Annotated in this window: 59 protein-coding genes, 2 tRNA genes and 2 pseudogenes (1 of these 63 only partly in view); 33 read left to right on the top strand and 30 right to left on the bottom strand. The window is 67.0% G+C overall.

Translation table 11 applies throughout. The features are described 5' to 3' along the window. Nucleotides 1–104: 104 nt before the first annotated feature. The 6 genes from ABD729_RS05995 to rpsL form a co-directional block, all read right to left on the bottom strand. Nucleotides 105–590, bottom strand: a complete 486-nt coding sequence (locus tag ABD729_RS05995; RefSeq protein WP_344709248.1) for a hypothetical protein — start codon at nt 588–590, stop codon at nt 105–107. Between the two features lie 270 nt (nt 591–860). After that, on the bottom strand, nt 861–1208 hold the full coding sequence (locus ABD729_RS05990; protein ID WP_344709247.1) for a DUF6481 family protein: 348 nt from the start codon (nt 1206–1208) through the stop codon (nt 861–863). A gap of 111 nt (nt 1209–1319) precedes the next feature. After that, the gene (gene tuf, locus ABD729_RS05985) at nt 1320–2510 is read right to left on the bottom strand and encodes an elongation factor Tu (protein WP_344709246.1); all 1191 of its coding nucleotides are present in this window, start codon (nt 2508–2510) and stop codon (nt 1320–1322) included. 77 nt (nt 2511–2587) lie between these two features. Beyond that, nucleotides 2588–4681, bottom strand: coding sequence for an elongation factor G (gene fusA / locus ABD729_RS05980; RefSeq protein WP_344709245.1), 2094 nt, complete (start codon nt 4679–4681; stop codon nt 2588–2590). Nucleotides 4682–4750: 69 nt separating this feature from the next. Next, entirely contained in the window at nt 4751–5221 is a 471-nt protein-coding gene (gene rpsG, locus ABD729_RS05975; protein WP_344709244.1) for a 30S ribosomal protein S7, read from the bottom strand. A 63-nt stretch (nt 5222–5284) separates the two neighbouring features. Continuing rightward, nucleotides 5285–5656: a 30S ribosomal protein S12 gene (rpsL, locus tag ABD729_RS05970; protein WP_168068175.1), complete on the bottom strand. Its 372-nt coding sequence runs from the start codon at nt 5654–5656 to the stop codon at nt 5285–5287. 325 nt (nt 5657–5981) lie between these two features. Here rpsL and ABD729_RS05965 point away from each other — a divergent pair, with 325 nt between their 5' ends. The 3 genes from ABD729_RS05965 to ABD729_RS05955 are packed head-to-tail and all read left to right on the top strand — an operon-like array spanning nt 5982 to nt 7211. Further along, a complete protein-coding gene (locus ABD729_RS05965) occupies nt 5982–6458 on the top strand; it encodes a hypothetical protein (RefSeq protein ID WP_344709243.1) in 477 nt (158 codons plus the stop codon). Next, nucleotides 6455–6850, top strand: coding sequence for a hypothetical protein (locus tag ABD729_RS05960; protein WP_344709242.1), 396 nt, complete (start codon nt 6455–6457; stop codon nt 6848–6850). Before ABD729_RS05965 ends, ABD729_RS05960 begins: the two co-directional genes overlap by 4 nt. Then, entirely contained in the window at nt 6807–7211 is a 405-nt protein-coding gene (locus ABD729_RS05955; RefSeq protein WP_344709241.1) for a hypothetical protein, read from the top strand. The genes ABD729_RS05960 and ABD729_RS05955 overlap by 44 nt, the downstream gene beginning before the upstream one ends. A 9-nt stretch (nt 7212–7220) precedes the next feature. Here the strand turns inward: ABD729_RS05955 and ABD729_RS05950 are convergent, their stop codons facing one another. The 4 genes from ABD729_RS05950 to ABD729_RS05935 form a co-directional block, all read right to left on the bottom strand. Then, entirely contained in the window at nt 7221–8504 is a 1284-nt protein-coding gene (locus ABD729_RS05950) for a metal-dependent hydrolase family protein (RefSeq protein ID WP_344709240.1), read from the bottom strand. A gap of 126 nt (nt 8505–8630) precedes the next feature. Next, the gene (locus tag ABD729_RS05945; protein WP_344709239.1) at nt 8631–9053 is read right to left on the bottom strand and encodes a cupin domain-containing protein; all 423 of its coding nucleotides are present in this window, start codon (nt 9051–9053) and stop codon (nt 8631–8633) included. Next, entirely contained in the window at nt 9050–9631 is a 582-nt protein-coding gene (locus ABD729_RS05940) for a DUF4142 domain-containing protein (RefSeq protein WP_344709238.1), read from the bottom strand. Before ABD729_RS05940 ends, ABD729_RS05945 begins: the two co-directional genes overlap by 4 nt. Nucleotides 9632–9699: 68 nt before the next feature. After that, a complete protein-coding gene (locus tag ABD729_RS05935) occupies nt 9700–10998 on the bottom strand; it encodes a Xaa-Pro dipeptidase (RefSeq protein ID WP_344709237.1) in 1299 nt (432 codons plus the stop codon). A gap of 96 nt (nt 10999–11094) precedes the next feature. On the opposite strand from ABD729_RS05935, the gene ABD729_RS05930 reads away from it, so the two are divergent. After that, nucleotides 11095–12093, top strand: coding sequence for an LLM class flavin-dependent oxidoreductase (locus tag ABD729_RS05930; RefSeq protein WP_344709236.1), 999 nt, complete (start codon nt 11095–11097; stop codon nt 12091–12093). Here ABD729_RS05930 and lpdA read toward each other — a convergent pair whose 3' ends face one another. The 4 genes from lpdA to ABD729_RS05910 are packed head-to-tail and all read right to left on the bottom strand — an operon-like array spanning nt 12094 to nt 15652. After that, nucleotides 12094–13506 carry a dihydrolipoyl dehydrogenase gene (lpdA, locus tag ABD729_RS05925; RefSeq protein ID WP_344709235.1) on the bottom strand — a complete coding sequence of 471 codons (1413 nt, stop codon included), beginning with the start codon at nt 13504–13506 and terminating at the stop codon, nt 12094–12096. Next, nucleotides 13499–13885, bottom strand: a complete 387-nt coding sequence (locus ABD729_RS05920) for an acyl-CoA thioesterase (RefSeq protein ID WP_344709234.1) — start codon at nt 13883–13885, stop codon at nt 13499–13501. The genes lpdA and ABD729_RS05920 overlap by 8 nt, the downstream gene beginning before the upstream one ends. Further along, on the bottom strand, nt 13878–14297 hold the full coding sequence (locus ABD729_RS05915) for a hypothetical protein (protein WP_344709233.1): 420 nt from the start codon (nt 14295–14297) through the stop codon (nt 13878–13880). Before ABD729_RS05915 ends, ABD729_RS05920 begins: the two co-directional genes overlap by 8 nt. Nucleotides 14298–14329: 32 nt before the next feature. Then, nucleotides 14330–15652 (bottom strand): pyruvate dehydrogenase complex dihydrolipoamide acetyltransferase, encoded by a 1323-nt coding sequence (locus tag ABD729_RS05910; protein WP_344709232.1) that lies wholly within the window; start codon nt 15650–15652, stop codon nt 14330–14332. Nucleotides 15653–15741: 89 nt separating this feature from the next. Here ABD729_RS05910 and ABD729_RS05905 point away from each other — a divergent pair, with 89 nt between their 5' ends. Then, nucleotides 15742–16212: a universal stress protein gene (locus tag ABD729_RS05905; protein WP_344709231.1), complete on the top strand. Its 471-nt coding sequence runs from the start codon at nt 15742–15744 to the stop codon at nt 16210–16212. Between the two features lie 129 nt (nt 16213–16341). Then, on the top strand, nt 16342–16839 hold the full coding sequence (locus tag ABD729_RS05900) for a hypothetical protein (RefSeq protein ID WP_344709230.1): 498 nt from the start codon (nt 16342–16344) through the stop codon (nt 16837–16839). A 21-nt stretch (nt 16840–16860) separates the two neighbouring features. On the opposite strand, the gene ABD729_RS05895 is transcribed toward ABD729_RS05900, so the two are convergent. The 3 genes from ABD729_RS05895 to ABD729_RS05885 form a co-directional block, all read right to left on the bottom strand. Next, complete coding sequence (locus tag ABD729_RS05895; protein ID WP_344709229.1) at nt 16861–17340, bottom strand: GAF domain-containing protein; 480 nt, start codon at nt 17338–17340, stop codon at nt 16861–16863. A gap of 112 nt (nt 17341–17452) precedes the next feature. Continuing rightward, nucleotides 17453–17875, bottom strand: coding sequence for a DUF4112 domain-containing protein (locus ABD729_RS05890; RefSeq protein ID WP_344709228.1), 423 nt, complete (start codon nt 17873–17875; stop codon nt 17453–17455). A gap of 4 nt (nt 17876–17879) precedes the next feature. After that, on the bottom strand, nt 17880–19394 hold the full coding sequence (locus tag ABD729_RS05885; protein WP_344709227.1) for an ABC transporter substrate-binding protein: 1515 nt from the start codon (nt 19392–19394) through the stop codon (nt 17880–17882). A 117-nt stretch (nt 19395–19511) separates the two neighbouring features. Between ABD729_RS05885 and ABD729_RS05880 the strand changes: the two genes are divergently transcribed. The 4 genes from ABD729_RS05880 to ABD729_RS05865 all read left to right on the top strand — a co-directional run bounded on the left by ABD729_RS05880 (nt 19512) and on the right by ABD729_RS05865 (nt 22601). Continuing rightward, nucleotides 19512–21680, top strand: coding sequence for a transglycosylase domain-containing protein (locus ABD729_RS05880; RefSeq protein WP_344709226.1), 2169 nt, complete (start codon nt 19512–19514; stop codon nt 21678–21680). A 151-nt stretch (nt 21681–21831) separates the two neighbouring features. Further along, a complete protein-coding gene (locus ABD729_RS05875; protein ID WP_344709225.1) occupies nt 21832–21999 on the top strand; it encodes a Flp family type IVb pilin in 168 nt (55 codons plus the stop codon). Nucleotides 22000–22213: 214 nt separating this feature from the next. Beyond that, nucleotides 22214–22381 carry a Flp family type IVb pilin gene (locus ABD729_RS05870; protein WP_344709224.1) on the top strand — a complete coding sequence of 56 codons (168 nt, stop codon included), beginning with the start codon at nt 22214–22216 and terminating at the stop codon, nt 22379–22381. Nucleotides 22382–22525: 144 nt separating this feature from the next. Beyond that, nucleotides 22526–22601, top strand: a tRNA-Ala gene (locus ABD729_RS05865). Between the two features lie 128 nt (nt 22602–22729). Here ABD729_RS05865 and ABD729_RS05860 read toward each other — a convergent pair. Next, nucleotides 22730–23056, bottom strand: a complete 327-nt coding sequence (locus ABD729_RS05860) for a TIGR02300 family protein (RefSeq protein ID WP_344709223.1) — start codon at nt 23054–23056, stop codon at nt 22730–22732. Nucleotides 23057–23192: 136 nt separating this feature from the next. On the opposite strand from ABD729_RS05860, the gene ABD729_RS05855 reads away from it, so the two are divergent. From ABD729_RS05855 to ABD729_RS05835, 5 genes are all read left to right on the top strand, one after another. After that, nucleotides 23193–24191: a proline iminopeptidase-family hydrolase gene (locus ABD729_RS05855; RefSeq protein ID WP_344709222.1), complete on the top strand. Its 999-nt coding sequence runs from the start codon at nt 23193–23195 to the stop codon at nt 24189–24191. After that, entirely contained in the window at nt 24188–24817 is a 630-nt protein-coding gene (cmk, locus tag ABD729_RS05850) for a (d)CMP kinase (RefSeq protein ID WP_344709221.1), read from the top strand. The genes ABD729_RS05855 and cmk overlap by 4 nt, the downstream gene beginning before the upstream one ends. A 10-nt stretch (nt 24818–24827) precedes the next feature. Then, entirely contained in the window at nt 24828–26498 is a 1671-nt protein-coding gene (locus ABD729_RS05845; RefSeq protein ID WP_344709220.1) for a thiamine pyrophosphate-binding protein, read from the top strand. Between the two features lie 98 nt (nt 26499–26596). Then, a complete protein-coding gene (locus ABD729_RS05840) occupies nt 26597–27919 on the top strand; it encodes a M24 family metallopeptidase (protein WP_344709219.1) in 1323 nt (440 codons plus the stop codon). A 22-nt stretch (nt 27920–27941) separates the two neighbouring features. Continuing rightward, on the top strand, nt 27942–29204 hold the full coding sequence (locus ABD729_RS05835; protein WP_425564850.1) for a M24 family metallopeptidase: 1263 nt from the start codon (nt 27942–27944) through the stop codon (nt 29202–29204). Nucleotides 29205–29231: 27 nt separating this feature from the next. Here the strand turns inward: ABD729_RS05835 and ABD729_RS05830 are convergent, their stop codons facing one another. Beyond that, entirely contained in the window at nt 29232–30263 is a 1032-nt protein-coding gene (locus ABD729_RS05830; RefSeq protein ID WP_344709218.1) for a PAS domain-containing protein, read from the bottom strand. 83 nt (nt 30264–30346) lie between these two features. Continuing rightward, a complete protein-coding gene (locus tag ABD729_RS05825) occupies nt 30347–31156 on the bottom strand; it encodes a thiazole synthase (protein ID WP_486387595.1) in 810 nt (269 codons plus the stop codon). A 25-nt stretch (nt 31157–31181) separates the two neighbouring features. Between ABD729_RS05825 and ABD729_RS05820 the strand changes: the two genes are divergently transcribed. Continuing rightward, nucleotides 31182–31583: a hypothetical protein gene (locus ABD729_RS05820; protein ID WP_344709217.1), complete on the top strand. Its 402-nt coding sequence runs from the start codon at nt 31182–31184 to the stop codon at nt 31581–31583. A 3-nt stretch (nt 31584–31586) separates the two neighbouring features. Here ABD729_RS05820 and thiS read toward each other — a convergent pair. Then, nucleotides 31587–31802, bottom strand: a pseudogene (gene thiS / locus ABD729_RS05815) (sulfur carrier protein ThiS); the annotation flags it as partial. A 38-nt stretch (nt 31803–31840) separates the two neighbouring features. Between thiS and aroQ the strand changes: the two are divergent. The 4 genes from aroQ to aat all read left to right on the top strand — a co-directional run bounded on the left by aroQ (nt 31841) and on the right by aat (nt 34932). Next, entirely contained in the window at nt 31841–32272 is a 432-nt protein-coding gene (gene aroQ, locus ABD729_RS05810) for a type II 3-dehydroquinate dehydratase (protein WP_344709216.1), read from the top strand. A 34-nt stretch (nt 32273–32306) separates the two neighbouring features. Continuing rightward, nucleotides 32307–32786: an acetyl-CoA carboxylase biotin carboxyl carrier protein gene (gene accB, locus ABD729_RS05805; RefSeq protein WP_344709215.1), complete on the top strand. Its 480-nt coding sequence runs from the start codon at nt 32307–32309 to the stop codon at nt 32784–32786. Nucleotide 32787: 1 nt separating this feature from the next. Beyond that, on the top strand, nt 32788–34140 hold the full coding sequence (gene accC / locus ABD729_RS05800; protein WP_344709214.1) for an acetyl-CoA carboxylase biotin carboxylase subunit: 1353 nt from the start codon (nt 32788–32790) through the stop codon (nt 34138–34140). Between the two features lie 102 nt (nt 34141–34242). Further along, entirely contained in the window at nt 34243–34932 is a 690-nt protein-coding gene (gene aat / locus ABD729_RS05795; protein ID WP_344709213.1) for a leucyl/phenylalanyl-tRNA--protein transferase, read from the top strand. 35 nt (nt 34933–34967) lie between these two features. Here the strand turns inward: aat and ABD729_RS05790 are convergent. The 5 genes and pseudogenes from ABD729_RS05790 to ABD729_RS05770 all read right to left on the bottom strand — a co-directional run. Further along, nucleotides 34968–35135 (bottom strand): annotated as a pseudogene (locus tag ABD729_RS05790) (DUF2155 domain-containing protein); the annotation flags it as partial. A 205-nt stretch (nt 35136–35340) separates the two neighbouring features. Continuing rightward, nucleotides 35341–35730: an NADH:ubiquinone oxidoreductase subunit NDUFA12 gene (locus ABD729_RS05785; protein WP_344709212.1), complete on the bottom strand. Its 390-nt coding sequence runs from the start codon at nt 35728–35730 to the stop codon at nt 35341–35343. Between the two features lie 42 nt (nt 35731–35772). After that, nucleotides 35773–36240, bottom strand: coding sequence for a DUF192 domain-containing protein (locus tag ABD729_RS05780; protein ID WP_344709211.1), 468 nt, complete (start codon nt 36238–36240; stop codon nt 35773–35775). 8 nt (nt 36241–36248) lie between these two features. Then, on the bottom strand, nt 36249–36839 hold the full coding sequence (locus ABD729_RS05775; protein WP_344709210.1) for a cold-shock protein: 591 nt from the start codon (nt 36837–36839) through the stop codon (nt 36249–36251). Between the two features lie 88 nt (nt 36840–36927). Then, nucleotides 36928–37479, bottom strand: coding sequence for a regulatory protein RecX (locus ABD729_RS05770; RefSeq protein ID WP_344709209.1), 552 nt, complete (start codon nt 37477–37479; stop codon nt 36928–36930). Nucleotides 37480–37613: 134 nt separating this feature from the next. Here ABD729_RS05770 and ABD729_RS05765 point away from each other — a divergent pair, with 134 nt between their 5' ends. Then, on the top strand, nt 37614–39380 hold the full coding sequence (locus tag ABD729_RS05765; protein WP_344709208.1) for a fatty acyl-AMP ligase: 1767 nt from the start codon (nt 37614–37616) through the stop codon (nt 39378–39380). Nucleotides 39381–39433: 53 nt separating this feature from the next. Here the strand turns inward: ABD729_RS05765 and ABD729_RS05760 are convergent, their stop codons facing one another. Beyond that, entirely contained in the window at nt 39434–39964 is a 531-nt protein-coding gene (locus ABD729_RS05760; RefSeq protein ID WP_344709207.1) for a MarR family transcriptional regulator, read from the bottom strand. A gap of 176 nt (nt 39965–40140) precedes the next feature. Between ABD729_RS05760 and ABD729_RS05755 the strand changes: the two genes are divergently transcribed. The 4 genes from ABD729_RS05755 to nusG all read left to right on the top strand — a co-directional run bounded on the left by ABD729_RS05755 (nt 40141) and on the right by nusG (nt 41415). Beyond that, a complete protein-coding gene (locus tag ABD729_RS05755; protein ID WP_344709206.1) occupies nt 40141–40308 on the top strand; it encodes a hypothetical protein in 168 nt (55 codons plus the stop codon). Nucleotides 40309–40378: 70 nt separating this feature from the next. After that, nucleotides 40379–40454 (top strand) — tRNA-Trp (locus ABD729_RS05750). Between the two features lie 214 nt (nt 40455–40668). Beyond that, on the top strand, nt 40669–40866 hold the full coding sequence (secE, locus tag ABD729_RS05745) for a preprotein translocase subunit SecE (RefSeq protein WP_344709205.1): 198 nt from the start codon (nt 40669–40671) through the stop codon (nt 40864–40866). 9 nt (nt 40867–40875) lie between these two features. Then, nucleotides 40876–41415 carry a transcription termination/antitermination protein NusG gene (gene nusG / locus ABD729_RS05740; protein WP_344709204.1) on the top strand — a complete coding sequence of 180 codons (540 nt, stop codon included), beginning with the start codon at nt 40876–40878 and terminating at the stop codon, nt 41413–41415. Nucleotides 41416–41431: 16 nt separating this feature from the next. Here the strand turns inward: nusG and ABD729_RS05735 are convergent, their stop codons facing one another. The 3 genes from ABD729_RS05735 to ABD729_RS05725 form a co-directional block, all read right to left on the bottom strand. Next, nucleotides 41432–42205 (bottom strand): alpha/beta fold hydrolase, encoded by a 774-nt coding sequence (locus ABD729_RS05735; RefSeq protein ID WP_344709203.1) that lies wholly within the window; start codon nt 42203–42205, stop codon nt 41432–41434. 104 nt (nt 42206–42309) lie between these two features. Continuing rightward, nucleotides 42310–44748: a M10 family metallopeptidase C-terminal domain-containing protein gene (locus tag ABD729_RS05730; RefSeq protein ID WP_344709202.1), complete on the bottom strand. Its 2439-nt coding sequence runs from the start codon at nt 44746–44748 to the stop codon at nt 42310–42312. Next, nucleotides 44741–45088, bottom strand: a complete 348-nt coding sequence (locus ABD729_RS05725; RefSeq protein WP_344709201.1) for a hypothetical protein — start codon at nt 45086–45088, stop codon at nt 44741–44743. The genes ABD729_RS05730 and ABD729_RS05725 overlap by 8 nt, the downstream gene beginning before the upstream one ends. Before the next feature lie 314 nt (nt 45089–45402). On the opposite strand from ABD729_RS05725, the gene rplK reads away from it, so the two are divergent. The 8 genes from rplK to ABD729_RS05685 all read left to right on the top strand — a co-directional run. Then, on the top strand, nt 45403–45834 hold the full coding sequence (gene rplK, locus ABD729_RS05720; RefSeq protein WP_338502930.1) for a 50S ribosomal protein L11: 432 nt from the start codon (nt 45403–45405) through the stop codon (nt 45832–45834). A gap of 4 nt (nt 45835–45838) precedes the next feature. Then, complete coding sequence (gene rplA, locus ABD729_RS05715) at nt 45839–46534, top strand: 50S ribosomal protein L1 (RefSeq protein ID WP_344709200.1); 696 nt, start codon at nt 45839–45841, stop codon at nt 46532–46534. An 86-nt stretch (nt 46535–46620) separates the two neighbouring features. After that, the gene (locus ABD729_RS05710; protein ID WP_344709199.1) at nt 46621–46866 is read left to right on the top strand and encodes a hypothetical protein; all 246 of its coding nucleotides are present in this window, start codon (nt 46621–46623) and stop codon (nt 46864–46866) included. Nucleotides 46867–46948: 82 nt separating this feature from the next. Next, nucleotides 46949–48124, top strand: coding sequence for a BaiN/RdsA family NAD(P)/FAD-dependent oxidoreductase (locus tag ABD729_RS05705; RefSeq protein WP_344709198.1), 1176 nt, complete (start codon nt 46949–46951; stop codon nt 48122–48124). Nucleotides 48125–48207: 83 nt separating this feature from the next. Further along, nucleotides 48208–48717: a hypothetical protein gene (locus tag ABD729_RS05700; protein ID WP_344709197.1), complete on the top strand. Its 510-nt coding sequence runs from the start codon at nt 48208–48210 to the stop codon at nt 48715–48717. A 207-nt stretch (nt 48718–48924) separates the two neighbouring features. Continuing rightward, on the top strand, nt 48925–49341 hold the full coding sequence (locus ABD729_RS05695; RefSeq protein WP_344709196.1) for a UrcA family protein: 417 nt from the start codon (nt 48925–48927) through the stop codon (nt 49339–49341). A gap of 259 nt (nt 49342–49600) precedes the next feature. Beyond that, nucleotides 49601–50614 (top strand): 3-deoxy-7-phosphoheptulonate synthase, encoded by a 1014-nt coding sequence (aroF, locus tag ABD729_RS05690; protein WP_344709195.1) that lies wholly within the window; start codon nt 49601–49603, stop codon nt 50612–50614. Then, nucleotides 50611–52070: the 5' portion of an anthranilate synthase component 1 gene (locus ABD729_RS05685; protein WP_344709194.1), read on the top strand. The gene runs 49 nt beyond the window's last position; 1460 of the gene's 1509 nt are visible here — the first part of the coding sequence; the start codon lies at nt 50611–50613; its stop codon lies beyond the right edge, outside the window. Before aroF ends, ABD729_RS05685 begins: the two co-directional genes overlap by 4 nt.

Below are 52070 nucleotides of genomic sequence, written 5' to 3'. Positions count from 1 at the left end.
CGTGGCCGTGTGGAGGGGCTCCTACAGAGGTGGACGGTGGAGATCAAGCCCCGCAGGAGCGAAACGCATCAACCCACGCGATCCCAGATGGCTTGAGCTTGGCGCTACGGCCGCAGTTCAATCGTCACGCGTTGCTCATAGCTGTCCCAATAGCTCACGTTCAGCACGCCGAGCACGCCTTGCGCAGGCGTATCCTGGCAGCGAGTGCTGATCCGCAGCACCTGCCCCAAGCCGTCAACCTTCGATCTGACTTCATGGAGTAGTCGTGCCGAGGGCTTTCGCCCGTTCACCGAGAGCGCCACCAGCCGCGAGACGTAATAAGGCTGCTTGTTGGTGGCATCCGGCTGCCGCAACTCAACGGAGATGATTGCTTGGTTCGGCCTTTCCGACCGACCGCACCACCATCGCTCGACGATCTCACGACGTCCCGGCTCATGGCTGAGCAGATAGCGATGAGTGGGAATCGGCATCGGGCAGGTGTCGGCTGCGGCTACTACCGAGCCATCTGAACAGTTTTGCGTGCCTGGCGCCGTTGTTTGCATCTGCGAGGCCAGCCCAGCGATGGGCGCGAGAAACAATGGTGCAAGCATAAGCTTCCCTTGGCGGCCACATTGCCCGGATCGGCAAGGCCTGGATGGCGCAACGGTCGGTCGGCGATCAAGCCCTGCCCTCACCGCTTTAAGAATCCTCCACGCAGCGAAGTGAGGGGCCCTGCCGTGACCCCCCTGCATCCGGAGAAGCGTCAGCTACTTCGGACGAAAGAAGACCCCGGCGCCTCGTCATGAAGCACCGGGGCCGATCTGGTCCTTGGTTCGAGTCGACGAGCCTGGGCCGACGAACGGCCCGGCTTGCGGCAAAGGTTACTTGCGGGCCTTGCGGGCGGCGTAGCGGGCGTCGCGGGCGGCCTTCATTTCCTCGGGCGAGGCCGGCTTGAGGCGGGCCGCCTTCAGCTCGGCGGCCACCCTCGCCTCTTCAAGGTCGGCAGCCTTCTTGGCGGCCTTTTCGGCCTTGAGACGCGCGGTCTCTTCCTTTTTCGCTGCTCGCTCGGCTGCCAGCTTCTGCTGCTCGGCTTCCCAGGCTTCGCGCTGGGCGGCGAGCTCAGCGGCGTCGGGCGTCGGGCGCGCTGCCAGCTTGGCCAGCGCCTTTTGCCTGGCGAGGTTGGCCGCTGCCGCGCGATCCTGAAACGAAGGGTCCTTGAATGAAGCCACTCTGCATCCTCTTTTTCATTGAACGTTGCTGACAAGAGGAAAGGCCCGGCGCCTCTTGCGAGACACCGGGCCCTTCTCAGTCAGTTCCTCGCACCCGAAGGTACGAAGCGCTTACTTGGTGATGGTGCCGACAACGCCGGCGCCGACGGTACGGCCGCCTTCGCGGATGGCGAAACGCAGGCCCTGGTCCATCGCGATCGGAGCGATCAGCTTGACACCGAGGGTGACGTTGTCGCCCGGCATGACCATCTCGGTGCCCTCGGGAAGGGTCACTTCGCCGGTCACGTCGGTGGTGCGGAAGTAGAACTGCGGACGATAGTTGGCGAAGAACGGCGTGTGACGGCCACCTTCGTCCTTCGACAGCACGTACACTTCGGCCGAGAAGTCGGTGTGCGGGGTGATCGAGCCCGGCTTGCAGAGGACCTGACCACGCTCCACGTCGTCGCGAGCGACGCCGCGGATCAGCGCACCGATGTTGTCGCCGGCCTGGCCCTGGTCGAGCAGCTTGCGGAACATTTCGACGCCGGTGACGACGGTCTTCTTGGTGTCCTTGATGCCGACGATCTCGACTTCCTCGCCAACCTTGACGATGCCGGTCTCGACACGGCCGGTCACGACGGTGCCGCGGCCCGAGATCGAGAACACGTCTTCGATCGGCATCAGGAACGCCTTGTCGAGCGGACGCTCCGGCTGCGGGATCCAGTCGTCAACGGCCTGCATCAGCTTCAGGATGGCCTGCTTGCCGATCTCTTCGTTGCTGTCCTCGAGGACGGCGAGGGCCGAACCGGCGACGATCGGAATGTTGTCGCCGTCGAAGCCGCGCTTGGAAAGCTCCTCGCGGATTTCGAGCTCGACGAGCTCGAGCAGCTCGGGATCGTCGACCTGGTCGACCTTGTTGAGGAAGACGACCATGGTCGGAACGCCGACCTGGGCCGCGAGCAGGATGTGCTCCTTGGTCTGCGGCATCGGGCCGTCAGCGGCCGACACCACCAGGATCGCGCCGTCCATCTGCGCCGCGCCGGTGATCATGTTCTTCACATAATCGGCGTGGCCCGGGCAATCGACGTGCGCATAGTGGCGGTTCTTGGTCTCATACTCGACGTGCGCCGTCGAGATGGTGATGCCGCGCTCGCGCTCTTCCGGAGCCTTGTCGATGTTCGCGAAGTCGACCTTCTGGCTCAGGCCTTCCTCCGACAGCACCTTGGTGATCGCCGCAGTCAGCGACGTCTTGCCATGGTCGACGTGACCGATGGTGCCGATGTTCACGTGCGGCTTGTTCCGCTCGAATTTCGCCTTCGCCATTTTACGCCTCTTCTTAGGGTATGTTGATCAGGCCCGCTCGCCCGATTGCGAGCGCGCCCTTAGCGTCAAAAATAAGGTTACGCCAGCTTCGCCTTGACCTCGTCCGCAACGTTCTGCGGAACTTCGTCATAGTGCGAGAACTGCATCGAGTACTGAGCGCGGCCCTGGGTGAAGGAACGCAGCTGGTTCACGTAGCCGAACATGTTGGCCAGCGGGACCATCGCCTCGACGACCTGGGCATTGCCCCGGCTATCGGTGCCCTGGATCTGACCACGGCGGCTGTTGATGTCGCCGATCACGTCGCCGAGATAATCCTCGGGGGTGACCACCTCGACCTTCATCACCGGCTCGAGCAGCGTGATACCGGCCTTCTGGGCCGCTTCACGCATTGCACCGCGGGCGGTGATTTCGAACGCCAGCGCCGACGAGTCGACGTCATGGTACGCACCGTCATACAGCACGATGTCGAAGTCGATGATCGGGAAGCCGACCAGCGAGCCCGTCGCCGCCGTCTCGCGGAAGCCCTTTTCGATCGCGGGGATATATTCCTTGGGAATATTACCGCCCTTGATCTCGTCCTTGAAGACGATGCCGGCGCCGCGTTCACCCGGGGTCAGCTTGACCTTGACGCGGCCGAACTGGCCGGTGCCGCCCGACTGCTTCTTGTGGGTGTAGTCGATGTCGACGGGCTTCTTCAGATATTCGCGATACGCGACCTGCGGAGCGCCGACATTGGCCTCGACCTTGAACTCACGCTTCATGCGGTCGACCAGGATCTCGAGGTGGAGCTCGCCCATCCCCTTGATGATGGTCTGGCCGCTCTCGTGGTCGGTGGTGACGCGGAACGAGGGATCCTCGGCGGCCAGGCGATTGAGGGCAACGCCCATCTTTTCCTGGTCGGCCTTGGTCTTGGGCTCCACCGCGACCTCGATGACGGGCTCGGGGAATTCCATGCGCTCGAGCACGATCGGCTTGGCCGGGTCGCACAGCGTGTCGCCGGTGGTGGTCTCCTTGAGGCCCGCGATCGCGACGATGTCGCCCGCACGCGCTTCATCGATGTCCTCACGCGAGTTCGCGTGCATGAGGAGCATACGGCCGATCTTTTCCTTCTTGTCCTTCACCGAGTTCAGGTAGCTGCCCTTGGTCAGCGTGCCCGAATAGATGCGGGTGAAGGTGAGCGAGCCGACGAACGGGTCGTTCATGATCTTGAACGCCAGCGCCGAGAACGGCACGTCATCCGACGCTTCGCGGGTGTCGGCTTCCTCGGTGCCCGGCTTGACGCCTTCGACCGGCGGAATGTCGAGCGGGCTCGGCAGATAGTCGATCACGGCGTCGAGCAGGGGCTGGACGCCCTTGTTCTTGAACGCCGAGCCGCAGACGATCGGAACGAAGTCCATCGCCAGCGTGCCCTTGCGGAGCAGCTTCTTGAGCGTCGCGGTGTCGGGCTCGGTGCCTTCGAGATAGGCTTCCATCGCCGCATCGTCCTGTTCGACGGCGAGTTCGATCAGGTCGCTGCGATACTTGGCGGCCTTTTCCTTCAGGTCATCGGGGATGTCCTGATATTCGAACTTCGCGCCCAGCGACTCTTCGAGCCAGATGATCGCGCGGTTGTTGACGAGGTCGACCAGGCCCTTGAAGCCGCCTTCCATGCCAATCGGCAGGTACAGCACGGCCGGGCGGGCGCCCAGGCGCTCGACGATGGTGTCGACGCAATAATAGAAATCGGCACCGGTGCGGTCGAGCTTGTTGACGAAGCACATCCGCGGAACCTTGTACTTGTCCGCCTGGCGCCACACGGTTTCCGACTGCGGCTCGACGCCGGCAACGCCGTCGAAGCAGGCGACCGCGCCGTCGAGCACGCGCAGCGAACGCTCGACTTCGATGGTGAAGTCGACGTGGCCGGGGGTGTCGATGATGTTGATCAGATGCTCTTCGCCCTGACCGTCATCGGCCTTCCACTTGCAGGTGGTGGCAGCCGACGTGATCGTGATCCCGCGCTCCTGCTCTTGCTCCATCCAGTCCATGGTGGCGGTGCCTTCGTGCACTTCGCCGATCTTGTAGGACTTGCCGGTGTAATAAAGGATGCGCTCGGTCGTCGTGGTCTTGCCGGCGTCGATGTGCGCCATGATGCCGATATTGCGGTAACGATCGAGCGGATGGCTGCGGGCCATGATCTTGGGTTCCTTAGCGATGTGGGGAGCCGGCCCAGCGGCCCGCTCCCCACGATATAGGTGTTTGTTTTACCAGCGGTAGTGGCTGAAGGCGCGGTTCGCTTCGGCCATGCGGTGGGTGTCTTCGCGCTTCTTCACCGCGTTGCCGCGATTCTGCGAGGCGTCCATCAGTTCACCCGACAGGCGGGCGGCCATGGTCTTTTCCGAACGCGCGCGGGCGGCGGTGATCAGCCAGCGGATGGCTAGCGCCTGGGCGCGGACGTCGCGGACTTCGACCGGCACCTGGTAGGTCGCACCACCGACTCGGCGGCTGCGGACCTCGATGCCCGGCTTCACGTTGTTGAGCGCTTCGTGGAAGACCCCGATCGGGTCCTTCTTGAGGCGGGTCTCGACCACGTCGAGGGCACCGTAAACGATGCTCTCGGCGACCGACTTCTTACCGTCGAGCATGATGTTGTTCATGAACTTCGACAAGGTGATGTCACCGAACTTCGGGTCCGGCAGGATCTCGCGCTTTTCTGGGCGACGACGACGGGACATGTGGAATTCCTTCTTCGAGCGGCGCGCCTGCTCTTTCTCAGGCGGCGCGCACCAACGACCAGCTTACTTCGGGCGCTTGGCGCCGTACTTGGAGCGCGACTGACGGCGGTCCTTGACACCCTGGGTGTCGAGCACGCCGCGAAGCACGTGATAGCGGACACCCGGAAGGTCGCGCACACGGCCGCCACGGATCAGCACAACGCTGTGCTCCTGGAGGTTGTGGCCTTCGCCCGGGATGTAGCTGATCACTTCGCGCTGGTTGGTCAGGCGGACCTTGGCCACCTTGCGCAGCGCCGAGTTCGGCTTCTTCGGAGTGGTCGTATAGACCCGGGTGCAGACCCCGCGCTTCTGCGGGTTCTGGTCCATCGCAGGGACCTTGCTCTTGGCCTTCTGCGGCTCGCGACCCTTGCGGATCAGCTGGTTGATCGTTGGCATGAAGCCCTTCACCTTTGAGTTGCGGGAAGACCCCGCGGTTACTTTGGCTGTTCAAGCGAGAAAAACCGGCCGACCCGAAGGCCGCCGGCCAGTCATGCGCACAAACAAACGCAATGTTCAGCTCTGTCCGGGGATCACAAGACCCGTACGGACGTGCGGCCCCTTAGCGAAGCGCCCTGTGCCGGTCAACCACGCGCTTCCCGCGCGATCGGCAAATCCGGATGCATCCAAAGCGGAGGTTGGTTTCCGAAACTGGTTACCGGTCGGTTGATAACAAGGGGCAAGCTGAACGTGTCCTCACCCTTTGCCAAGCAGGATCTGACGCATGCCCAAGCCCTTCCGACCCGCCCTCCTCGCCCCGCTCGGGCTGGCCCTGTGCCTGGCAGCGCCGGCGTCGGCGGTGCCCGTGTCGTTCGACGCCAACCTTCTCGCCTCCTGCATCCTGACTGTCGGGACCAGCGGCACGCTCGGCACCAACAGCGACGGAACCCGCATCGGATCGGAGGAAACGGGAGGCGGCGCCGCGACCCTGACCATCGTCGCCGCGGGCGGACGGCCGACCATCACCGTCGGCGCGCCATCTCTGACCCAGAAGCCGGCGGCCTATCTCGGCTCGCCGACGGTCAACATCCGGTACACCTCGCCGGGCGGCGCGAACCAGGCCTATACCGCCGGCGCGACCAGCTACAGCAGCAGCAACATCCTGGGTGACAGCCTGACGCTGCACGCCCGCGCGACCGATCCCGACGGGCTGGCCGCCGGCACCTACCGGATCCAGACCCAGGTGACCTGCCAGCAATGACCCGCGCCGCCCTCTTCGCCGCGCTGGCTTCGACCCTCGCCGCCGCGCCGGCCCTTGCGGTCGGGCTTGGGCCGCTGCGCAACGAGGGCACCACCTTGAGCGAGCGCAAGGGGTTCTACCTGACCCTCATCAATCCCTATCCCGGCGCCCACCGCTTTCGCATGACCGCAATCGGGATGGAGGACGAAACGGTCCAGCCGCGGGTCGTCATCCCGGCCGGCAATCCCGTGCTGGGGGCCCAAAGCCAACGCCGCCTGCTCGTCTTCGCCACCGGGCTCAAGCCGGGCGAAACCATGTCCTTCCGGGTCTGCGCCGAGCGCGACGCCCCGCTCGAAAAGGAGCTGATCCATGCCCGCGTCTGCGCGAAGCTGGTTGCCCATCGTCGCGCTTAAGCTGCTGCTGGGCGCCACCGCGGCGTCGGCACAGTCCGGCGTCTACCTGCCGCCAGCCCCGCAGGGACCGGGCGGCGAGGACACGATCGAAACCCAGAGCGGCACCCGCTGCCGCCAGAGCATCAACAGCAACGAGGGCTATCTCGATGTCGGCGTGTCGGGATCGACCGCGTCGGGCATCCCCAGCAACGGCAACATCTTCGTCAGTATCAACGAGCGCGACCGCCAGGCGCTCGGCTATGCGCGAATCACCGTCCCGCTCGGCCGCAAGCCCAAGCGGCTCGACTGCTCGCGCATCTACGAACTGGAGATTCAGCGGCTGCGCGATGAATTGGCGCTGCTGAAGATGAACGCCGAATAGCGTGCGACCTCAGCTGGCGGGCTTCACCACCTCGCCGCGGGCCATTACGAAGGCGACGGTCTTGAGCAGGCGCACGTCGGCCAGCGGATCGCCGGCGACCGCGATGATGTCGGCGCTCTTGCCCGGCTCGATGGTGCCGACCTCGCTCGACAGGCCGAGCAGTTCGGCATTGTTGATCGTCGCGGCCTTGATCGCCTGGGCGGCGGGCATGCCGTATTTTACCATCAGTTCGAACTCGTCGGCGTTGCGGCCGTGCTTGGAAACGCCGGCGTCGGTGCCAAAGCAGATGCGGACTCCGGCCGGATAGGCCTTCAAGAGGCTTTGTCCGGTGATCCCGATCCGCCAGTCGATCTGCTTCTTGACCGCCGGCGGATAGGCGTTGGGGTCCTTGGCGAGCCGCTCCAGATAGCCGTTCACGGTCGAAAGCGTCGGCACGTAGCAGGCGTTGGCGGACTTGAAGAGGCGGATCGCCTCGTCGTCCATGTCGGTGCCATGCTCGATCGAATCGGCGCCGTTGCGGAGCGCCAGCTTGACCCCGTCGCGGCCATGGGCGTGGACCGCGACCTTCTTGCCATAGGCGTGGGCGGTCCTGATCAGCGCTTCGGCCTCGTCCTGCTCCATGCGGGTCATGAGGCCGGTGCCGCTGTTGACCCCGCCGGTGGTGGCGATCTTGATGACGTCGGCGCCGCGGCTGATCTGGTAGCGCACCGCCCGGCGGCAATCGGCCGCGCCGTCGCACAGGTGGTGGGTGGCGGTGTGAGCGTCGACGTCGTCGTTGGTGCCGTTGCGGCCGTCCATGTGGCCGCCGGTGGTGGAGATGCTCTGCCCGGCCGAGACGATGCGCGGTCCCTGCACCCAGCCGCGCGCGATGGCGTCGCGATAGGCGAGGGTGTAGCCATTCTCGCCGTCGCCGAGGTTGCGCACGGTGGTGAAGCCCGCGCGCAGGGTCTTCATCCCGTTCATCTGGGTTTCGAAGGTCTGCATCGCGACGCTGTCGGTGAATTCGGCAAGCTGCCCCTCGTTGCCGGCCCGGTCGCTGGTGAGGTGGACGTGAGCGTCGATCAGACCCGGCAGGACGGTCTTGTCCTTGAGGTCGATCAGCGCGCCGGTCGCCGCCTGAAAGCCCGCGGTGACGCTGACGATCCGGCCGTTATCGACGACGATGGTCGACGGACCCTGCGGCGCCTGGCCCGGAACCGCGAGAAGCCGGCCGGCGTGGATGGTGACGGGCGCAGCGGTCGCGGCGGCGCTCGCCAGAAGGAATGCCGTCGCCGCCAGTGTCTTGCCGATCATCTTGCCCCACCCTTTTGTATCGTCGCCCCGGACCTGTTCCGGGATCCCGCCTAAACCTTCGCGAAGAGAGAAGAAGCGGAACCGCGGGTCAAGCCCGGGGTGATGTTAGTCGGGTGGGAGCAAGCCTTACTCGGTCGTTTCGCCATTCCATTCGTCATTGTCGTGGTCGGCCTCGGCCTGCGCCTTGGTCTTGTGGACGACCTTGTCCTTGTGTTCGGGCGGGCCGTAGATCGAGTAGAATTGCAGCGGCTCCTCGCCGGTGTTCTTCACGTTATGGCAGGCGCCGGCGGGCACGATGACCGCGAAATCGTCCGCGACCTTGTTCTCGACGCCGTCGATGACGACCACACCCTCGCCTTCCTCGAAGCGGAAGAACTGGTCACGGTCCTCGTGGGTCTCCTCGCCGATCTCCTCGCCCGGCGCGAGGCTCATCAGCACCAGCTGGAGATGCTCGCCGGTGTAGAGGACGCGGCGGAAGTCGTTGTTGGCGATGGTCGCTTCTTCGATATCGTCGCAATAGCCGCGCTTGATGGTGGTGGTGTCGCTCACTTGATCTTCTCCAGCGAGTTGAGGTGCTTCTGGACGACGCCGGAGACCTTGGACGCATGGTCCTTGAGCGGCCCGGCCGGCGCCGCGGCGAGATAGGCGTTGACCTTGGCCAGCGTATCCTGGTGGCCGGCGCGCTGGTCGCCGAGGTACAGCGTGTCGAATTCGGCCCCGCGCTTGGTCTTCAGAGACTCGATCTTGGTCTGCAGTTCGGGCGGCAGCGCGGCCGGCACCGGAATGCCGGACTGGGCGGCCGCGGCCTTGAGCTCGGTGGTCGACTTGCCGTGCTCGTCGATCATCATCTGGGCGTAGGTCTTGATCGACGGCTTGACCGCCTTGTCGAGCGCGAGCTTGCTGCTTTCGACCTCGAACATGTCGCTGGCGGCGGCGTTCTGGACGTAGGCCTGGTCGGCCGAGGCGTTGGCCGCGGCGCCCATGTTGCCGTCGGAGGCGACGCTGTTGTCGATCGACGCCTCGTCGGTCGTCCCCTGCGTCTGATTGTTGGAGATGCTGGTCCCCTGCTCCTTGCAGGCGGACAGGGCGAGTGCGGCCAGCGCGGTGGCGGCGAGTAGCTTGTTCATGATTGGCACCCTTGCGTGTGAAGTCGCAGGGTCCAACCGGGCAACGCGCCGCTCTGTTCCTTACCGGCTCAAGGTCTCGTGTCGGGCCTTACCAACTGGCCGCCCTTGATGACGGCGGCGGGCCGTTCGAGCAGCCGGACGTCGGCCAGAGGGTCGCCGGCGACCGCCACCATGTCGCCATAGCGGCCGACCTCGATCGCCCCGACGTCCTTTTCCCGGCCGAGCGCTTCGGCGGCATTGCGAGTGGCGGCCCGCACGGCTTCGAGCGGGGGCATTCCCCACTGCACCATGGTCGCGAATTGGCGGCTGGCGAGCGCGTGCGGCATCACCCCGGCATCGGTGCCGAACACCATCTTCACCCCCGCGCGATAGGCCTTGCGAAAGTTCTGGCGCTGGATCTCGGCGATTTCCCGGTCCTTGCGCAGATTGTCTTCGAGCACGCCGTTCTTCTTGCCTTCCGACTGGGTGTAGTCGGTGTTGTAGATATCCATCGAAAACCAGCACGGCCGCGCGCGCTGGGCGCACAGCTTGATCCCCTCGTCGTCCGCCAGGCTGGCATGTTCGATGGTGTCGATCCCGGCGCGCACCGCGGCCTTGATCCCGTCGGCGCCGTGGGCATGGGCAGCGACGCGCAGGCCCCACTGGTGCGCCTCGTCGGCGATCGCGCGCAGCTCGGTTTCGGAGAGTTGCTGCTGGCCGGGCTCGGTATTGTGCGAGAAGACGCCGCCGGTCGCGCAGACCTTGATCACCTCGGCGCCATATTTGCGCTGGCGGCGGACCTGGTAGCGAAGCTCCTCGGGATTGTCGCCGACGCCTTCTTCCTTGCCCGCGCTTTCATAGCTCGGGGGTAGCCCGGTCTTGTCGCAATGGCCGCCGGTCGCGCCAAGCGCGTGGCCCGCGGGCACGATGCGCGGGCCGACCGCATAGCCTTCCTCGATCGCTTCCTTGACCCCGACGTCGGCCCAGTCGGACGATCCGACGTTGCGCACGGTGGTGAAGCCCGCGTCGAGCATCTTGCGGGCATTGCCGACCGCGATCGCGGTCCAGAAGCTGTCGGTATATTCAAGGTCGCGGTGCCCGCCGATCTCTGCGGCCGAGCTCAAATGCACGTGCATGTCGATGAGGCCGGGCAGCAGCGTCTTGCCGCCCAGGTCGATGTGCCTGACGTCCGAGCTCCACCGCACGGTGCGGGCGTCGGCGACCGAGGTGATCCGCCCGTCGTCGCCGATGAAGATGGCGGGGTAATCGACATATTTGCCGGTCTTGACGTCGAGCATCCGGTCGGCGGTGACCACGACCTTTTCGGCCAGCGCCGGCGCATGCGTCAGGAGTGCGGCGGCAGCGGCGGTGATCAGCAGGCGCTTCATCGAAATTCCCCCTCGTGTCGCTCATGTTGAGCGCAACTCACGGTCCGGCGCAACGCCCGGCATTGCGCGGGCGAGCGCCCACCCCATCTTTTGACCATGCCTACCCTGTCAGTCCTCGACCTCGCCCCGATCCCGCAAGGGTCGGAAGCGGGCGACGCGCTTCGCAACTCCGCCGACCTTGCCGCCCATGCCGAAAAGCTCGGCTACAAGCGCTACTGGATGGCCGAGCACCATTCGATGCCCGGGATCGCCAGCGCCGCGACGGCGGTCGCCCTCGCCTTTGTCGGCGCCAACACCTCGACCATCCGGATCGGGGCCGGCGGGATCATGCTGCCCAACCACGCGCCGCTGACCATCGCCGAGCAGTTCGGGACGCTGGAAGCGCTCTATCCCGGGCGGGTCGACCTTGGCCTCGGCCGTGCGCCGGGGACCGACCAGGCCGCCGCTTATGCACTGCGCCGCAACCTCCAGTCCGATGCCAACCAGTTCCCGCAGGACGTGCTGGAGCTGCAATCCTACCTGCGCGGCGGTGAGCAGAGGGTGCGCGCGGTGCCGGGCGAAGGCATGGACATCCCGCTGTGGATTCTCGGCTCCAGCACCTTCGGAGCCCAATTGGCGGCGATGCTCGGCCTTCCCTACGCCTTCGCCTCGCACTTCGCGCCGGGGCAGATGATGGAAGCGATCAAGGTCTATCGCGAGAGCTTCCGCCCCTCGGCGCAGCTGGCCGAGCCTTACGTGATGCTCGGCTTCAACGTCATCGCCGCCGACAGCGACGAGGAAGCGCAATTGCTGGCGACATCGATCCAGCAGGCGTTCGTCGCCTTGCGCACCGGGACGCCGGGCAAGCTTCCGCCGCCAAGGGCGGGCTTCAAGGACACGCTGCCGCTATCGGCGCGCGCGATGCTCGACCAGTTCCTGTCCTGCTCGGCGATCGGCAGCCCCGAGACCGTCCGCCGCCAGACGCTCGAGTTCATCGAGCGGACGGGGGCCGACGAGCTGGTCGTCACCGCGCAGATCCACGATCACCAGGCGCGGCACCGGTCCTACCAGCTGCTGGCCGAGGCGGTGATGCGGGAGCCTGCGCTGGCCGCCTGATCACATGTGCAGAACGCGCCCGTCCGCGGCGAGGATGCTCTCGTGCATCATCTCCGACAGGGTCGGGTGCGGGAAAATCGTCTGCGCGAAATCCTCGTCGATCAGTTCGGCGGTCTTGCCGACCGTGTAGCCCTGAATCAGCTCGGTAACCTCGGCGCCGATCATGTGCGCGCCGAGCAGTTCGCCCGTTTTGGCGTCGACCACGGTCTTGATGAAGCCCTCGGTCTCGCCGAGCGCGATCGCCTTGCCGTTGCCGATGAAGGGGAATTTGCCGACCTTGACCTCATGGCCGAGCTCCTTGGCCTTGGCCTCGGTCAGGCCGACTGACGCCACCTGCGGATGGCAATAGGTGCAGCCCGGGATGTTGGACCGGTCGAGGGCGTGCGGGTGCACCTCCTTGTTGCCGAGTTCCTGCGCGATCGCCTCGGCGGCGGTGACGCCTTCGTGGCTCGCCTTGTGCGCCAGCCACGGCCCCGGGGTGCAGTCGCCGATTGCCCACAGGCCCTTGGCCTTGGTCCGGCCGTAGGGATCGATCTGGATGAACCCGCGATCCATCTCGACCAGCTGCTCGATCCCGACCTTCTCGGTGTTGGGGACGATCCCGACCGCGACGATGCAGTGGCTGAAGTCCTGTTCGGCGACCTTGCCGTCCTTGCCCTTGATCTTCGCTTTCACGCCCGAGGCCGACGTCGCGATCGACTCGACCCCGGCGCCGGTCATGATCGTGATGCCCTGCCGAGTCAGGCTCTTCTCGAGCAGGACCGAGACTTCGGCATCCTCGACAGGGACGATCCGGTCGAGCATTTCGACCACCGTCACCTCGGCGCCCATATCGTTGTAGAAGCTCGCGAACTCGATCCCGATCGCGCCCGAGCCGATGACCAGCAGCTTGGTCGGCATTTCGGCCGGGGTCATCGCGTGACGATAGGTCCAGATGCGCTTTCCGTCGGCCGGCGCGAACGGCAGGTCGCGCGCCCGGGCGCCCAGCGCCAGGATCACGTGCTTGGCGCTGAGCTGTTTCTCGCCCTTGTCGCTCTTCACCGTCATGCTGGTCGGGCCGGTCATGGTGCCGGTGCCCATGTGCACGGTGATCTTGTTCTTCTTCATCAGGTGCGTGACGCCCTGATTGAGCTGCTTGGCGACGCCGCGGCTGCGCTTCACCACCGCCGCGAGATCGGCCTCGATCTTGCCGGCGAGAGTCAGGCCATAATCCTGCGCATGCTGCGCATAATGGAGGATCTCGGCCGAGCGGAGCAGCGCCTTGGTCGGGATGCAGCCCCAGTTGAGGCAGATGCCGCCGAGGCTCTCGCGTTCGACGATCGCGGTCTTGAGCCCGAGCTGCGCCGCGCGGATCGCCGCGACATAGCCGCCGGGGCCCGAACCCAGCACGATGAGGTCGTAGTTTTCAGCCATTCGTCTCTTCCTTCGCCGCGATCGGCCGCGGCCTGTTGTTCTCGTCCAGGGCGACGAAGGTGAACTCGCCCTCCGCCACCAATGTCTCGGCGTCCCCGTCCCGCGCCCGCGCGATGCCCTCGGCCCGCAGCAGCAGCGAGGTGCGGCCCCGCTTCACCAGCTCGACATAAACGCTGAGCTCGTCGCCCACCGCCATCATGCCGGGAAACTTGAGCTTCTCCGCCCCGACCAGGATCGCCTTCCCCGCGCTGTGCCGCGAGGCAAAGCTCCCGCAAGCGAGGCCCATCTGCCCCATCAGCCAGCCCCCGAACACGCCGCCATAAGGGTTGGTGTCGGCGGGCATCGCCGTGGTGCGGATGAGGGGCGCGCGGTCAATCATGGGTAACGATCCAGCGTTGCCAGCCGAGGAGAAGAGCCAAGAGCACGAGAGGCCCGCTTCCGATCATCATGGCCCAAGCAATCGCTCCAATTTGCCCCTGCTGAGCTCCGGATACGAGAATGATAAGGGCACAAAGTATCGGCAGTACAAGCATAAGCTCTAAAACCAATATGCGTTGATTACGGTCGAAGATTGAAAGGACGAACCCAACGAAACCGCATGCAAGCAGCACAAAGGCACTTATCCAGAAAGTAAACCCAACCGTCACCGGCGCAAACCAGCGCTGCCGCGCTTCCGAATAAGACATTCCATCTGCGTCATACATCGCCGCCAGAGTAGAATGCTTAACGAAGAGCGGTTGCAGCAGATGGTCAAGGAACCCGGCAAGCCATGGCGCGACAATCCACGCCACGAAAGTGAGGGCGAAAACTTGCTTTGGTGTGATCAAGCCACCAGACCCAGCGGGCTTTCGATCAGTTCCTTGAGCGTCTTCATTAGGCGCGCGCCGTCCGCGCCGTCGATGGCGCGATGGTCGAAGCTGCCGGTGATGCTCATCACGGTGGCCACGGTCAGTTCCTGGCCATCGACCCACGGGCGCTTCTCGCCCGCGCCGACCGCGAGGATCATCGCCTGGGGCGGGTTGATGACGGCGTCGAACTGCTTGATCCCGAACATGCCCATGTTCGACAGGCTCGCGGTGCCGCCCTGATATTCGTGCGGCTGCAGCTTGCCTTCCTTGGCCCGGCCCGCAAGCTCGCCGATCTCCTGGCTGATGCGGCTGACCGACTTGGCCGCGGCGTCGGTGACGATCGGGGTGATGAGGCCGCCGGGGATGCTGACCGCGACCGCGATGTCGGAGCGCTTGTACATGATCAGCTGGTCGGGGGTGAAGCTGACGTTGCACTCGGGCACGGCCTCGAGCGCGACCGCCAGCGCTTTGATCAGCAGGTCGTTGACGCTGAGCTTGATCTTGCGGCCGGCAAGCCCGGCGTTGAGCTCGGAGCGCAGCTTGAGCAGCGCATCGAGGCGGACGTCGACCGTCAGGTAGATGTGCGGAATGTCGCGCTTCGCCTCGTGCAGGCGGCGGGCGATGGTCTTGCGCATGTTCGAAAGCTTGACGGCTTCATGCGGGATGTCGGTGCTGAACGGCTGCGCGGGCGCCGAAGAAGCCGCCGGAGCAGCAGCAGCGGCGGCGGGCGCGGCGGCCGGTGCCTGCGGCTGGGCAGCGGCACCACCGGCAGCCTTGCCGAGGTCGGCGCGGACGATCCGCCCGCCGGGGCCCGAACCGGTCAGGGTCGACAGGTCGATCCCCTGCGCCTCGGCCAGCTTGCGGGCGAGCGGGCTCGCCTTGACGCGGTCGCCCTCGGCATGGGGCGGAGCAGCGGGAGCGGCCGGCGCGGGCGGCGTTTCGACCGGCGCGGTGACCGGCGCTTCGCTCTTCGGGGTCGGGTCGGGCTTGGGAGCCGCAGCGGCGGCGGGCGCTGGCGCGGGCGCAGCGGCGAGCGCGGGCGATGCCGCCTCTTCGCCTTCGCCGCCGATCAGCGCGATCGGGGTTCCGACCTTCACCCCGTCGGTGCCCTCGGCGACCAGGATCTTGGAAATGACGCCTTCGTCGACCGCTTCGAATTCCATGGTCGCCTTGTCGGTCTCGATCTCGGCGAGGATGTCGCCGCTGGACACGGTGTCGCCTTCCTTGACCAGCCACTTGGCCAGCGTCCCTTCCTCCATGGTCGGGGACAGAGCGGGCATCTTCAGTTCGATCGCCATGGGATCCTTCGGGCAAGCTTGGAGTGAGTCCGATCCCTGAAAGACCATGCCCCCTTGCCCGTCAAGCAGCCGCAGTCCAGTGAAGTGCCATGAGCGAGGCGAAGCGCACCTATCTGGTGGTGATGGACGACAGCAGCGAGGCGCGAGTCGCCCTTCGCTTCGCCGCCCGCCGCGCCGCCAAGACCGGTGGCGGCCTCGAGGTGCTGGCGATCACCACCGCGCAGGATTTCGTGCAATGGGGCGGCGTCCAGGCCGCGATCGAGGAAGAGCAGCAGCTGCGGATCGAGGCGCGCGTCGCCGAAGCGCTGGGCGAGCTTCCCGGGATCGAGGCCTTCCGCCCCGGCGCCATCCTGATTCGCGCCGGCGAGCCAGTGGCGCTGGTCCGCGACCTGCTGGCGGAGCGCGAGGACATCGCCGCCCTCGTCCTTGCCGCCGCACCCTCCGGCGACCCCGGCGACATGGTCGCGGCCTTTACCGGCAGTGATTCGGGCAAGCTCCCCTGCCCGGTGATGGTGATCCCCGGGAGCCTCAGCGACGAACGGCTGGAAGCGCTGAGCTGAGGTCCGAAGGACACATTTCCCGAAGTTCCGCCGGCCGTTAACCCCTTGTTGGTTGCTTATTTTCTTTGCAGCCGAAAAAAGATGCGCGGCTTCCGTTCGCGAAGCTTTGTCTCAAGGGGGAGTAAGAATATGCGTCGTCTCATCCGCGTTGGCCTTTGCGCCGCCGCGTTCAGCATCGCGCCCGTCGTTATCGCTCAGGCTGCGGTCGCCCAGTCTGCACCCAGCATGGCGCCAGTCATGGTCCGCGCCGGCACCATGGTCGCGATGACCCCGATGAAGGAAATCGCCAGTTCCAAGGTCAAGGTCGGTGACTCGTTCGAATTCACCGTCGTCAACGACGTGGTCGAGAACGGCGTGGTTGCCGTGCCGCGCGGCAGCAAGGCGCTTGGCCTGATCAAGTGGAAGACCGGCAAGGCCATCGGCGGCAAGTCGGGCAAGTTCGAAGTCGAATTCAAGCAGCTCAACGTCAACGGCAAGGTCATTCCGCTGAGCGGCGTCCACCGTCAGGAAGGCAAGGGCAACACTGTCGGCGCGCTGTTCGGCTCGATGTGGATCAGCGGCCGCTCGGCCATCATGACCCCGGGTCAGATCGTCAATGCGATGGTCGCCGAAAACACCGTCGTCTGATTTGTTGCGGCGCGCGGTTCGTCAGAGCCGCTCCGCCAACAACCTGCAGATTGCGACACAGCCCGCTTCGTCCACGGCGTCGAAGCGGGCTTTTTGCGGCGCGTCGAGGTCGAGCACGGCGAGCAGCAGGCCATCGCGCACGATCGGGACCACCAGTTCGCTCTCGCTCGCGGCGTCGCAGGCGATGTGGCCGGGGAAGGCGTGGACATCCTCGACCCGCTGCACCTCAAGGGTTTCGGCCGCCGTCCCGCACACGCCGCGGCCGAAGGGGATGCGGATGCAGGCCGGGCGGCCCTGGAAGGGACCCAGCACCAGTTCGCCCCCGACATTGCGGTAGAAACCCGCCCAGTTGAGGCCGGGCAGCGTTTCCCAGATCAGCGCCGCGATATTGGCCATGTTGGCGATCCCGTCGCTTTCGCCCGCGGTCAGGCCGTCGACCGCGGCGAGCAGGTCGGCATAAAGGGTCGCCTTGTCGGCGGCCTCGATCTTGAAGTCGTACATTGGGGGTCTCTAGCCTATTTCCCCGTCGCTGCGAGCGGAGCGAGGCAACCCCTGCTGTGGTGCAGTCAGTGGATTGCTTCGGCTTAGCCTCGCAATGACGCAATCACATTCTTCAGCGCAGCGGGGCGGCGTCAATGGTCCGCGCCGCCGGATGATGCTTGTCGAGATGCTTCTTGATGATGCGCAGGTTGCGCGTGTTCGAGCGGAAAAAATAGTCGGGGATCGCGCCGACGAACGGGATCATGCCGAGCAGCCAGTCGATCCCGATGTTCTTGCCCATCCGCGCGATCTGCCACTTGCTCATGCCAAGGTTGCGCGCTTCCCACGCCAGATAGGCGCCGAGGCCCGCGGCGATCGTCGGGCCGACCCCCGGCACGAAGTCGAGGATGACGTCGAGCCCGATCCGCTTGTTGGTGCCCGGAATTGGCAGCGCACGCTCGAGGAGATGCTCGAGCGCCTCTAGCCGCTGGCGGACGTGGCGCGGCTCGCTGCCGAGCGGGAGATCGCGAGCGAACGGGTGGGTCTGAGTGGTCATGACCCTAATTTCGTGTGTCGGCGGCGATCCGCAAGTCCGTCAGCGTGTGGAGCCCGAAGCGGTTCTCCGCGAAGCCCGCGACGCCGCGCGCCGCCAGCGACCAGCGGACCGGCGCGGCGATGGGGATGAACAGCACTTCCTCGCGCATCAGCCGTTCGGCATCGGCGAAGAAACGGTTGCGCTGCGGCGGGAAGCCCGTCAGCCGCGCGGCGTCGAGCAACTGGTCGGCCTCTTCCGAGCAGACGGGCACGAAATCGCAGCGGAAGCGGCGCAGGAACCAGGCCGGCGAGCTCGATGGCGCGACCTCGTCGATGAAGCGGAAATCGGCCGGCCCCTCGCCCGCTTCGACCACCTGCAGCCCGAGCGGCTCCCAGTCGGCCTTGAGGCGCTGGAGGATGATCGCTCCGCCAGGGCCGCCCGGAAGCGCCACCCTGACCACCCGGCGCGGCTCAAGGGTCGGCGGCGATTGCGATCCGCTGGCAAGCGGAAACAGTGCGCGGCCCCGTTCGGTCAGCGCGGGCCGCCGCTCTTCCTGCGACAATGGTGCCCATTCGGGCTGGAAGGGCGCGGAAATGCCGTCGAGCCCCGGCTGGAGCAGGCTGGCGCGTGGCTGCAGGCCCGGGACGGACAAGGCGGCGACCATCGCCTGACGGTCGATCGCCGCGTCGAGCAGGGCGCGCACCGCCTGGTCGGCGGCAAGCCCGTCCTTGCGCGCAGGGACCAGCCCGAACAGGCCGGCGACTGGGTCGATCCGAAGGCTGTTGCGCGGGAGCTTGGCGGAAGTCGCCAAGGGAACGTCGGCGACCGTGCCGCCAAGAACCAGCTCGATTTCGCCCGAGGCGAATCGCGCGATCGCCTGCCGGGCGCTGGCCTTACCCAGCCGCACCCTTTCCTGCTGGGCTTCGTCGCCGTCGAACCCCGGCAGGGTGCGCGTCAGGAGTAGGCTGTCCCCGTCGGCCTTTTCGGTCAGCGGCCCGCTTCCCGCGTTCCCGCGGACCAGCCCGAATTCGGGTTGCGCAAGCAGTTGCAGCAGGTGGGGGCGCGGCGCGTTCAGTTCGATCGCGATCACCCGGTCGGTCATCGCGACGACTTCGCGTACTGCGCCCAGCGTATCGAGCAGGGGGTCGCGGCCGCGCCGGGCGAGCTGGCGCTGGATCAGCCGTACCACGTCACGGGCACGGACCTTGCGCCCGTCGCTCCATCCGTCCGAGCGCAGGCGGAAGACGTAGCTCAGGCCATCGTCGCTGACCGCCCAGCGTTCGGCGAGCCCGGGGGCGATGTCGCCCGCCGCGTCGAACCGGACCAGCCCCTGCGCGACATTGCTCACCAGCATGAGGTCGGGCGCGGCGAGATTGCCCGACAGGGGATCCGAAAGCTTCGGAAGCCGGTCGGCAATGATCACCGCGTCCACTTCGCCGGTCCCGGCCTGGCGGCAGCCGTTCAGCCCTGCGACAGCGGCAACCAGCAGCAGGAGGCTGGCGCTGCGATCGAAGCGGCGGTGAAGCTTGCGAAGGGGCACCCTCACCCTCTAGCCGAGCACCGCCGTCCGAACCAAGGGGTGGCGCGGCGCAAACCCCTAGTCACGGCAATCCAGCTGTATTAGGGCACTAGGTCACTTGGGACGGGTTTTGTGTGAATGGCGGATCGCGACTCACCCTGGCAGCGAGATGGTCGCAACGTCGAGGATCTTCCCGATCCCTTCGCCGCGCCCCTGTTCGGCGGTGCCCCGACGGTGAAGCGCCGGCGCTGGTGGCAGCGCGCCGACAAGCCCGCGGCCGAGCCCGCAGAGGTGGCACCGGCAGCCGAGACGCCTTCGACGACCTGGCTCGACCGGTCCGACCATGCTGCCTTCCTGCGCGCCGGGCCTGAGCGGACGGGCGGCGGCGAGGCACCCCCGGTTGCGCCCGAGCTGCCGCCCTCGCGGCGGCGGCGCTGGATACGCTGGGGACTGATCGGCTTTGCGGCGTTTACCCTCATCACCCTGTTGTGGCTAATCTTCACCGCGCCGCTCGGCCGCGCACTCGAGCCCTTGCCCAATCCGGCGATGCTGATCGTTTCCGCCGAAGGCCGCCCGATCGCCCGGCGCGGGGCGATCAAGGAAGCGCCGGTCGAAATCGCCAAACTGAAGCCCTACACCCCGGCCGCCTTCGTCGCGATCGAGGACCGGCGCTTCTATCGCCACTGGGGGATCGATCCGCGCGCCATCGCCCGCGCCTTCGTCGCCAACCTGCAGGCAGGCGGCGTTCGGCAGGGCGGCTCGACCCTGACCCAGCAGCTGGCCAAGACCAGCTTCCTGTCATCCGACCGCGCGCTGAAGCGCAAGGCGCAGGAGGTGATCATCGCTTTCTGGCTGGAAGGCTGGCTGACCAAGGACGAGATCCTGTCGCGCTACCTGTCGTCGGTCTATTTCGGCGACGGCGTCTATGGCCTGCGCGCCGCTGCGCACCATTATTTCGGGCGCGAGCCCGAAAACCTCACCCTCGCGCAATCGGCCATGCTGGCCGGGCTGGTCCAGGCGCCGAGCCGGCTTGCCCCGACCCGCAATCTTGCCGGCGCGCAGAAACGGGCCAGGCTGGTTCTTGCCGCGATGGTCGACACCGGTGCGACGAGTGCGGCCAAGGCGCGCAGCGCGCTGGCCGTCCCCGCCCGCCCGGTCCGCCGCGTCCAGAAGGTGCCGACCGGCACCTATTTTGCCGACTGGGTCGCGCCCCAGGCCGCCGACGCCTTCGAAACCGATTTCGGCGAGGTGAAGGTCACCACGACGCTCGACGCCGACCTCCAGCGGCTGGCGACCCGCGCGATTGCCAATGCGCCGCTGGGCGAGGGCGTGCAGGCGGCGCTGGTGGCGATGCGCCCCGACGGCCGGGTCGTGGCGATGGTCGGAGGGCGCTCCTACAAGGATTCGACCTTCAACCGTGCGACCCAGGCGCGGCGGCAGCCGGGCTCCGCTTTCAAGCTGTTCGTCTATCTCGCGGCATTGCGGTCGGGCTACACCCCCGATTCGGTGATCGACGACAAGCCGATCACCATCGATGGCTGGAGCCCGGCCAACAGCGACGGCGTGTTCCGCGGGCCGGTGACGCTGAAACAGGCGTTCGCCCGTTCGAGCAACGCGGCCACCGTTCGCCTGTCCGAAGCCGTCGGCCGCGACCGCGTCCTGCGCACCGCGCGCGAACTTGGCATTTCCACTCCGCTGCCCGATTCGCCAAGCGTGGCGCTCGGGACCGCGGGGGTCAGCCTGCTCGAGCTGACGGCCGCCTACGCCGGGGTCGCGGGCGGGCGCTATCCGGTAAGCGCCACCGGCCTCCCCCCTGCCGGCGCCCAGGGCGAGGCGCAGGACTTCACCGCCACGCTGTTCGGACGCGGCGGGCAGCTCGACGAGAGCCGCGACTGGAAGCCGATGCTCGACCTCCTGTGGGCCGCCGCCAACGAGGGTACCGGGCGCAAGGCCGCGCTTGCCACCGCCACCTTCGGCAAGACCGGGACCAGCCAGGACAATCGCGACGCGCTGTTCGTCGGCTTCGCGGGCGACCTCGTGGTCGGCGTGTGGGTCGGGCGCGACGACAACAAGTCGCTCGGCAAGAATGTCTCGGGCGGAACACTCCCGGCGCAGATCTGGCGCAGCTTCATGGCGCCGGCGCTGAGCGTCGACGGCCGCGGCGCATCGGCGCTTCCCGCAAGTTATCGCGTACCGCGTCGCACGCCCGGCCCGAATGCGCCGCAACCGGCTATAATGGATGGGGTCGAGGCGTGGTTCGAGCGCCTGTCCGGCCTTGCCGACACCGTTCTCAACGAAAGGCGCTAAAACCGTCTAAGATGGTGAACCGACATTTACCTGCCGGTTCAACCACTCCTTAACTCCTTGCCTCCTAGAACCACTCTCGACCGACGGGCCAACAACGTCTGCCGGTGCCGGGGCCGCCCCCGGGGGACAAAGTGGAACTAGGAGACCGGACATGACCAATTTCTTCAAGATGCTGAACAACGAAGACGGCGCCACCGCGATTGAATACGGCCTGATCGCCGCCCTCATCGCCGTCGCCGCGATCACCGCGCTGACCAGCATCGGCACCAACCTCAACAAGACCTTCACGAACGTCGGCACCAGCCTCAACAAGGGCTAATCCGGCTCCGGCGTAAGCCGGAACAAGCGGGGCCCCGCCTTCGACCTCTCCAGTGGGGGCGACGGCGGGGCCTTTCGCGTTTCCGGCCCCGGCGCAGGCTGGCGACTTACACCAAATAATAACCTTTTCGGACCATTACTCACGGTGCCGGGTGGCGAGAATCTTTTTCCGGGGTGGGGGAAGCTTCGACGATCCGCCCACAGGGAGAATGACGATGACCAAGTTTCTGGAGCTTCTGTCGAACGAGGACGGAGCCACCGCAATCGAATACGGCCTGATTGCCGCGCTGATCGCAGTCGCCGCCATTGGCGCGCTCACGACCATCGGCGACAATCTCAACAAGACCTTCACCAACGTCGGCACCCAGCTCAACAAGGGCTAAGCGCCGCCGCTTCCCAGCGAAGCGTCACGGACGGAAGGGCATCGGGAAACCGGTGCCCTTTCTCGTTTCAGGCAAGCATGGTGCAGGAAGCGGCAACAAAGGGGTTGGCAGGGGCCGAGAAGCCCCCTAAAGGCCCGCGGACACGGGGCCGTAGCTCAGCTGGGAGAGCGTCGCAATGGCATTGCGAAGGTCAGGGGTTCGATCCCCCTCGGCTCCACCATGTCCTTAAAAAGGCCGCCTTCGGGTGGCCTTTTTTCGTTAGGCGCCGGCGCGGCCGGGCATGAAAAAAGGGCGGAGCCTGAGGCCCCGCCCTTGTTCTCGAAAAACCCGTTCGGGCCGGTGTCCGGCTTACAGGTTGTCCTCGTCCTCGTTCTGCGTCTCGACGCCAAGGTCGTCGTCGCCGGTCGACAGATCGACCTCGTCGTCGGCGCTGGGCTCTTCATCCTCATCCGGCAGCGCCAGGTCTTCCGCACCGAGGTCGGAATCGGCCTGCGCCGCGGGCGCCGCGACCGAGACCTGCTCGAACGGCATCGGCTGCTTGGACTTCAGCACCGGCTCGGGGACGAAGGTATTACCGCACTCGATGCAGGTGACCGGATCGTCCTTGCCGAGATCGTAGAAACGGGTCGCACACTTGGGGCAGGTGCGCTTGGTGCCCCACTCGGGCTTCACCATGGCTGAGGATCTCCAACTGAAAAAGGGCCGGCGGCACTGCTGCCCCGGCTGATCGGGGCGCGCCTTGCCATAGCAGGGGGGCAGTGTCAAAGCGCGCGGGCCCTCCTTGACGGGCCTGTGACCGGGGAGATCGCTCGTGCCCGACATTCAACGCCGCACCTTCCTGCAGGGCAGCCTTGCCGCCGGGGCGTGCGCGATTGCGGCACCGCTGCGGGCCCGCGGACCAGCCTCCTTCCCGCCCCCCGACCTGGAGCGGATGGTCGCCGTGCCCGGCGGCCGGGTCTATGTCCGCGCCAACGGCGCGCTCAAGGGTGGCAAGCCGCCGCTGGTGATGATCCACGGCGGTCCGGGCAGCACCCACGGCGGCTTCCTTCCCGCACTCGCGCTGGCGGACGAGCGGGCGATCATCCTCTACGACCAACTCGGCAGCGGGCGATCCGACCCGATCACGCCGGCCGACTGGAAGGTGCCCCGCTTCGTTGCCGAGCTGGAGCCGATTCGCCGCGCGCTCGGTGTCGAACGCTGGCACGTCCTTGGCGGTAGCTGGGGCGGCACGATCGCGCTCGAATATGGCGCGCTGCGCCCGCCCGCGCTCGCCAGCCTGATCCTTGCGAGCCCGCTCGTGTCCACCCGCCGGTGGCTTGCCGACGCCAATGCCCTGCGCAGCAAACTGCCCGCCGACGTCCGCCAGGCACTCGATCGCTGCGATCCGCCGGCATCGGCGTCCGCCGCCTGCGCCACCGCCTCTGAACAGTATAACAGCCGCTATCTCGCGCGCGAGCCGCGCATGTCCGCCGTCATTGCTTATGCCGAAGCGCAGCAGAAGGCTGGCGGCCGCGGTTTCAACAATGCGCTCTACCAAGGCATGTGGGGCAGCACCGAATTCATCGCGACCGGGACCCTGCGCGACTATGATGGCGAGCCGCTGCTGGCGAAGCTCGACGGCAGGCACACCCTGTTCATGGTCGGCCAATATGACGAAGCCCGTCCGGTCACCGCTGCCGACTTCGCCGAACGCGTGCCTGGTGCCGAACTGGCCGTGGTGCCCGGGGCTGGCCACGCCATCCCTTCCGATCGCCCGGACGAATATAATGCCATCCTGCGCAACTGGCTGCGCCGGCAGGACCAGGCATGAGCCTCGTCATCGCCGTCGATGGCCCCGCCGCCAGTGGCAAGGGAACGGTCGCCCGCGGCCTTGCCCGCCATTACGGGCTGCCGCACCTCGACACCGGCAAGCTTTATCGCGCCGTCGCCCTGTCCCTCCTGCGCTGGGGCGGTGATCCCGACAGCGAGTTCGCGGCGCTGCGCGCCGTGCACGAGATTTCGGGGCTGATGGACGATCCCGAACTCAAGAGCGAGACGGTCGGCGGGATTGCCAGCCGGATCAGCGCCTACCCTGCGGTTCGCGCCGCGCTGCTCGAACGCCAGCGCGAATTTGCCGGCCAGCCCGGCGGCGCGGTGCTCGATGGACGCGACATCGGCACGGTGATCGCGCCGCAGGCGACCGCCAAGCTGTTCGTCACCGCCGCGGTCGAGGAACGGGCCAAACGCCGCCACGCCGAACTCACCGCCGCCGGTCTCCCCGTCCACCTCGAGGACGTCCTCATCGACCTTCGCGCCCGCGACGAGCGCGACAGCCATCGCTCGGCTGCACCACTGGTGATGGCCGACGACGCGCTGCTGCTCGAAACCACCACGATGGGTCCCGATGAGGCTCTCGCGGAAGCCATCCGTCTGGTGGAAAGCCGCCGCCGCTCCTAAGGGTCGGGCTATGACCTCCCCTTCTCTGCGCACAGGCGGCCGCCTGCTCGTCGACCAGCTCCGCATCCAGGGCTGTGACCGGATCTTCACCGTTCCCGGCGAGAGCTTCCTCGCAGTTCTCGATGCGCTCCACGACACATCCGACATCGACGTCGTTGTTTGTCGCCAGGAGGGCGGTGTCTCTTACATGGCCGAGGCCGACGGCAAGATGACCGGCCGCCCCGGCGTCGCCTTTGTCACTCGCGGCCCCGGTGCGACCAACGCCACACCCGGCGTCCATGTCGCTTTCCAGGACTCGACGCCGATGATCCTGTTCGTCGGCGATCTCGACCGCCGCGACAAGGACCGCGAGGGCTTCCAGGAAATCGACTTTCCGGCCTTCTTCGGCCCGATCGCCAAATGGGCCGCGCGGATCGACGATGCCCGCCGGATCCCCGAATATGTCGCTCGCGCCTGGCGCGTCGCCACTGCTGGCCGCCCGGGCCCGGTCGTCCTCGCGCTGCCCGAGGACATGCTGCGCGATGAGGTCGAAGCCGCCGACCGCCTGCCCGTCCCCCCGGTGGTCGAGCATCCCGACCCCAGCGCCATCGCCACCCTGCACGAGCTTCTGAAGGACGCCGCCGCCCCCCTCGCCATCGTCGGCGGCGCGGACTGGAGCCCGTGCGCCGCGCACCATTTCGCCGCCTGGGCCGAGCGCACCGGCATCCCCGTCGCCGCCGCCTTCCGCCGCCAGGACGCGGTCGCGAACGATTGCCCGGTCTATGCCGGCAACCTTGGCTATGGCCCCAATCCAAAGCTCATCCAGCGGGTGAAAGACGCCGACCTGCTGCTGGTGGTCGGTGCCCGCCTCGGGGAAGCGACCACTGACGGTTACACGCTGATCACGCCCGACCATCCGGGCCAGACGATCGTCCACGTCCACCCCGACCCCAATGAACTTGGCCGGGTCTATCATGCCGACCTCCCGATCTGCTCCGACATGGGCGAGTTCGCGCAGGACCTCGACGCCTGGGACGATGACGACCTCCTCCCCTTCGGCGCCGGCGCGGAGGCCCATGCCGACTATCTCGCGTGGAGCGAGCCTGCCCCGCGCGATGGCGTGACGCTCGACCTCGGGCCGTGCGTGGCGCTGCTGCGCGAGAAGCTTCCGGCCGACACCATCGTCTGCAATGGCGCGGGCAATTTTTCGGGCTGGGTCCATCGCTACTGGCGCTACGCCGCGACGCCGTGCCAGCTAGCGCCCACCAGCGGAACGATGGGCTATGGCCTTCCGGCGGCGGTCGCTGCCTCGCTGCGCTTTCGCGATCGGTCGGTCCTGTGCGTCGCGGGCGACGGGGACTTCCTGATGAACGGACAGGAACTCGCCACCGCCGCGCAATATGGCGCCAACCTCCTCGTACTGGTCGTCGACAATGGAAGCTACGGCACCATCCGCATGCACCAGGAGCGCGACTATCCCGAGCGGCTCAGCGCCACCACGCTCCACAACCCCGATTTCGCCGCCCTCGCCCGGGCGTTCGGCGCCTGGTCCGCGACGGTCGAACATACCGAGGACTTCGCCCCGGCGCTCGACGACGCGCTCGGCCGCTCGGGGCTGCGCCTCCTCCACCTCAAGACCGACGTCGAGGTGATCACCAACGGCACCACCATCACCGCGCTGCGGGAGAAGGCGCGGGGGTAGGTTTGCTTTCCCGTCATTACGGGCCAAGGGCGAAGCAATCCACTGCGCGACCCGCACCATGGATTGCTTCGCTTCGCTCGCAATGACAGCATGCGTACATGCACCGTCTCATCATGCTCGCCGCCCTGCTTCTCGTTGGGGCCGCCCCTGCCGCCGCGGCCCCCGCGGCCATGCCGCCGGTCCTGACCCTGCGCGAGCGCGCCACCCTCCACGACAGGCTGCTCGCCGACCGGCTCGACACCATCGTCCCCAAGCTGATGCGTGAGCAGGGGATCGACATGTGGGTGCTGGTCGCCCGCGAATATGTCGAGGATCCGGTCGTCATGACCATGCTCGACGCGGAAAATCTGCACGCGCGCCGCCGCACCATCCTCGTCTTCTTCGACCCTGGCGCGGGCAAGCCGGTCGAGCGCCTGACCGTCAGCCGCTATGGCCTTGCCGGCCTGTTTCAGCCCGCCTGGAACCCGGAGGCCGAACCCGACCAATGGAAGGCGCTCGCCAAACTGATCGCCGCCCGCGATCCCAAGCGGATCGCGATCAATTCGAGCGCGCTCAGCCAGTTCGCCGATGGCCTGACCCTCAGCCAGTTTGAGGGCCTTTCCGCCGCGCTCCCCCCGGCCATGCGCGCGCGCTTCGTCCGCACCGACGAGCTTGCGGTCGGTTGGCTCGAGGCCCGCACGCCCGCCGAGATGAAGGTCTATCCGCAGCTGCTGCAGGTGACCCACGCGATTATCGCCGAAGCGCTCAGCAACAAGGTCATCACGCCCGGCAAGACCACCGCCAACGACGTCCGCTGGTGGATGCGCGAAAAGGTCAGTAGCCTTGGCATGACCGTCTGGTTCCACCCGTCGCTGTCGATCTTCCGCAAGGGCCAGGCCGCAGCGCTGCAGGAAGATGCGGTGATCCAGCCCGGCGACATGCTGTGGACCGATTTCGGAATCACCTACCTCGGCCTCAACAGCGACGTGCAGCAGCTTGGCTATGTCCTAAAACCGGGCGAGCGCGATGCACCGAAGGGCCTGCGCGACGGCCTTGCCGCCGCCAATCGCGTGCAGGATGCGCTGACGTCGAGCTACCGCGTCGGCCTCACCGGCAACCAGGTGCTGGCGGCCGCGCGGGCCAAGGCCATCGCTGCTGGCCTCACCCCCTCCATCTACTCGCACCCGATCGGCTTCCACGGCCACGGCGCCGGAAGCAGCATCGGCTTCTGGGACAATCAGAATGCGGACCCGCGCGGAGAGCGCCCGATCCGCCCCAACACCGCCTGGTCGATCGAGCTCAACGCCAAGGCGAGGGTGCCCGAGTGGGACAATCAGGAAATAGAGTTTCGCCAGGAGGAGAATGCCTTCTTCGACGGCGCCAGCGTGCGTTACCTCGATGGACGGCAGACCGCCTTCCACCTCATCGGCCCGGCCAAGTAAGCAGCAGCAGGAAGAACCGCACGTGATCAGCCCCGCATTCCGCCGCCGCTCGTTTCTTGCCGGCACCGGCGCCCTTGCCACCACGCTCGCCCTGCCGACCCGCGCATTTGCGGCAATGGTCGCCGAGCAGGTCGTCCCTCGCCCACTGCCGACGCCCATCAGTGCCGCCGAACGGATCGGCCGGCTGGCGAAGGCGCAGGAGCTTCTCCGCGCCAACCGGCTCGGCGCGATGCTGGTCGAATCCGGGCCCAGCCTCGATTATTACACCGGCATCCAGTGGTGGCGGAGCGAGCGGCTGACCGGCGTCGTCATCCCGGCCGAGGGCGATCCGATCGTCGTCACGCCTTTCTTCGAGCGCCCCAGCATCGCCGAGCAGCTCGAGGTCCCGGCCGAAATCCGCACCTGGCAGGAAGATGAGGAGCCCCTGAAGCTGGTCGCCGACTTCCTGCGCGAACGGAAGGTCACTGGCCAGCCGATCGCGTTCGAGGAAACCAACCGCTTCTTCCTTGGCGATCGCCTGGCCGCGCAATTGCCCGGCGCCCGGATCGTCAATGCGAACGCGGTGGTGCGCGCCCAGCGGATGCTGAAGTCGCCCGCCGAACTGGCCCTGATGCAGGCGGCGAGCGACATCACCATCGCCGCTTTCCGCACCGCCCATGCAAATTTGAAGGCCGGGATGAGCTCTGGCGACATCAGCGCCGCCATCGTCGCCGCCACTAAAGCGCTTGGCGGCGAGAGCGACGGCAACCTCGTCCTGATCAACGAGGCCGCGGCCCTTCCGCACGGGTCGCGCAAGCCGCACACGCTGGCGCCCGGCGATCTCGTCCTCATCGACGGCGGCTGCAACCTCCACGGCTATCAGTCCGATATCAGCCGCACCTTCATCTTCGACGGCGCGCCGAGCCCTGATCAGCGCAAGGTCTGGGAACAGGTCCATCGCGGCCAGCAGATCGCGCTCGCCGCGGCAAAGGTCGGCGCGCCGGCCGGAAGCGTCGACGATGCGGTGCGCAAGGCATATGAAAGCTGGGGCTATGGCCCGGGCTACAAGCTTCCCGGCACCTCCCACCGGACCGGGCACGGCATCGGCATGGAAGGCCACGAGCCGGTCAATCTGGTGCGCGGCGAAATTACGCCGCTTCGCCCCGGCATGTGCTTCTCGAACGAGCCCGGCATCTATCTACCCGGCCGCTTCGGGGTGCGCCTCGAAGATTGCTTCACCATGACGGCGACCGGCCCCAGATGGTTCACCACCCCGGCGCCGAGCATCGACCAGCCATTCGCCTGATGCCCGCGCCGCCGGGCGTTCCCCCGCCTAGCGCGACCTGACGCTGATCCGCGCTTCGAACGCACCCTTCGACAGCGTCGATTCCATGCGGCCGCCGACGCTTGCCAGCATCCGCCGCATCAGTTCGCTGCCGGTGCCACCCGTCACCTTCGACAGGTCGAGCAAGGGCGTCTCGCCATCGTTATCCTCGGACCAGTCGATCTCGAACCCTTCTTCGGTGGTCCGGGCCGTGATCCGCACCCGCCCGCGTCCGGACATGGCGCCATATTTGAGGCTGTTGGTGCTGAGTTCACCGAGCACCAGCGCAAACGCCTTCGACTTTTCCTCGTCGAGCTTCACGTCGGGCAGCGGGCCGATTTCCACCGCATCGACATTGCCGAAGCCCTTCAGCACATTGTCGATGATGCTGGCGAGCGTGCTTTCGCGCACTTCAATCAGGCTGCTCTGGGCCCCTGCCAGGTGCATCAGCCTGGTGGCGAGTTCGTTGGCAAATTCCCGGTGCTGCGGCTGGTCCTTGGCCATCGCCATGCTGACCGCGGCCCCGACCGTATAGGCGTTGCGCAGACGGTGCTTCATTTCCGCCGCGACCGAGGCGAGCGCTTCCTGCTTCACCTTGCGGTCGGTCACATCGTGCGACGAGCACAGGATGGCGGCGACCTCGCCCCGCGCGTCGCGGACCGGCGTGACGGTAACGTCCCACCACCGGGGCGTGCCCTTGGCGGTGGGGCAGAACGCCTCGAACCGATAAAAGCGGCCAGCGCTCGCCTCGGCCAGCGAGGTGGCGATCTGCCCCTGCGTCTCGGCCGGCCACAGGCTTTCCCACGGACAGCCGGCGACCAGGCCGAAATCATCGACCTCCATCGCCCGCATGCCGTTGCAGTTCATGAATTGCAGCGCGCCGTCTACGTCCAGCAGCTTGATGCAGTCGTCGCTCTGGTCGAAGAAGGCCAGCACCACTGACGACAGCGGCAGCCCGTGATCCTGGAGGAAACCAAGCGCACCCGCGTTCGGACTTTCCTCCCTGTCCCTAAGCCGTTCGGCTGCGATCACATTCTGCATGGCGCCGTCATAAACCAAGTCGGAGCGAAGTCACTCCTACCCGCGGAGGCGGCGTTCCGCGGGCGGTGCAGCAGGGAATGGCGTCAGATCAGCCCCGCCAGGGGGCTCGACGGGTCGGCATAGCGGCGCTTGGCCATCCGCCCGGCGCGATAGGCCAGCCGCCCGCTTTCCACCGCCGCCTTCATCGCGCGGGCCATCAGGATCGGATCCTTGGCCTCGGCGATGGCGGTATTCATCAGCACTCCGTCACAGCCCAGTTCCATCGCCGCCGCCGCATCGCTCGCGGTGCCGACCCCGGCATCGACCAGCACCGGAACCTTGGCGCCTTCGACGATCAGCCGGATGGTGACCGGGTTCTGCACGCCCAGCCCCGATCCAATGGGGGCGCCGAGCGGCATCACCGCGACTGCCCCGGCGTCCTCGCAGCGCCGCGCCATGATCGGATCGTCGGTGCAATAGACCATCACCTCGAAGCCCTCCTTGGCCAGAAGCTCGGTCGCGCGGACGGTCTCGATCATGTCGGGATAGAGCGTCTTGGCCTCGGCCAGCACTTCGAGCTTCACGAGCTTCCACCCGCCGGCCTCGCGCGCCAGGCGCAGCGTCCGGATCGCTTCCTCGGCGGTGAAGCAGCCCGCCGTGTTGGGGAGGTAGGTGGTGACCTTGGGGTCGATGAAGTCGGTCAGCATGGGCGCATTGGGGTCAGTGAGGTTCACCCGGCGCACCGCCACGGTGACGATCTCCGCCCCGCTTGCCGCCACTGCAGCCGCATTCTGTTCGAGGCTCTTGTACTTGCCGGTGCCGACAATGAGGCGCGAACGGAAGGTGCGCCCGGCGACGCTCCACAGGTCATCGTCGGTGGAAGCGGCGGGCGAAGGGACTGGATGGCTGGCCATGCGGGCTGATATGAGGGCTTGGCCGATGCTTGCAACGCTCTTCGCTCTTTCGCTCGCCGCTGCCGAGCCCGACATCGTGGTCAGCCGGTCCGCCGCGATCCCCTCGATCGAGCGTATCCTTGCCGCCGACAACCTCGACATAGAGGCGCTGAGCCCGCGCGAGGTCGCCGCAGCGATGGCCGGCATCAAGCGAGGCGCCGCCCCGGCCGCCTTCTGGCAGGCCTACCAGGCCCATGTCCGTGCCTGGACGTCCTACGCCGATGCGATCGATGCCGTCGCGGCGCGCCCCCCGGGCGAACCTGCGCCAGCGAGCGCCGAATGGGCCGTGGGCACTGCTCGTACGGCCATCAACGCGACATTCGACGAGGTCGAGCGCCAAGCCCGCCACCAAGGCGCGCGCCTGCCGCTTCCCCGCACCCGGCTCTAATCAGCCGCCGCCGACAAAGTGCACGATCTCGTAATCGTCGCCGTCCTCGACCATCACCTCGGCCAGCGTCGAACGCGGCACGATCTCGAGATTGCGCTCCACCGCCACCCGCGCCGGGTCGAGCCCGAGCTCCCCGACCAGGCCTGCGACGCTGGTGCCGGCGGCGACGCGGCGATGCTCGCCGTTGACCTTGATGCTGTGGGTTTCGGTTTCGCTCATTTGACTGGAACATCTAGGTGGCGGATGAGGCTGCGGCAATGCGCACCATCCTTGTCCTGAACGGCCCCAACCTCAACCGGCTCGGCACGCGCGAGCCCGAGGTCTATGGGTCCGACACCCTCGACGATATCGCGGGCCGCCTTCACGAGCAGGCCGGGAAGCTCGGAGTCGGGGTCGACGTCCGCCAGTCCAATCACGAGGGCCATCTGATCGACTGGCTGCACGAGGCGACGGACAGCGGCATGCACGCCGTCATCCTCAATGCCGGCGGGCTGACCCACACGTCGGTCGCGCTGCGCGACGCGATCGGCGCGATCCCGCTGCCGGTCATCGAAGTCCACCTCAGCAACCCCGCCGCCCGCGAAAGCTTCCGCCGGCGCAGCCTCATCGCGGGGGTGTGCAAGGGATCGATCAGCGGCTTTGGCGCGCTATCCTATGTCCTTGCACTGGACGCCGCCGCCCGGCTCTGACAGAGCGCGGCGCGAGAATAACAGGGAAGTTTTCATGTCCGAGGACCATAAGCAGATGCGTATCGACGCCGGCCTTGTGCGCGAGCTCGCCGAGCTTCTGAGCGCCAACGAACTGTCCGAGATCGAAGTCGAAGACGGCGATCGCAAGATCAAGGTCAAGCGCGAGCTGACCGTCGCGGCCGCCCCCGTGCAGCATGTGGTCGCCGCTCCGGCCGCCGCCGCTCCGGCCGGTTCCGCGCCGCAGGCCGATGCCGCTTCCGCCGCCGCGCCCGAACTTTCCGGCGACATGGTCCGTTCGCCCATGGTCGGCACCTGCTACCTTGCCGCCGAGCCCGGCGCCGCCAATTTCGTCAGCGTCGGCGACACGGTGAAGCAGGGCGACACCCTCCTCATCGTCGAAGCGATGAAGGTCATGAACCCGATCGTCGCCCCGCGCGGCGGCCGCATCACCCAGCTGCTGGTCGCCAATGCCCAGCCGGTGGAGTTCGATCAGCCCCTCGCGGTCATCGAGTAAGATGCGCAAGATCAACAAGCTGCTGATCGCCAACCGCGGCGAGATCGCGCTGCGCATCCAGCGCGCTGCCAAGGAGCTGGGGATCAAGACGGTCGCGGTCCACTCCACCGCCGACGCCGATGCCATGCACGTCCGCCTCGCCGACGAAGCGATCTGCATCGGGCCGCCCGCAGCGCGCGACAGCTACCTCAATATTCCGAACATCATCTCGGCGGCGGAGATCGTCCACGCCGACGCGATCCACCCCGGCTACGGCTTCCTGTCGGAAAACGCCCAGTTCGCCGAGATCGTCGAACTCCACAACATCATCTGGGTCGGCCCCAAGCCCGAGCACATCCGCGTGATGGGCGACAAGGTCGAGGCCAAGCGCACCGCCGCCAAGCTCGGCCTGCCGCTGGTGCCCGGCTCCCCCGGCCCGATCAGCGACCTTGCCGAAGCCAAGGCGATTGCCGATGAGATCGGCTATCCGGTCCTGATCAAGGCCGCGTCCGGCGGCGGCGGCCGGGGCATGAAGGTGGTCCCGAACCCCGAACAGCTCGAAACCCTGATGGCGCAGGCCTCGAGCGAGGCCAATGCCGCGTTCGGCGATCCCACCGTCTACATGGAAAAGTATCTCGGCGACCCGAAGCATATCGAGTTCCAGATCTTCGGCGACGGCGAGGGCCAGGCGATCCATCTTGGCGAGCGCGACTGTTCGGTCCAGCGCCGCCACCAGAAGGTCATCGAGGAAGCGCCCTCGCCGGTCGTTTCCGCAAGCCAGCGCGCCCAGATGGGCGAGCGGGTCCGCAAGGCGATGGCCGACATGGGCTATCGCGGCGCCGGCACCATCGAGTTCCTCTACGAGGAGGGCGAATTCTACTTCATCGAGATGAACACCCGCCTGCAGGTGGAGCATCCGGTGACCGAGATGATCAGCGGCCTCGACCTCGTCGCCGAACAGCTCCGCATCGCCGAGGGCCGCGGCCTGTCGGTGACCCAGGACCAGGTGCAGCTGAAGGGCCATTCGATCGAGTGCCGGATCAACGCCGAGGACCCGGAAACCTTCGCGCCCTCGCCGGGGCTCGTGAAGAACTATGTCGCCCCCGGCGGCCTGCAGACCCGCGTCGATAGCGGGCTCTATTCGGGCTACAAGGTGCCGCCTTACTACGACAGCATGATCGGCAAGCTGATCGTGTGGGGCGAAGACCGCGACGCCGCCATCTGCCGCCTCCGCCGCGCGCTCGAGGAGTTCGTGCTCGAAGGCCTCAAGACCAACGTCCCGCTTCACCAGCGCATCCTCAAGGAAGAAGCGTTCGCGAGCGGCGAGTACACGATCAAGTGGCTCGAGCGCTGGCTCGAGGAGCAGCGGGACTGACGGTCCCGCATCCGTCATGGCGGGCGGAAGGCGACAGGGTTCGGTCGGGTGGATTGCTTCGCTTCGCTCGCAATGACGCTGGCGGACGACTAGGTTGCAGCCATGAGCCTTCCGCTCGACCCTGACCTCCTGCTTCACGGCTATGCCTCGGGCGTGTTTCCGATGGCCGACGACCGGGCCAGCGACGAACTCTTCTGGGTCGAGCCGCGCGAGCGCGCGATCATTCCGCTGGAAGGTTTCCATTGCTCGCGCAGCCTTGCCAAGCGTCTGCGCTCGGGCCGCTTCACGGTCACCGCCGACAAGGATTTCGCTTCCGTCCTGCTCGGCTGCGCGGACCGGCCGCAGACCTGGATCAACCGCCCGATCGAGGCGGCGATGCTGGCACTCCACGCCCGCGCCCAGGCCCATTCGGTCGAGGTCTGGCTGGACGAGCGGCTGGTCGGCGGAGTTTACGGCGTCGCGCTCGGCCGCGCCTTTTTCGCCGAAAGCATGTTCAGCCGGACCCGCGATGCGTCAAAGGTCGCGCTTGCCTTCCTGATCGCGCGCCTGCGCACCGGGCATTTCAGCTTGTGCGACTGCCAGTTCCTGACCGACCACCTCGCCTCGCTCGGCGCGGTGGAGATCCCGCGCACGACCTACGTCGGGTTGCTGGGCGAGGCCCTGCGCTCGGCCGGCGAGCCGCCGCGGCCCGACTGGTCGTCATTGGACGGACTGCTGTCGTCCGACACCGCGCCGGCCTCGTCGGCGGCAGCCGGGAAGTTCATCGCGCAGCTCTTGACCCAGACGTCGTAGACGCGGTGCTCGACCACGTTCAGCGATGGGCTTTCCTTGTAGAGCCAGCCTGAAAAGACCCGGTCCCAGCCGCCTTCGGGCTGCTCGACGTCGACCTGGACGAACGCACCGGTCAGCTGGTCGAACTCCCACGGCGGGGTGGTCTCGCAGGCGCGCAGCCGAACGATCAGGTCCTTGGCGCGAACCGCCTGCCCGGGCTTCATCCGGACGTCGCGGACGATGCCGTTGCGCTTGTTGAGAATGCCGAGCACCGCCACCCGCTCGTTCATCGGGGTGGTGCCGGGCGCCAGCGGCTCGGCCTTTACCGCCGCAGCGGGCTTGTCTGCCTTGTCGCCGCGGCCGGGCAAGCGGTCGCACCCGGCCGTGGCCAGGCCGACAGCGAGAACGACGCCAAGCGCTCTACGCACCTCAGTCCGGAGTCCAGGCCTGGTAATCGCCGGTCGCCGCTGCGCGCTTGCCGCCGCGCGAAAGCGATCCCGCTGGGCGGAACGTCTCACCGGTGCCCGACAGGTTAGGCTGGCCGGGCTTTTCGAAGGCGCGGCGCGGCGGAAGCGAATCAGCGGCCGAGGGCACGCCGTCGATCTGTCCGCGCAGCCAGCCCTGCCACTGCGGCGGCGTCCGGCTGCTGTCGTTCGACCCGCTGTAGATCACCCAGCGGCGCCGGGGATCCTTGCGATGTTCGAAATAGACGTTGCCCATGTCGTCGCGGCCGACCTCGCGCCCGTGGCGACGGGTGAACAGCGCGGTGCCGATGGTGGCACCGTTCCACCAGGTGAAGATGCGGCCGAGAAATCCCATGGCTCGCGCCCCTAGCGGGTCGGGACGGGGAGGAGCAAGCGCCTAACGCGCCCACTCCACCTTGTCGCCCGCCTTGATGCCAAGCGCGGCGGTCCGTCCTCCCGCCAGTTCGAGCACTGCGCCGACCGGCTCGAGCGAGGGCACCGGCTCGAGGCTGAGGGGCACCGTATTCTCGGCGATGTTGACGATCGTGCCGTCCGGGCGAACGAAGATGATGTCGAGCGGGATGAGCGTGTTCTTCATCCAGAAGCTCGCCATCCGCGGCGGCTCGTGCGGGAAGATCATGCCATTGTCGGGGCCAAGCGTCGGGCGATTCATCAGCCCGGTTTCCTGCTCCTGCTCGGTGCGGGCGACCTCGACCGTGAAGTTGTGGACCTTGCCGGCGGCGGTTCGGATGGTCAGCGGCACCTGTTCGAGCCCGGCGGCGGAGCGTTCAAGCTTGGGGCTCGATCCCGCGCCCGGCTGGCAGGCGGCGGCGGTCAGCGCGAGCGGCAGTGCCGCCAGCAGCATCAGCCGGTTCAGTCCACGCGGAGGTCGACCGCGGTCAGCCCCTTGCGACCCTCGGCGATCCGCGCCGCCAGCCGGTCCCCCGGCTGCAATTCGTGCAGGGCCGCGCGGCGCACGGTCTCCATGTGCAGGAAGATGTCCTGTTCGGGCCTGTCCGGCCGATTGACGAACCCATAGCCCTTGACGCGATTGAACCACTTGACCTCCACCGGCTCGAACGGCCCAGCGCCGTCCAGCAGCGCCATGCGGTTGGAACGTTCCTCGGCCGAGACGGACAAGCTGCGCGCAGCGACTGCCTGGCTGAGGTCGATCTCCACCACGCGGATCGCCTGCAGGCCGCGATCCTGCCGCACCACGTCGCAAGTCACAACCGCTCCTTCGGGCAAGGAACGCCGACCGTGGTCACGAAGCACGGAAAAATGCACCAGAATGTCGCCGTCGATGGCGTCGCTGATCAGGAAACCGAAGCCGCGAGTCGCGTCGAACCACTTGATTCGGCCATTGACGCGTTGTCCCGTGCTGCTGTCGAGCGAGCCTTCGTCGCTGCTGTCGACTGGTCGTGCGGGGTCGGCCGGCACCGTGTCCAGCTTCCCTTCGTCCATGGACGTCGACGCATACTCACGTTGCACGTTGCTACCTATAGCATCGATCGCACCATACCGGAAGGTTACACTACAACAACGATTGCGCTCAGCCATCGGCGTCGATGCCGTCGAAACTGCCGGGCGCGGCGGCGACGATCCGGCGGGCTAGATCCATCGGATGGCCAGCCCGCAACATCGCGGCGAGGGCCTTCTGCCGCGCACTCATGTCACCCTGCACCGCGGCATAGGGGCCGATCCGCTTTCGCTCGGCAAAGCGCAGCGCCGCCGCGACCTGCTGCCCCTCGGCGAGGTCGAGCGCGTCGCTGCCATCCTCGGGCGCGATCCCGCTGGCGGCGAGCGCCATCCGGACCCGCCCCTTGCCATAGCCCCGGCGGGTAAGGCTGGCCGCCTTCATTCCGGCGAACGCGGCGTCATCGACGAAGCCGAGGCCCACGACCTTCTCGACCACCGCCGCGACTTCGGGCTCGCCGGCATCGTCCCAGCCGCGTTCGCGCAGCTTGCGCTTCAGGTAGGTGGAGAGCTTGGCCCGGCTGGTCGCGAACCGCGCGACATAGCCGAAGGCGAGTTCCTGCAGCGCGGCCTGGTTCAGCGGGCGTGACCGCCGCTCCCTTCGCCCGCCGTCGCCGCCCTGATCCACTTGCCCCCGCCCTTGCACCGCAATGCGGCCTTCTTTGTGCCACAGTCGGCGACGAACAACCACAAGCGCAAAGTGGCGTTCGTGGTTAATCGCCGCGGCCGTCCCGACCAGCTGATCATACAGGACACAAAAGCGTGCCGGACGCCATCACCCAGACCCAGACCCTGGCACCGCCGGGTGCGACCGCGACGCTCGATGCGCACCCTCGCCGCCTGGCGGACTTCAGCACGCTTGGCGAAGCGATGGATTATGCCGCCAAGGGCGTGCGCGGCCTCAATTTCCACGATCCGCGCGGCACGCTGACGCTGGCGCACACGTACGCCGACCTGCGCGTCGCCGCGCTCGACCATGCCCGCCGGTTCCTGGCGATGGGTCTTGCCAAGGGTGAGCGCGTCGCGCTGGTCGCCGAGACCGGGCCCGAATTCGCGGCCGGTTTCTTTGGCGCGGTCTATGCCGGCCTGTGGCCCGTGCCGCTGCCGCTTCCGACCAGCTTCGGCGGGCGCGAAGCCTATATCGAACAGCTGGTCGTCATGCTGACCAGTTCCGATCCGGCGCTGTTCCTGTTCCCGACCGAGCTTGCCGATTTCTGCGTCGAGGCCGGCGCCCGCCGCCACGTCAAGGCAATGAACTGGGACGAGCTTGCCGCGCAGGGCTTCGATGCCGGCGCGGCGCTTCCCGACGCCTCGCCGGACGACATCGCCTATCTTCAGTACAGCAGCGGCTCGACCCGCTTCCCGCACGGCGTCGCGGTCACCCACCGCGCCCTCCTCGACAATTTGCGCGCGCACAGCCTTGGCCTGCAGGTCAAGGACAGCGACCGCTGCATCAGTTGGCTGCCCTGGTACCATGACATGGGCCTAGTCGGCTGCTTCCTCTCGCCGCTCGCGAACCAGATCAGCGTCGACTATATGAAGACGGAGGATTTCGCCCGCCGTCCGCTCGCCTGGCTCGACCTCATCAGCCGCAATCCGGGCACCACCCTCTCCTATTCGCCGACCTTCGGCTACGATATCTGCGCCCGCCGCATGAGCTCGCAGATCAAGGCCGGAGAGCGGTTCGACCTGTCGCGCTGGCGGATCGCCGGCAACGGCGCGGACATGATCCGCCCCGACGTCATGCAGGCCTTCGTCGACGCCTTTGCCGATGCGGGCTTCCAGGCCAGCGCCTTCTGCCCGTCCTACGGTCTTGCCGAAGCGACGCTGGCGGTCAGCCTGATGCCGCCGGGCGAAGGCATCCGCCTCGAACTGGTCGAGGAAAGCCAGCTGTCCGGCGCTGCCGCCGAAGACGGCGAGGACCGGCCCAAGCGCTACCGTGCCATCGTCAACTGCGGCCGCGCGGTGGAAGGCATGGAGATCGAGATCCGCGGTGCGGACGGCGAGATCCTTCCCGACCGGGAAATCGGCAAGGTCTGGGTTCGCGGCTCGAGCGTGATGGTCGGCTATTATCGCGACCAGGAATCGACCGACGCCTGCATGGTGGGCGGCTGGCTCGACACCGGCGACATGGGTTATCTTTCGGGCGGTTACATCTTCATCGTCGGCCGCGCCAAGGACATGATCATCATCAACGGCCGCAATCACTGGCCGCAGGACATCGAATGGGCGGTCGAGCAGCTTCCGGGCTTCAAGTCGGGCGACATCGCGGCCTTCGCCATCACCGGCCCGTCGGGCGAGGAGCAGCCGGCCGTGCTGGTCCACTGCCGCGTCTCCGACCTCGAGGAGCGCAGCCGCCTGCGCGACGACATCAAGGAGCGCGTCCGCGCCATCATCGGGATGAGCCCGGTGGTCGAACTCATCCCGCCGCGCACCCTGCCGCGCACCAGCTCGGGCAAGCTGAGCCGGACCAAGGCGCGCAACCTGTACCTCTCGGGCGAGATCGTCCCGCTCCAGATCGCGGCCTGAGGCCAGCGGCCGGGAACGGCACCGCGTCGTAGCGGCACCGTTCGCTGTCGGATCTAGTCGCGCGTGACGATGTCGCTCAGCGGCGGCAGCGTCGTGAGCAGGTTTTCGAAATAAGCGTGCAGCATCGAACGGCCCTTGCCGCTCAGCTCCACCAGGAACTTGCGGCGGTCGTTCTCGCACTGCCGGCGCTCGATGAGCCGCTGGCTTTCCAGATAGTCGAGCCAGCGGATCGCGGTGGTGAGCGGCGTCCCGACGAATTCGGCCAGCCGCGTCACCGACATGCGTTCGCCGCCGTCGGCATAGACAAACAAGGTCAGCAGCATCTCCCACGCGGGTTCGCTGAACAGCACGGGGCCGAAGTGCTCCGCTCGCCGCCGCCGGCTCTGCAGGATCGAACGGGCCAGGCGCACCACACTGGCGGTCGGCGCGTCGGCCATGATCGTGTCGCCGCCCGCTGGCGCATTGTCGAGCAGCTTTGCAAGCATGGTGCGCGCAAGGGCCGCTTCCTCGGGTGACAAGGTCATCACGGCTTGCGTCAGTGGCTCCTCCGACGCGTACGTCGGTGGCTTATTGATAAAGCTCATGGTTCGCTTCCCTTACGTACGAGGGAGACCTTCCCCGCCTCCGTCCGCACGAATTCTATTATCCGTAAGAGATACTGTTTCATGCCGTCACGTCAAATCCGTCTCGGCAGCGTTAACTCCCGTCTCGGGAGTATTAAAACATTGATTTGGTTTCGTAATTGACGATTTTGAATGTCATGGACAAGGCTTCACCGACGCAGCTCACATGGCGCTCGCCGCGTCTTCGCAAGCTCCAACTGACAATCTCCGAGCTGTGCGGTTTGTTTCCTGACGCGGATCGCGACCTGCTCGATCGTGTCGCCGTGGACACGGTCGGACCGGCCCGCCGGCGCGCCGCGCGCTGACTTCCTGAACAGCCGCGGCAAGCGCCTTCTTGCCAGACGGCGATGCCGGGGCTAACCGGCCAAGCGGCCTAGGGGTATAGCTCAGTTGGTAGAGCATCGGTCTCCAAAACCGAGGGTCGTGGGTTCGAGTCCCTCTGCCCCTGCCAGGCCGTAAGAAGGCGACCATTAACGCCGGGAGCCGGTCGCGAAGCGGGCCGCACGGCCGGCCATCCTTTTGCGCAGCAGACAGGATCGACGCCGCGGACAACCCCGCGGCGGGCCGCTTGAAGGATGCGGCGCTCCACGCTACATGCGGCTTAATCGAGGTCCGGCGGGAAACCCCCGCGGACCTCGTTTTTCTATCACTTGAAGGGCAGGCACGTGGCCAAGACATCTCCCGGCGAATTCATCCGGCAGGTTCGCGTCGAAGCGGGCAAGGTCGTGTGGCCGACCGGCAAGGAGACCTGGGTGACCGCCGTCATGGTGTTCATCCTGACCTCGATCCTTGCCGTCTTCTTCTTCGCCGTGGACAGCGGGTTCGCCGCCATCGTCCAGTTCCTCCTCGGCCTTCTCGCTTAAGGGTTCCCCATGTCCCGCTGGTACATCATCCACGCCTATTCGGGCTTCGAGAACAAGGTCCGCGAGTCGATCCTGTCGGAAGCCAAGCGCCTTAACCTCGAGCCGTTGGTCGAGGCGGTCGAAGTCCCGACCGAAAAGGTCACCGAGATCCGCCGCGGCAAGAAGGTCACCTCCGACCGCAAGTTCTTCCCGGGCTACGTCCTCGCCAAGCTCGGCATGAACGACGACGTCTACCACCTCGTCAAGAACACCCCGAAGGTGACCGGCTTCCTCGGCCCCAACGGCAAGCCGCAGGCGATCAGCGAGGCCGAGGCCGCGCGCATCCTCAACACCAAGGAAGAGGCCGCCGCCGCCGCGCCCAAGGCCAAGATCAACGTCGATTATGAGATCGGCGACAGCGTCAAGGTGCTGGACGGCCCGTTCGCCAGCTTCAACGGCGTGGTCGAAGAACTCGATTTCGATCGCGGCCGGGTCAAGGTCGGCGTGTCGATCTTCGGTCGTGCGACCCCGGTCGAACTCGAATTCGAACAGGTCGAACTGGTCAAGTAAGCCGGGGTCTGCGGGTTCAGCCGCAGACGTCCGCGATCAGCCGCACCGTCTCGGCGGGCTCGTCCCACAAAGGGAAGTGCCCGCTGTGCTCGAACCAGTGCAGCTGCGCGGCGGGAAAGCGCTTCGCTGCCCGCTCCGCCTGCACGGGCAGGCACAAGCGGTCGTGCCGGCCCCACCCTATCGCCACCCGGCTCTTTGTCGCCGCAAGGCCCTGCTGGCCGGGGCCGTAGCCCAGGTCCCTGATCAGCGACGGCACCGTCGGCGTTTCGGCGAGTGCGCGCAGTTCCTTGGCGATGAAGGCACCATCGAGGGCCCACGGCCGGGCCGACAATTGCGCCAGCAGCAGTGACCGGCCCGCCGCATTCCTGGCCAGCGCCGGAAGTGCGGGCTTCAGTCCCTTCACCAGCCCGCGCGAAGCCGTCAGCGTCGCAACGGTGAATTTCCGCTCCCAGCCTTCCCAGAAGCCGCCGGGATCGAGCGCCACCACGTGACCCGCCAGCCCGCGCCGGGCAAGCTCGAGCACGAGCCTGGCGCCCATCGAACTTCCGACCATGTCGACCCCGGTCATGCCCGTCCTGTCGAGCCATTCGGCGACTGAGCGCACCAGGCCATCGAAGGTGCCGCTATCGGCCTCGGCGGGGCTGGCCCCGTGGCCGGGCAGGTCGATCGCCATAACTCGGCGCGCTTCCGCCAGCGGGCGCCGCACCGGCTCCCAGGCGTGCCCGCTGCTGCCAAGCCCATGCACCAGGAGCAATGGCTTGCCCCGCCCGTAGTCCGCTACCTTGATCATGCAACGAGAACGAGCCGAGGACAGGTCCGGGTCCGACCCGGAGCGGAAAGAGCCGGGAAGGTCTCCCCTCCCGGCTCCTGCCTGTTCACTTCTTCGCGGGATTTCTAGGCGAAGATCATGTCGTTGGTCGACACCCCGACGGTCCCGATCAGCGACAGGGCGATGTCGGGAGCGCCGCCATCGACGTTGATGTAGAGGACGGTCACCATCTGGTTGTAGGGGCTTGCACCATCGGTCCCGTCGATGTCGAAGCCGAGCGCGGTTTCCGCCGCCTTGACGCTGTCGAACAGACGAATGGTGATGTCCCCGGCGTGGGTGTTGTTGCCGATTGTGGTGACGTTGAGGCTCCCCAGCCGGAAGCTGCTGAGGTCGATCTTGTCGAGCCCGGCGGTGAAGTCGAGGAACGTGTCGGTCGAATAGCTGCCGGTCTTGCCCAGGACGCGCGTGCTGTTGAGGTCGGCGACGAACACGTCGGCGCCAGTGCCACCCCACACGAAGTCGCGGCCGTCGCCGCCGATCAGCCGGTCGTTGCCGGCCCCGCCGTACAGGCTATCGCTACCACCGCCGCCTTCGAGGCGGTCGTTGCCGTTGCCGCCCGACAAGACGTTGGCAAGCGCATTGCCGACGATGACGTTGTTGAGGTCGTTGCCCGTGCCGTTCGCGGCCGAACCGGTGAGCGTCAGGTTCTCGAGATTGGCGCCGAGCGTGTAGTTGATTGCGCTCCACACCGTGTCGGTGCCCTCGTTCGCCAGTTCGGTCACCGTGTCGCCCGCCGCATCGACGATGTAGCGATCATCGCCCACGCCGCCGAGCATGGCGTCGTTGCCGGTGCCGCCGTCGAGCAGGTCGTTGCCCGCGCCGCCCTCAAGCCGGTCGTCGCCCGCAGCACCGGTCAGCGTGTTGGCAAGCGCATTGCCGACGATCAGGTTGTTGAGCTCGTTGCCGGTGCCGCTCATGGCCGAGCCGGTCAGGGTGAGGTTCTCGACATTGGCGCCAAGCGTGTAGTCGATCGAGCTCAGCACCTTGTCGGTGCCCTCGCCGACGTTCTCGGTGACGATGTCGCCCGCCGCATCGACCATGAAGAGGTCGTCGCCGATCCCGCCCAGCATCTGGTCATCGCCGATGCCGCCGTCGAGCGTGTCGTTGCCCGCGCCGCCCGCCAGCAGGTCGTTGCCGGCATTGCCCTTGAGGACGTTGTCGACGCTGTTGCCGATGATGGTGTCGGCGCCCGAACCGCCGATCGCATTCTCGATGATCACGCCATAGGCGATGCCGACGTTGTCGGTCAGTCGTCCGACTTCGGCATTGGCCTTGAGCGCGGCCATGTTCGAATCGTAGATGGCCCGGGTGTAGCCGCTGTTGGAAATGCCGGCGGCCGTGCGATTGGCGAGCACCTGTTCATAGGACGGCGCGGTGTCGAAGGTGACGCCGCCAATGCTGCTGAGCGAACCCGGCGTCAGGTCGATCACCTGGCGCGTGGCATAGCCCGACGCGTCGATCGTGTCGTTTCCGCCCGCATCCCAGATTGCCATCACCGGCGCCGGGGTCTTGTTGAAATCGAACGAATCGCGGTCGGCGGTGCTGTTGAAGCCGTAGACCGTGTCGCCGGTCCGGGTCGTCATGTCCGCGCCGTACATCCGCTGGATGGCAAGGATGTCGTGGATCAGCGGGACGCCCGAATAGACGGTGCCCGAGATGTTGAAGTCGAAGTGGCGTGCACCGAGCGAGCTGGCGTTGAAATAGGACATGACGGTGTAGGCCCGCGTGTCCTGCGCATATTCGGCGTTGACGCCATAGGTGATCGAGACACCCGGCGCGGCATTGTAGGCGCCCGGGTGGCTGAGGCCGAGCGCGTGGCCGGCTTCATGGACCAGGGTCTGGAGGCCGTAGCCGCCTTCGTCGAGCTGGAAGTTGCTCGCCTGGCTGCGCGAGACCCACACGTCGCCGCCGATTTCGCGGACCTGACCACCGAGCGTCTGGTCGAGCGACAGGGTCGGAAGGCGGGCGTAGGCCTGCGTATCGGGCGCGCTGGCGAGGTTGGCGAAGTTGATGTCGGCATCGTCCGCGCTGGCTTCGCGGAAGGTGACACCGGCGACGTCGTCCCACGACTGCATCGCTTCACGGGTGGCGGCGCGCTGCGGGTCGGTGAACGCGGCGAAGTTGAACGCCTCGGCAAGGCCGTACAGCGTCGGCTGACCCTGCGCGTTGTTCGCGGTGTAGGTGTAGCCGTTGTTGTAGACTTGGCTCAGCGTGTTGAAGAAGCCGAAGGTGATGACCTTGTTGTCGTCGCCGATATTGTTCTGGCGCCCTTCAAGGCCACTGTCGTTGGTGCCGTCGACGAAACCGCCGCCGGTGCGGTTCAGATAGGCCGCGACCTGCGATGCGGAAAAGATCGGCTTGCCGCTGAGCGTGCCACCCGCCTGCGAATCGATCGAGGCGTCGATCCCCGGAACCACGTCATTCTGTTCCGCCAGCGGTAGTCCCGCGCAGGCCGAGCAGGCGCAACCAATATTACTGGCATCATGCAAGATCACTTCAGTCACCAAACTGCCTCCCCATTCGGACCAAGCGCAAGGAACCACGGTCGAGCGAAAGGCCCGTCCCGCCATTGAGCGCCGACGAAAATTGAAAAGAATCAAGGGCTTCGATTGAGCCGACGATCAGCGTATGAAAGCTCTCGGCAGTCGTCAACGGGCTTAATAAATTATTCATAATCTGCGGCAAAGCCGTCCCACAAGGAGACGCATTGATGAACATGATCGCGCTCGTATTGGCGGCCTCCACCGCCACGACCCTGTCCGCCTGCGCCGCTAAGGAGGCGGACGAGCGCGCGCCGCAGCCCGCTCCGGCGCGGCCCGCGGCGACGGGCCCCGGAACCGTCATCGTGCCCTCCCCGGTCCAGCCCCCGGCCGAAGTCCAGCCCCCGCACAAGGATCCGGGTGACCGCGTGAACCCGGGTCCGCTTCCGAAGCCCGTACCCGTTCCCCCGCCACCGGCCTCGCCTCGGCCCTGACCCGACCATCCGGGCGGCCTTGGCGACCGCGGCGGCCCTTTCCCCCGCGCGCCAATGCTGCTAGGGGCGCCCCCTTCCAGCAACACTGGAGCCACCGCGGGAGCTTCGGACCTCAGGTCCGGGGCGCTTGTACCGCTAAACTGAAACCAGGTCCGCCCAGGCGGATCTGAGCCAAGAGAGTGACATGGCCAAGAAAATTACCGGCTATATCAAGCTGCAGGTGCCCGCCGGCGCCGCCAATCCGTCCCCGCCGATCGGCCCTGCGCTGGGTCAGCGCGGCGTCAATATCATGGAATTCTGCAAGGCGTTCAACGCGTCGACGCAAGAAATGGAAAAGGGCATGCCGATCCCGACGGTGATCACCGTCTATGCGGATCGCAGCTTCTCCTTCGCCACCAAGACCCCGCCCGCCAGCTTCCTGATCAAGAAGGCCGCCGGCCTCAAGTCGGGCTCGAAGGAGCCGGGCAAGGTTTCCGCGGGCAAGATCAAGCGCAGCCAGCTGAGCGAGATCGCGGAAGCGAAGATGAAGGACTTGAACGCCAACGACATCGAGGCCGCGACCAAGATCATCGAAGGCAGCGCCCGCGCGATGGGCCTCGAAGTGGTGGAGGGTTAAGACCATGGCCAAGCTGACCAAGAAGCAGAAGAGCCACGCCGACCAGGTCGACCGCGAGAAGCTGTACGGCGTCGACGAGGCGATCAGCCTCGCCAAGACGCTCGCCACCGCCAAGTTCGACGAATCGATCGAAGTCGCGCTCAACCTCGGCGTCGATCCGCGTCACGCCGACCAGATGGTCCGCGGCGTCGTCAACCTGCCCAAGGGCACCGGCAAGAGCGTCCGCGTCGCCGTGTTCGCCAAGGGCGCCAAGGCTGACGAAGCCACCGCGGCCGGTGCCGATCGCGTCGGCGCCGACGACCTGATGGAAGAAATGCAGGCCGGCAAGCTCGATTATGACCGCGTCATCGCGACGCCGGACATGATGGGCGTCGTCGGTCGCCTCGGTAAGGTGCTCGGTCCCAAGGGCCTGATGCCGAACCCGAAGCTCGGCACCGTCACGATGGACGTCACCAAGGCGGTCACCGACGCCAAGGCCGGCCAGATCGAGTTCCGCGTCGAAAAGGCCGGCATCATCCACGCCGGCATCGGCAAGGCGAGCTTCGCCGCCGAGGACCTGCGCGCCAATTATGACGCGTTCGTCGACGCCATCACCAAGGCCAAGCCGGCCGGTGCCAAGGGCAAGTACCTGAAGAAGGCAGCGATCAGCTCCTCGATGGGCCCGGGCATCAAGGTCCAGCTCGAAGAGGGCGTGGCGTAAGCCTCACCACCTTTATGTGACCAGCGAGGGCCGCGGCGGAAACGTCGCGGCCCTTTCTCGTTGGGCTCGTCAAAGGAGCTTCCACCATGATCAACGATCCCCGCGACCCCCTCGACCAGTCCACCGACGCCGCCACCGAGGCCGAGCTCGACGCCGAGGAGACCGAATTCAGCAACGACCACCCCCTCGCCTCGCCCAACGAACTCGCCGGGGACGCGCAGAGCGGGATCGAGATGGAATTCCTCGCCCGTGACATCGCCGATGCCGAAGGCGCGGCGAGCGGCGCTGCGCTGGAAGAGGAAGTCGATACGCTGCCGCTCGAAGGCGAATAGATCCGTTTGTCCCGAGCGACGTCGAGGGACCCATGCCTCGACGACGCTCGGCACAAGCGGAATAAGGCGTTAGGGCGGCGCCATGTCCGCCCCGGCCCCTTTTGATGCGATCATCCTCGGTGCCGGCGGCGCCGGGCTGATGTGCGCCGCGGTCGCCGCCCAGCGCGGCCGCAAGGTGCTGGTCATCGACCACGCCCCCGATCCTGGCCGCAAGATCCTTATTTCCGGCGGCGGGCGCTGCAACTTCACCAATCTCGGCGCCGCGCCCGACCGCTACCTCAGCGCCAACCCCCACTTCGCCCGCTCGGCGCTTGCCCGCTACACGGCGCAGGATTTCCTCGAACTCGTCGGCAAGCACCGCATCGCCTGGCACGAAAAGACTCTTGGCCAGCTGTTCTGCGACGGATCGGCACAGCAGATCGTACGGATGCTGTTGGACGAGGCCGCGGCCGCGACCATCCGCTGCGACACGCCGGTCCGCGACGTAAGCCACAACGGCACGCGCTTCCGTGTCGTCGCCGGCGACCGGGAAGTCGAAGCACCGTCGCTGGTCATCGCGACCGGCGGCCCTTCCATCCCCAAGCTCGGTGCGACCGGTTTCGCCTATGAACTTGCCAAGCGCTTCGGCCTCAGGCTGGTCGAACCCCGCCCCGCGCTCGTACCCCTGACGCTCGGCGGCGAGGAAGCCCTGTTCCGCGAGCTGTCGGGCGTCGCCACCCCGGTCGAAGCCCGCTGCGGCGGCGCAGCGTTCCGCGAGGCTGCCTTGTTCACCCACAAGGGTATGAGCGGGCCGGCGATCCTGCAGGTGTCGAGCTACTGGCGGCACGGCCAGGCGGTCGCGATCGACTTCCTGCCGCAGGCTGCGTCCGGCTGGCTGCGCGAAACCAAGCGCCAGCGCCCGCGTGCCCGCCTCCCTGCCGTGCTCGGCGAGCAACTGCCCGGCCGCCTCGCCGACACGCTGGCCGAGCGCCTGGGGATCGCAAGCGAACTCGGCAACGCGCCCGACAAGGCGCTCGAGGCGGCAGAGCGCCGCCTGTCCGACTGGCGGTTCGAACCCAATGGCACCGAAGGTTTTGCCAAGGCGGAGGTGACCGTCGGCGGGATCAGCACAGCTGATCTCTCCCAGCAGACGATGGAAGCGCGCAAGGTCCCGGGCCTGTTTGTCATCGGCGAGGCGGTGGACGTGACCGGCTGGCTTGGCGGCTATAACTTCCAGTGGGCATGGGCTTCGGGCGTCGCGGCGGGCCAGGCGCTCTGACGCTTGCGGCGAACCGAGCGCCAAGTCCTTTCCCCGGGCGTTTCCTCAGCAGACTGGCCACACCGGCCATAGGAGGAACGACCATGGACACCAACCAGACAGCCAACACCGGCACCCGCAACGTCACCTATGACCTGACGGCCGTGCTCTACCATGCGCTTCAGGGCGTCGAGAATTGCCAGATCTACGCCGACGACGCGCAGGGCAAGGAAGAGCATCGCCAGTTCTTCCAGCAGGCGATGCAGGCCCAGAAGCAGCTCGCCGAGCAGGCGAAGCAGCTGCTGCACGACTGCCTGATGAAGGAGATTCAAGGCGGCTCGCAGCAGGGCATGGTGACCAGCGCGATGGGCCGGCAGGGCATGAGCGCTGGTACGGGCGACATCGCCTCGACCCAGACCCACAGCTTCGAGGAAGCCCGCGATGACGGCAGCGCCTTCCGCTTCGCCAGCGGCCAGACGCCGGGCGGGTCCGACCAGTTCGACGGTGCCGGCGAACAGGACCAGCAGAGCGATGGCCTGCGCCCGGTAGCGGTCGGCGAGGAACAGCGCCGCGGTGACATGACGACCGGCGGCGGTGAAGACAGCCGCTTCTAATCAAAGCAGAATCGAGCGGCGGAAGGGAGTGCGAAAGCCCTCTTTTCCGCCGTTCGCCGACCCGTCGTCCAGCGCACGCAGTCTGCCGCTGCATCGATTGCCGGCGACGCGAAGTCGAAGCGGGCGCGCCTTGCCCGCCCTCCTCACCTAATCCCCCAATCGGCCCCGCGAGATGGTTCGCGCCGGGCTGATCCAAGGGGATTGAAGATGACCAGTAGACTGCGCAGTAGCGGCATCGCCGCCTTATCGTTCACCTTGTCGGCAAGCGTCCTTGCCCTCACCCTCGCGCCCGCCATGGCGCATGCCGCCACGACCACCCGCGACCCGGTCGAGGTGACCGTGACGGGCGAACGCCAGTTGATGACCGCCCGCATCGCCACCAACGACCTCAACCTCGCCAGCGCCGCGGGCATGAAGCGCCTGAACAATCGCATCCTCGGTGCGATCGGCCAGGTCTGCCGTGACGACGTCAATGGCTCCACCACTGCCGAGCGCGTCTGCCGCTACGAAGCCCGCGTTTCTGCTGATCGCCAGGTTGCGGCCCTGCGCAGCGAGGCGCTTGCGCTGGCCAGCGGCAGCAGCGGGAGCACGTCCTCGCCGGACATCGTCGTTGCTGCGCGCTGACCGGAGCGACGGGACGGCGGAAGGGGGCCGCCGTCCCGCCATTCGATGCTTGACCTGTTGGACTTCTTGCGCTCTTCATAAGGGATGATCCGTTTCGCCGCCCTGACTGTCGCCGCTGCCAATTGGTGGCGCTCCAGCGTTTCAGGCGGCGTGCCGACCGAGCGCTAGGGCAAGCACCGCCCAGCGTCCTCAGGCCCGCCCTTACCGGCGGGTTTTTTATTGTCTCCTGCCGGCTCACCTTCACCCGACAGGATTTGCCATGATCATCGTACTGAAGCCCGAAGCTCCCGCCGGCTCCGCCGAGCGCCTCCTCAAGAAGATCGAGGATGCCGGGCTGAAACCGCTCCACATGCCGGGGGCCGAGCGGGTCGTGCTCGGCGCGCTCGGCGACGAGCGCGTACTTGCCGAACTGGCGCTCGACAGCGACCCGATGGTCGAGAGCGTGAAGCCCATCCTCGCCCCCTACAAGCTGGTCAGCCGGGAACTGCAGGCGCACGACACACTGGTCGACGTCGGCGGGGTCACCATCGGGGGCGACCGGCTGGCGGTCGTTGCGGGCCCCTGCGCGGTGGAAAGCGCCGAGCAGCTGCACGAGACCGCGTCGGCGGTGAAAGCGGCAGGCGCGACCCTGCTGCGTGCCGGCGCGTACAAGCCGCGCACCAGCCCCTACGGCTTTTCGGGTCACGGTCCAGAAGGCCTCAAGATCCTGCGTGAAGTGGGCGACGACCTTGGCCTACCGATCGTCACCGAGGTGATGGACACCGCCGACGTCGCCCGCGTGGCGGAAGCCGCCGACTGCCTCCAGATCGGTGCGCGCAACATGCAGAATTTCGCGCTTCTGCGCGCGGTCGGCGCGGCGGGCCGGCCGGTGCTGCTGAAGCGCGGTCTGTCGGCGACCATCCAGGAATGGCTGCTCGCCGCCGAATATCTGATGGCCGCCGGCAATCCCAACGTCATCCTGTGCGAGCGCGGGATCCGTACCTTCGAACCCGCGACGCGCAACACGCTCGACCTCAACGCCGTGCCCTACGTCAAGGGCAAGACCCACCTGCCGGTCGTGGTCGATCCCAGCCACGGCACCGGCATCCGCGACCTCGTCCCGCCGATGAGCCTGGCGGCGGTGGCGGCGGGGGCCGACGGACTGATGATCGAGGTCCATCGCGATCCCGCCACGGCTTGGTCGGACGGCGCCCAGTCGCTCTACCCCGCGCAGTTCGAGCAGCTGATGGGTGCGATCGGCGCCGTGGCCGCAGCGGTCGGTCGCCAGCTGTGAAGGTCGAAGCCCGGGTCCTTGCCCGGCGCCTGCCGGCCGGGCTCGACGCGCTCGCCGCCTATCGTGCGCTCGGCAATGCCCGCGAGGGGACCGGATTGTTCGAGGCACCCGACGGGCAACGGCTCGCCATGGGCCGCGCCTGCGTCCGGGCCGAGGGGCGCGGCGGCACGGTCGAGCTCGAGGCCCTCAACCCCAATGGCGAAGCGCTTCTGGCCGTGCTCGAATCGCCCGCCATGGCGCAGCGGAGCGCCGGCCGCCTGCTCCTCGATTTCGCCGAGCCGAGCAGCGAGGATGCGTCCGAGCGCCTGCTCGGGCCCCAGCCGCTCCATGCCCTGCGCGTTCTGCTCGACGCCGCCGCCGCCCCGCGCGGGGAGCCGTTCGGCGCGCTGTTGCTCGGGGTGGCAGGCTTCGATCTCGCCGCCTGGGGCGAAGCCATGCCCGCCGCGGCCGAGGCGGACTTTCCCGACTTCGTCTTCTTCGTACCCGATACGCTGCTGACGATCGCGCCCGGCGGCGCCGCACGTCTGCTGTGCACCGCCTTCGGCCCCGACGAGCGGCACGTGAACGACGCCGCCCGGCGGCTGGAGGAAGGGCTGGCAGCGCTCTCCAGCCCCGCGCCGCTCGACGCTCCCCCCGGCGCGCAAGACAGGAGCGCAGCGAAGTGGAAAGGACCGGCCGCGTTCGAGCCCGACCTGTCCGACGCCGATTTCGTCGCCCTCGTCGCCCGCCTCAAGGAAGAGATCGCGGCCGGCGAGGTCTACCAGATCGTGCCGAGCCGCACGTTTAGCGGCCCCTGCCCCGACCCCCTTTCCGCCTACGCCCGGCTGCGCCAGGCCGAACCGTCGAGCTACCGCTTCTTCCTCGCCGACCGCGACTGGACGTTGCTGGGCGCCAGCCCGGAGACCAGTGTCCGCCTGTCCGCCGGAGGACCGGGCGGCCGGACCGTCGAGGTGAAGCCGATCGCCGGCACCCGTCCCCGCGGAAGCAGCCCGGACGCCGACGACCGCCTGGAGGGCGAGATGCGGCTCGACGGCAAGGAGCTGGCCGAGCACATGATGCTGGTCGACCTTGCCCGGAACGACGTGGCCCGCGTGTCGCTGTCCGGCACCCGGCGGGTGGCGAAGCTGCTTACCGTGGAGCGTTTCGCCCGCGTGATGCACCTCGTCTCGTCGGTCACCGGCACGCTTCGCCCTGGCCTCGACGCCTTCGATGCGCTCGCCGCCTGCCTCAATGTCGGGACCTTGGTCGGCGCACCCAAGATCCGCGCCATGCAGCTCCTCCGCGCGGCTGAGGCGAGGCGCCGCGGTCCCTATGGCGGCGCGATCGGCTGGGTCGCCGGCAATGGCCAGATGGACACCGCGGTCGTGATCCGCTCGGCGCTGGTCCGCGGCGGGATCGCAGAGGTGCGCTCGGGGGCCGGCGTGGTCCACGACAGCGTGCCGCAGGCCGAAGCCGA

The sequence above is a fragment of the Sphingomonas humi genome, from assembly GCF_039536725.1.
GTDB lineage: Bacteria > Pseudomonadota > Alphaproteobacteria > Sphingomonadales > Sphingomonadaceae > Sphingomicrobium > Sphingomicrobium humi.
Note: the sequence above shows the minus strand (reverse complement) of the source record. Positions and strands in the feature narration are given on the sequence as shown.

Excerpts from the sequence above, each read along its gene's own strand:
- ABD729_RS05820 (WP_344709217.1), top strand. The coding sequence starts at position 31,182 with ATGCTTGCAACGCTCTTCGCTCTTTCGCTCGCCGCTGCCGAGCCCGAC.
- ABD729_RS05960 (WP_344709242.1), top strand. The coding sequence starts at position 6,455 with ATGACCCGCGCCGCCCTCTTCGCCGCGCTGGCTTCGACCCTCGCCGCC.
- ABD729_RS05995 (WP_344709248.1), bottom strand. The coding sequence starts at position 590 with ATGCTTGCACCATTGTTTCTCGCGCCCATCGCTGGGCTGGCCTCGCAG.
- ABD729_RS05780 (WP_344709211.1), bottom strand. The coding sequence starts at position 36,240 with ATGCTGCTGGCGGCACTGCCGCTCGCGCTGACCGCCGCCGCCTGCCAG.
- ABD729_RS05695 (WP_344709196.1), top strand. The coding sequence starts at position 48,925 with ATGACCAGTAGACTGCGCAGTAGCGGCATCGCCGCCTTATCGTTCACC.
- rpsG (WP_344709244.1), bottom strand. The coding sequence starts at position 5,221 with ATGTCCCGTCGTCGTCGCCCAGAAAAGCGCGAGATCCTGCCGGACCCG.
- ABD729_RS05900 (WP_344709230.1), top strand. The coding sequence starts at position 16,342 with ATGCGTCGTCTCATCCGCGTTGGCCTTTGCGCCGCCGCGTTCAGCATC.
- ABD729_RS05905 (WP_344709231.1), top strand. The coding sequence starts at position 15,742 with ATGAGCGAGGCGAAGCGCACCTATCTGGTGGTGATGGACGACAGCAGC.
- rpsL (WP_168068175.1), bottom strand. The coding sequence starts at position 5,656 with ATGCCAACGATCAACCAGCTGATCCGCAAGGGTCGCGAGCCGCAGAAG.
- ABD729_RS05895 (WP_344709229.1), bottom strand. The coding sequence starts at position 17,340 with ATGTACGACTTCAAGATCGAGGCCGCCGACAAGGCGACCCTTTATGCC.
- ABD729_RS05725 (WP_344709201.1), bottom strand. The coding sequence starts at position 45,088 with ATGACGGTTCCGGGGCCCGTCGCCGCGGGCCGCGCCGGAGCGGGCTGC.
- aat (WP_344709213.1), top strand. The coding sequence starts at position 34,243 with ATGAGCCTTCCGCTCGACCCTGACCTCCTGCTTCACGGCTATGCCTCG.
- ABD729_RS05760 (WP_344709207.1), bottom strand. The coding sequence starts at position 39,964 with ATGAGCTTTATCAATAAGCCACCGACGTACGCGTCGGAGGAGCCACTG.
- ABD729_RS05700 (WP_344709197.1), top strand. The coding sequence starts at position 48,208 with ATGGACACCAACCAGACAGCCAACACCGGCACCCGCAACGTCACCTAT.
- ABD729_RS05955 (WP_344709241.1), top strand. The coding sequence starts at position 6,807 with ATGCCCGCGTCTGCGCGAAGCTGGTTGCCCATCGTCGCGCTTAAGCTG.
- rplK (WP_338502930.1), top strand. The coding sequence starts at position 45,403 with ATGGCCAAGAAAATTACCGGCTATATCAAGCTGCAGGTGCCCGCCGGC.
- ABD729_RS05875 (WP_344709225.1), top strand. The coding sequence starts at position 21,832 with ATGACCAATTTCTTCAAGATGCTGAACAACGAAGACGGCGCCACCGCG.
- ABD729_RS05935 (WP_344709237.1), bottom strand. The coding sequence starts at position 10,998 with ATGAAGCGCCTGCTGATCACCGCCGCTGCCGCCGCACTCCTGACGCAT.
- ABD729_RS05785 (WP_344709212.1), bottom strand. The coding sequence starts at position 35,730 with ATGGGATTTCTCGGCCGCATCTTCACCTGGTGGAACGGTGCCACCATC.
- ABD729_RS05735 (WP_344709203.1), bottom strand. The coding sequence starts at position 42,205 with ATGATCAAGGTAGCGGACTACGGGCGGGGCAAGCCATTGCTCCTGGTG.
- ABD729_RS05710 (WP_344709199.1), top strand. The coding sequence starts at position 46,621 with ATGATCAACGATCCCCGCGACCCCCTCGACCAGTCCACCGACGCCGCC.
- accB (WP_344709215.1), top strand. The coding sequence starts at position 32,307 with ATGTCCGAGGACCATAAGCAGATGCGTATCGACGCCGGCCTTGTGCGC.
- ABD729_RS05940 (WP_344709238.1), bottom strand. The coding sequence starts at position 9,631 with ATGAACAAGCTACTCGCCGCCACCGCGCTGGCCGCACTCGCCCTGTCC.
- aroQ (WP_344709216.1), top strand. The coding sequence starts at position 31,841 with ATGCGCACCATCCTTGTCCTGAACGGCCCCAACCTCAACCGGCTCGGC.
- ABD729_RS05890 (WP_344709228.1), bottom strand. The coding sequence starts at position 17,875 with ATGACCACTCAGACCCACCCGTTCGCTCGCGATCTCCCGCTCGGCAGC.
- ABD729_RS05920 (WP_344709234.1), bottom strand. The coding sequence starts at position 13,885 with ATGATTGACCGCGCGCCCCTCATCCGCACCACGGCGATGCCCGCCGAC.
- ABD729_RS05705 (WP_344709198.1), top strand. The coding sequence starts at position 46,949 with ATGTCCGCCCCGGCCCCTTTTGATGCGATCATCCTCGGTGCCGGCGGC.
- ABD729_RS05910 (WP_344709232.1), bottom strand. The coding sequence starts at position 15,652 with ATGGCGATCGAACTGAAGATGCCCGCTCTGTCCCCGACCATGGAGGAA.
- ABD729_RS05965 (WP_344709243.1), top strand. The coding sequence starts at position 5,982 with ATGCCCAAGCCCTTCCGACCCGCCCTCCTCGCCCCGCTCGGGCTGGCC.
- fusA (WP_344709245.1), bottom strand. The coding sequence starts at position 4,681 with ATGGCCCGCAGCCATCCGCTCGATCGTTACCGCAATATCGGCATCATG.
- ABD729_RS05840 (WP_344709219.1), top strand. The coding sequence starts at position 26,597 with ATGCACCGTCTCATCATGCTCGCCGCCCTGCTTCTCGTTGGGGCCGCC.
- lpdA (WP_344709235.1), bottom strand. The coding sequence starts at position 13,506 with ATGGCTGAAAACTACGACCTCATCGTGCTGGGTTCGGGCCCCGGCGGC.
- ABD729_RS05755 (WP_344709206.1), top strand. The coding sequence starts at position 40,141 with ATGGACAAGGCTTCACCGACGCAGCTCACATGGCGCTCGCCGCGTCTT.
- cmk (WP_344709221.1), top strand. The coding sequence starts at position 24,188 with ATGAGCCTCGTCATCGCCGTCGATGGCCCCGCCGCCAGTGGCAAGGGA.
- ABD729_RS05845 (WP_344709220.1), top strand. The coding sequence starts at position 24,828 with ATGACCTCCCCTTCTCTGCGCACAGGCGGCCGCCTGCTCGTCGACCAG.
- tuf (WP_344709246.1), bottom strand. The coding sequence starts at position 2,510 with ATGGCGAAGGCGAAATTCGAGCGGAACAAGCCGCACGTGAACATCGGC.
- ABD729_RS05775 (WP_344709210.1), bottom strand. The coding sequence starts at position 36,839 with ATGGACGAAGGGAAGCTGGACACGGTGCCGGCCGACCCCGCACGACCA.
- ABD729_RS05930 (WP_344709236.1), top strand. The coding sequence starts at position 11,095 with ATGCCTACCCTGTCAGTCCTCGACCTCGCCCCGATCCCGCAAGGGTCG.
- ABD729_RS05870 (WP_344709224.1), top strand. The coding sequence starts at position 22,214 with ATGACCAAGTTTCTGGAGCTTCTGTCGAACGAGGACGGAGCCACCGCA.
- ABD729_RS05950 (WP_344709240.1), bottom strand. The coding sequence starts at position 8,504 with ATGATCGGCAAGACACTGGCGGCGACGGCATTCCTTCTGGCGAGCGCC.
- aroF (WP_344709195.1), top strand. The coding sequence starts at position 49,601 with ATGATCATCGTACTGAAGCCCGAAGCTCCCGCCGGCTCCGCCGAGCGC.
- rplA (WP_344709200.1), top strand. The coding sequence starts at position 45,839 with ATGGCCAAGCTGACCAAGAAGCAGAAGAGCCACGCCGACCAGGTCGAC.
- ABD729_RS05860 (WP_344709223.1), bottom strand. The coding sequence starts at position 23,056 with ATGGTGAAGCCCGAGTGGGGCACCAAGCGCACCTGCCCCAAGTGTGCG.
- ABD729_RS05830 (WP_344709218.1), bottom strand. The coding sequence starts at position 30,263 with ATGCAGAATGTGATCGCAGCCGAACGGCTTAGGGACAGGGAGGAAAGT.
- nusG (WP_344709204.1), top strand. The coding sequence starts at position 40,876 with ATGTCCCGCTGGTACATCATCCACGCCTATTCGGGCTTCGAGAACAAG.
- ABD729_RS05880 (WP_344709226.1), top strand. The coding sequence starts at position 19,512 with ATGGCGGATCGCGACTCACCCTGGCAGCGAGATGGTCGCAACGTCGAG.
- ABD729_RS05825 (WP_486387595.1), bottom strand. The coding sequence starts at position 31,156 with ATGGCCAGCCATCCAGTCCCTTCGCCCGCCGCTTCCACCGACGATGAC.
- accC (WP_344709214.1), top strand. The coding sequence starts at position 32,788 with ATGCGCAAGATCAACAAGCTGCTGATCGCCAACCGCGGCGAGATCGCG.